This is a genomic window from Methanococcoides vulcani (assembly GCF_900111645.1).
Lineage (GTDB): Archaea > Halobacteriota > Methanosarcinia > Methanosarcinales > Methanosarcinaceae > Methanococcoides > Methanococcoides vulcani.
This window is the reverse complement of record NZ_FOHQ01000004.1, coordinates 173,014-229,630: the sequence shown is the minus strand read 5'-3', so window position 1 is coordinate 229,630 and position 56,617 is coordinate 173,014. Positions and strand designations below refer to the sequence as shown.

The following is a 56,617-nucleotide window of genomic DNA, read 5'->3' as shown; positions in this document are numbered from 1 at the left end:
GTTTCAGCAATCTCACCAGTTTCAGCAATCTCACCAGTTTCAGCAATCTCACCAGTTTCAGCAATCTCACCAGTTTCAGCAATCTCACCAGTTTCGGTAATATCATCAGATCCAGTATTCTCTACATCCTTCATTTTCTCAGTCCTCCGGCGTTATTGCACTGACAAGAACTATGAACATAAGGGTTCCAACTGGGATTATACCATATACCATCAGATAAAGGAACATAAAGTCTGCTCCACCCATTAATGCTACGATCGATATTACGACTATCAGGAAAAGAGGACCTGCGACAAATGCAGTAACATATGTTTCACCCATAATGCCAAGCGTCTCAAGGAATTCCTTTTGTCTTTGCCTGTTGTCGATGAGATATTGATCGGCCTTGATCTTAAAGTAAGGCTCCAGATCACCACCTGATGTTACAACGGTAATAGAACCCTGCAGGAATTCCTGCATCATTGGGGAAGGAGTAGAAGCTGCAAGGTTCTTCATTGCACTCACAAGGTTATACCCCAATACTTCAAGGTCACGCACAAGATATCTTGCTTCCACAGCAACTTCACCATAAATTTCATTGGATGCAAGGGAACGGAACAGATCTACCGGAAGAACCCCTGCTCCGGACATAGCAGACATATAATTAATACCATAGGGAAGCATTTGTTCTATCTTTCGCTTTCGTTCAGATGCCACAATCGCCGGATAGAACATGGCGAAATAATAGATACTGCTGAAGCAAAGTCCTGCAAATGCAATACCTCCAAATACGCGGATCGCAAGGAGCTTATAGGAAGCATATTTTGCAGTCCATGCAGGGAAACCAAGTGCAATTCCGGAAATATCAGGAATTGGAACAACGTAGAGGAGGGCATTGAATAGGATAAACAACAGCAATGTACTTAGAAGTGCCATTAGGAGGACACCTGAAAGGTATCTGTCATAACCTATGTTGATCCTGCTTCTCAAAAGGTTTTTTCTAAGAGAGAAATACTTTGAACGTTTGTTCACATAATACTTCCCAAATATTGCAAATGCAATACTAAAATATGAATTATCCATTCAGATCCTGCCTTATAACTTTCAATAGTGTTTCCGGTTCACGTTTATACGCAACCACGATCTTAGAGAAGTCCCTGAAATGGGTAACCTTCTTCAAGCGTGCCCACTCCATGACATCCTGACGCTGTTGTAACTCCTCCCTTACCATGGCCTCGGTCCAGCCTCTTGCATCCATAACACTCTCGAGAACATAGGAACGACCTGAGTACTGGAAAAGGTCCTTTGCAGCATTCCATGAGAATACTTCATTTGTCAGCAACTCACCAGTCCTTGGATCAACACCAACGATCTCTGTAAGAGTTTTACACCGCCTGACCCTTTCACCATCGACTTTTACCTGAACCTGTAAAGATACAATATCAAGTGCCTGTATCATGATCCTCGGAATATTGATCGGAGGGTTCTCAAGCCTGTGTACGATTGACTGCACAGAGTCAGCATGCATGGTAGAGAACGTTGTGTGTCCTGTTGACATTGCCTGGAACAGAACATAGGCTTCAGCACCTCTTACTTCACCCACCAGGATATATTCCGGACGCTGTCTCAGTGATGCCCTCAACAGCTCGTACATTTCAATGGAACCCTTTGATTCGCCACCAAAGGCTTCACGTGTAACACCGGGGATCCAGTTGGGGTGAGCAAGGTTCAATTCCCTTGTATCCTCAATAGAAACGATCTTCATTTCCGGCTGGATAAATGTTGAAATTGCATTCATTGCAGAGGTCTTTCCTGAAGCAGTACCTCCGGAGAAGATGACACTCTTGCTTGAATCTACAGCAAGCCACATGTATGCCAGCATTGCTGTCGAGAACGTATGATAACCAATAAGATCGGAAGGTGTGATCGGATCCTCATTGAATCGACGTATGGTAAAAGTACTACCTCGGGTAGTGATCTCCCTTCCAAGTGTTAATTGTATACGTGAACCATCAGGCAATGTTGCATCAAGCAACGGATTTGCTATGGAAATGTGTTTACCACATATTTGTGCAAGCCTGATAGAGAGTGGGTCCAGATGATCATCCGAATCGAACAGCACATTTGAAGGGATAGACTCATACTTCTTGTGGTATATGAAAACCGGTGTGTTCGGACCATCACACGATATATCTTCTATTAGTCCATCACGCATCATGGCATCGATCTCACCATATCCGAGATAGTCACGGATGATGTAGTACATGATCTTCTCGCGTGTGAGGGTAGTGAGCCTGATCCTATAATCAACAAGGAAAGAATTGACATTTTTGCGCAGGTATTCTTCTGCCACTTCTCGTGACATGCTTTTCAAGTGTGCATGAAGAACCTCAGCTATACGTTCCTTGATCATCCTGAACAATTTATCTTCTTCATCCGCAAACTCTGGTTCAAGCACCTGATATTGATACTCGTGAAGTTCAGAATTATAAGAGATCCTCACATAAGAATAAGGTGGGTTTATTTCAAAGAACTCGATCTCTTCAAAACCGGATTCTTCATCCAGAGCAATATCTACAAGCGGGCCATGGATGGCCACATCATATTCCTCTACCTCGAAGTCCTTTGTCTTAAAAGCATTGATCACTCGATGATAGAAAGGTTCTTTCTTGAAAATGAACATCGGAGTCTCTTCAAACTCCTCAACTTCTTCCTCCTCTTCTGCAATTTCTTTGATCGTCTTTTCCCATAAGGATTCAATTTCCTCTGGTAGTTTGTTTTGATCCTCACTTTCATCTTCATCATCAGTGGGAATGCTTTCCATGTCCTCGATATTATCATCAAGTTCTTCTGTGTAAAGCTCCCCTGAAAGAGAATCATCTTCAACTATGTCTACTATATCAACGATGCCATCTTCCACAGACTCTATCTCGTCTTCCTTCTCGGCACTTTGAGGATTCAAATTTTCAACCATTATACCACGCCTTTGGTAATCGCCATTCCTGATCATAACAACAATAAGAACCATTAAGGCCCCCATGCCAGTCTTTAATTGTTGCTAAAAAGAGTACGCATCTACGGCTTATATAGTTACCGCAGATTACCCTCATAACTCATCATTATCATTATTATATTGTGCGCTATAAATCATTATTGGTTAATTCAAAAGAATAAAAGATCGAACATACCCAGACTGGGTGAGCCAATGTAAATCTATTTATCCACAAAAACAAAAGTAGTACAGAGTTTAAGGTGAAAAATATGCAACTAAAAGTACAACCTATTGATATCAAAGTTGGCAAATACAAAGTTATTCTGAACACCATCGATGCAAAAGAGCTTGGTGTCAATGAAGGGGATCGCGTTCGAATAAAGAATCATGAAACGCTGACAGCCATTGTGGATTTTACCGAGGACATGATATCACCAGGAATGATCGGTCTTTACCATGAGGTCAAGGAAGCAATGCAGAAGGAGTGGACCGAAAGCATAGAGGTATTCCCTGCAGAAAAACCAAGATCAACATACATCATCAAAAGGGTCATGGATGCTAAAAAGCTCAGCAAAGAAGAGATCGAAATACTTGTCAAGGACATTGTGGAAGAAAACCTTAGTGAGATCGAACTTGCAGCATTCCTTACTTCAACCTACATTAATGATATGACCGACGATGAGACAGAATGGTTAACAAGGGCTATGATCGATACCGGGGATAAACTTGAGTTCGACACACACCCGATCATGGATAAACATTCCATCGGCGGAGTGCCGGGAAACAAGATCTCACTTCTTATAGTACCCATCGTTGCAGCCAACGGACTTGTCATACCAAAAACCAGCTCAAGAGCAATAACCGGAGCAGGCGGAACTGCGGACCTGATGGAGATCCTTGCACCGGTAGAATTCGATGCTGATGAGATAAAGAGGATGACCGAAAAAGTTGGCGGCGTTCTTGTATGGGGAGGAGCCACGAACATCGCACCTGCTGATGACAAGCTCATTAAGGTCGAGTATCCGCTTTCCATTGACCCGCACTGCCAGATGCTGGCATCCATTATGGCCAAAAAAGGTGCAATTGGTGCAGACCACGTAGTTATGGACATACCGACCGGTCCCGGTACAAAGATACCAAATGTCCAGGAAGGAAGAAAGCTTGCAAGAGATCTCATTAATCTGGGAGACAGGCTTGGAATGGACGTTGACTGTGCCTTGACCTACGGCGCATCACCTGTTGGACGCACAATTGGTCCCGCACTCGAGGTCATTGAAGCATTAAAGGTCCTTGAGAATTTCGACGGCCCTAACAGTCTGATAGAAAAGAGTGCAGCACTGGCAGGAATGCTTCTCGAAATGGGAGGGGTGGCAACTAAGAACCAGGGATATGATCTCGCTATCGAGACCCTGAAGAATGGAAAGGCCCTTGAAAAGTTCAAAGAGATCATCGAGATACAGGGCGGAAACCCGAATGTAACCCACAAGGATATTGCAGTGGGTGAGTTCACCAGAGATATTCTTGCCCCTACCAATGGATATATCCTGGAACTTGACAACAAAAGGCTTGTTCAGATCGCAAGGATCGCAGGTGCCCCAAATGACAAAGGATCAGGTTTACTGCTCCACAAGAAGCTAGGCGAACCCATCAAAGAAGGAGATAAATTGTTCACGATCTATGCTGAGAAAGAAGCAAAGCTGAACACTGCTTTCAAAAATGCTAATGCAAAACCACCATTCATTGTTGAAGGTATGCTCCTGGAACGCATCCAGAGCTTCAAGGAGATATGAGATCAATGCCAAGAGTAGTAATACTCCGTCTGGGCCATCGTCCTGAGAGGGATAAGAGAATAACCACACATGTCGGACTGACAGCCAGAGCACTTGGTGCGGAAGGAATGCTTCTGGCATCCAATGACAAAGGCATTAAGAATGCCATCGAAGATGTTGCTGACCGCTGGGGAGGGAGCTTTTACGTTGAGAACGATGTCAACTGGAAAAGCGAGATCGAAAAATGGAAAGAAGAAGGCGGCAAGGTCTGCCATCTTTCCATGTACGGGATAAACCTGCCTGATGCGACAGATGAGATCAAAGGCTGTGAGAAGCTCATGATCGTGGTTGGTGCTGAGAAAGTTCCTTCTGAGATATATGATATGGCAGACTGGAATGTTGCGGTAGGTAACCAGCCACACTCAGAAGTTGCTGCAGTTGCCCTGACCATGGACAGGATCGCACAGGAAGAACCTTTAAGACAGGAATTCGGAGATGCAGAACTAACTATCGTACCCATGGAATGTGGTAAGCGGGTAATTGATAATAAGACGAAAGAATAAGAAAAAACAAAGGCAGATCAGGAACAAACGGTGGAATATATCATACTATGGAAAATATCCTACATTTCCACCCACGGTCCGCTTTTTGCTCATATGATCCCTGTTTTCTTATTTTGCGAGTATTCCTATTTTGAATAAAATTTATTTTTGTTCTTATTCCTGCTATTATTCCTGTTATTCTATTTCACCCTGTTCTTTGTCAGCATCAGAACTTACTGCTACTCCCCGATTAACAGGCGGTTTGTCAAACTTCCCATAGCCCCTGTGCTTTTTGCACCCGGGAGCTTTAGACTGCTCCATCATCAGTTCATCCAGTTCTTCGTCCGTCAGTTCTTCTTCTTCTTCTTCTTCTGTTCCTGTTCCATTTCCTGCTGCTACTGCTGCGGCTTCTTCTTTTGTGCTCATTCATACCATTCCGATAAATGGGTCGTTATCAATAAATTCCACATCAATGTTGAGCATGTTCTTGAGACGCTCACAAAGTGCTTCCATTGCAGGGTTCTCTGTAGCATAATGAGTGGCATCCACAAGCAGGATGTCATCATAATTACGCAGGACATCATGTTTAAGTTCGGCAGAAACATAAGCATCGACATTGTGCTCCCTTGCGATGTCAAGGAAATCGTCCTTAAAGCCACTGCCACCAAATACCATTACATTTGTTATGGAATCCTTCTCACCCACATATTGGAGATGAGTGTTAAGGCTCTTTGAAACATGATTCACGAAAACATCAGCAGAGCACTCATCGATCCTGCCGATCCGACCCATGCCTACATCCTTCACATCAACAAGGCCAAGGCGCTGGGCAAGCACATCATTAACACCACCCTCAGCCCGGTCATAGTTCGTATGCATGGAATAAAGAGAAATACCATTATCAAGAGCGATCTTTAAAAGACCTGCAAGCTCTTTTGAGATCAGGTTCACAGAATGGAATATCAGCGTGTGATGAGTGATAAGCAGGTCCGCACCGATCTGGGCTGCACGTTTTAGCACATACTCCGTAGGGTCAAGTGCAACCGCGATCCTGGTGACATCATTATCCAGATCAAGCGTAAGGCCGATCCTGCCAGCATCGAAATCCTCTGCAAGTTCAGGAGGTGCGATCTCTTCTAGCATTTCTACTATGCGTGATAGTTCCATGCTATAGCAATAATTTTTTGTAAATATCAATTTATCGGAAAAAAGGTATGAGATTCAATCGATAAATTTATAACCGTTATGTTCATTCATACATAACGAGGACATAACGCTCAGCCCAGTGCATGAGATCAAATAAACAAAAAATGCACATTCGGCTCGAAGATCACACTGATATGATCGGTCCCCCCTGTATCTCACCTGCATTCCCTGCATAAGTTCATCTACTCCGGCAGAGGAAGAAGGATACTCTTGAACAGGGTGATAGGCCATCACATATGTGCAGGCACCGAAACCATACAATCCATGGAAAAATCATCAAATTTTCCATCGGAAAGTCGGTCTTGAGCTTTGAAGACCGGGGCGGTGCTTAAAAGTAGAGATCAGGTATGAGGAAACGTAGAGATATTTGGCGTGCTTGCTGCCAGAATCGCTGTGCTTTCATACCTGACCCTACACGACTCTTTCTAATATACATAGAAAAGGCAATGAAAGGAGCTGTGTATACAACGAAACTGCAAAGCTCACTTTCCAAAGTAATAATTTAACAGTGTTAATTTCCGAAGAAGTTGACAACCTATTTATAGACCTATTGATATTTGCAATTCAAATCACAGAAGTCAATACCATAAAGCATCGGCTGTATTGATACATCATAAAAGGTGACAGGATGATAGAACCATTTGAACACTATTTGTTGGAAGATTGCCCTTATGGGGATGAGACCACTGAGCTCCTTCAGATCGAAGGAGAAGGAACTCTTAAGATAATGTCAAGAGATACAGGTATTGCAGCCTGTGCAGATGACCTTGCGGAGTTCTATGAAAAGAAAGGACTGGAAGTTACTTTCTTTCTGGAAAACGGTGAAAGATTCAAAGAAAATGCAGTCCTTTTTGAGGCAGAAGGAGATCTCAAATTGCTTTTCAAGTTATGGAGGATATCACAGACATTCCTTTCCATGACATGTGCTATCGCTACAAAAACAAAAGACGTTGCAGATGCTGCAAAGGCTGTTAATCCTGATGTAAAGATTGCCACCAGCAGGAAAACACACCCGGGTTTTCGCAAATATGAGCTTAAGGCCGTCAGGGCAGGAGATGGGGGTCATCACCGCAATTCCCTGAGCGATTCGGTCCTTATTACGCAAAATCACTTCAATGTGGTAGGTTCTTTCGGGAAGCTTAGTTCCATGAGAAAGATCGAGATAGAACCACGGACAAAAGAAGAGGTTTTCCAGTATGCACCTATTGCAGACGTACTTCTTCTTGATCACTACACTCCGGAGGAATTGACGGAAGTTGTACCTGAGCTTCGCAAGCTCAATCCTAAACTTGAGATCGCAGTTGGCGGCATCGAATTTAAAGACATACCAAAATATGCAGCAGCTGTTGATATTGTTGTGACTACCGCGCCATATTATGCAAAACCTTTTGACCTCACAACGAAAATAGACCAACTCTAACGGAAAGACAGCAGGCGTGAATAAAATGGAAAATGATTCTGTAGTTTCAATGTTGCTCGATCAGATCAGACAAGAGCTTGGCGAAGATCTGGATGATATTTATGTGGAAGATGCCAGAGTTGGCGTCGTTTACAGCGGAGTAAGGATCACGAACGGCTACGGAGGTATTGCTGCCACACAACTGCAGTCAAGCTCAGCTCACTGTGCAACACTCCCGAATGCAGGAGATATAACAGGCAAACCTGCATCAGAGGTTATGGAGATGGCGCTTTCAAAGAACCTGCTTAAGGCTGTTCTCGGAATAGCAACGGTAAATGCACTGGCAACCATGATATGCGATCTGTATCCTGAAAGGCACGCATTTTCCGATGTTGACGTGCTTGATATTATAAGACCAGGGGACAAAGTTGGAATGGTAGGTCATTTTAGCCCCCTGATCCCTCGGATACTGAAGATCACAGACCAGCTGACAGTGATCGAAAAGAAGGACATCATTGATGAGCGGATAAACGTAGTCCCACAGGAGAATGCTTCCGAAGTGCTTTCAGGATCCGATATTATTATAATCACTGCCAGTACACTGGTAAACGGTACAACGGACGAGTTAATATCCCTGAAAGGAAATGCACGTGAAGCAATCCTTCTCGGACCTTCTGCAGTGATGTTGCCACAGCCGTTCTATGAGAAAGGATTTACAGCGGTGATGGGAACACGAATAAACGATACCGATACTATGCTAAAGGTCGTCAGTGAAGCCGGAGGCACGAAGCATTTGCTTAAGAAATGTGGTGAAAAAGTGTCATTCGTTAAATGAAATATGAGCTGGACCCATCAGTAACAGGAATAACAAAATATGGATATTTTCAAGTTCTACACAAGGGAAGACACACCCACAGAGTCGATAAGACCGATCAGAGATTCACTCGAAAAGGTCATGGCTAGCCATCAATGTAACTTTGAGATACTGCATATAGAGGATCTTACGGATGAAGAACAGGACGAGCTCATCGAATCCATTCGTGTGATCAGCAGAAAGAACGCTATAGGGGTTGTCAGCAAAGGCAGGGGTTCACTTCCCATATCACGCAAAAAGAACCTGAGCAATGTAGGGGTTCTCATCCATTCCCACGACGGGAAGGATATTTCAGTTTACCCGAACGTGAAGAACAACAAGTTAACAACCGCTATCCAGTACCTGAACCTTATCCGGAATTCCTCCAGTGTGGAAGATGCACTGGACTCGAACCATATTTCCGAAGATGATATCTCAAGGATGATCACAAGCCTTCCCGAGATGATAGAACCCGGACTTACCTTCCACGAGATCGAAGTGGAGGTCGATGGCGGAAGAATAGATGCAGTCTTCATCGATGGTGAAGGAAAGCACTTTTTGATAGAGATAGAGATCAATGCAAAGGACAACGCTATCGGCCAGGTGCAGAGGTTCAAGCTGCCTTATGCTGAAAAGTACGGGATCGATCCCGAAGATATACGTCTGGGGATTGTTTGTGCAGGGATTGATAATAGCAGAATGACAGCATGCCGTGGTGCAGGGATAGAGGTCTATTGTCTTTGTCTCAAGAAGATGGAATGATAGTTGCTGGTATGATTGGGTACAAAAGCCCTTCAAATAATCCTCTCGATGCCATTATAGACATACATGTGAGGAGGACGGACAAAACCCACCAGTGTCAACCCTACCGCCCTTGCAAGATCAATTCCCTCATTGATAGGACCTGCTTTGCTGGCAAGTACGGAAACTCCTGCATTGATAGCTTTTGAGACCATTGTGACTGAAAGCCTGCCGGTAGCGACTATTGCACAATTTGACAGATCAACGCCTGCAAGGGCTGCTTTGCCAACTGCTTTATCAACTGCTGAAGCCCTGCTCACATCTTCACAGAATGCTAAGATGTCACCTTCGCTGTCACAGACGATGACCGAGTGTGTACCTCCGGTACGTCGCCATGTCTTTGCATCACTTTTGAGGTGTTCAATTGCTTTGAAGAATACTTTCCGGTCAAATTCAAGTTCGGGCTCGCTTCCGATCTTTTTCCTGCATGGTCTTGAACCAATGGCACAACTACAAAAATCGAATCTTGAATCCGGGTCAATATCGCGTCTGGTCTTTTTGATGCGATCCGGACAGATATCCGCATGACAAATCAGTTTGTCATCTTCAACTTCCACTGAGATAACGTCAATGGCGTGATCAATAAAACCTTCACATAACAAAAAACCCACAGCAAGTTCCTTGAACTCCCTCGGGGTTGCAAAAAAAGAAGCAAGTGGAACATCATTGAGAGAAAGATGGAATTCTTTCTCAACGATGACATCCACGTCTATTTCGTTATTGCCATCTTCCGTAAGTTCGACACACCTGTAAGGAAGATAAGGAGCGGAAACATCCCTCCCCTCATCCCGCCAGAAGTTGTTCTGACCGATCTTCCTCTCGACGTGCCAATCCAACGGCATGATTATGCAATTTCCTTTATCTTTGCGAAGAGCTGCTTGAGTGTGTCTTCGTTGCTCTGGGTGAACTCAAATGGAGAGGTTGTGAATGGCTTGAAGTACATTGGCACGTTGTCGAGCCTGTAGAATGTACCATCATTCTCCATTGCGTCAATAACACCAGGAAGAACAACATCTGAAGCAGTTACTGTTGGACATGGTGCAATATCCAGGCAGGTCATTGGGATCTCTGCCAGGTATGATGCAGCGTCTGCAGGGATGTGGTTGACAAGGTCAGCGCACATTACGAATGCAGCGTCTACGTCCTTCTCCCTCAGAACATCCACGGTTGTGGTCTCTCCAGGGTTGTATCTTGGATAACCTCTTGAGAAATCGATACCGAATGGATATCCGTACAGGTATGATGCGATCTGGTTGAAACCTGCTACGTTACAGTGGCCTCTCAGTGCACCGAGTACGAACTTTGTTCCGTGGTTATTGTTGAGCTCTTTGACAAGGTTAAGTCCAAGCTCCACATTCCTATGCTTACCAATGGATGAACCAAGACCAAGACCAACGGAAATGCTACCGAAGTTTGCATTGACCATCGTCTCGACCATATCTTCCATCATAGAAATTGACACACCTGTGATCTGCTCGACAGATGGGTGTGGCCTCTTGCCGTTTAGAAGTGTCAGCAGTGCGCTGAACAGCTCATAGTCAGTGTTTGGATTGAGCTGGACGTGAAGGTCTGATGCTACTGTAGTGTCAGTTATTCTTGGGTCGACTGTGATGATCTTACGATCGAACCTGCCTCTCTTGGACCAGTAGCCTCTTGGGAAGACAGCATATTTTGACATGTGTCTTGGCATGGATGCCAGAGGGTTGGTTCCCCAATAGATGTTAACATCAGCCCTGTTCTTGGTCTGGCCTGCTGTTGCTGCCGGACATCCGCTTTCCTGGATACCCATTACAGTAGGACCGTGGCAAATGGTAGCGTTGGAATCTGCTACACCGCCAAGGTACTCTGCTATGTGAAGACCTACTTCCTGTGCCTCACATGAGGTCTCACTTCCGAGGAAGAAAAGAGGTCTCTCAGCGTTTACAAGCATTTCTGCTGCCTTTGTAAGTGCTTCGTCCCATGCAGCTTTCTGAAGCTTTCCATCTTTTCTGACCTGTGGGTCTTTGAGACGGTGTGAGCTTACGATCTCCTGGAACTTTCCGTTACCCATCTTACATGCGTTCTTGACAGTGATCTCGTTGTCCCCGAGCTCTACCTGAATATCGTCACATGAAGCTCCGCACACCGGACACATAATGTTCTTAAAAACCATATCAATTACCTCCCATGTACAGTTTAAGGACAACATCCTCTGCGCTTAGCACCTCGCCCTCTCCTGCCTCGACAGTTACAGGGTTACCCTTGTAGAGAGGGGAACCTGTTGAGAATGTGTCAGGATCAATGACCACGTTGGACCAGATCGCCCTTGGCATGAATACATTTCCATCCATAACAGCATCTGTGCACTTTGTGAAAACTATGATGGAATGTTTTTCGTCCTTACTTGTTACTTTTACTTTTTCCGGGCTTCCAAGGGATGCAAAATCACAAGGTGAGATCCAGCATACAGCACATTCCTGTCTGTAATCCTCTGTATATTTGTCACCGCCTTTTGCAAGCCTGCCCTCGTCAATGGTACTTCCTGTGTTAAGTAATACTTTCATCATCACACCTCACAGATCCATGTTTGCTGCCTGATTGACATAGAGTGTGCCTTTTGGCCTCTTTGTGATAGCATTGTCACCGAGGAACTTCTTGAAGTTACCAGGGCATTCTATATCATCGAACTTAAGGTCGCTTTCGTTTGTCATATATTCGAATCCGGGTGAGAACCTTTCGATGGTTCCGTTAACAACCATTGTACCGGCTGTCATCTCAGCAGCAACTGCGCGGATCGCATTTCCTTTTACAGCGATCAGACCGCCGTTCTGGCGAATACCACAGTAGTGACCGACATTTCCACCAACGACGATCTCTCCGCCGCTGATACCGCCACCAAGGTTGTTGTTCGCATTGCCATCGACGACGATGCGTCCACCGGACATTCCTACCCACTTTCCACGGTATGCGCAACCTACGTGGTCTTTAACATTACCTTCGATGTGGAGGAGTCCGCCCTTCATCTCCATTCCTGCCCATGAGTCAGCGTCACCTTTGACAAGAAGTTCGCCACCTTCCATCTGGGAACCTACGTGCATGCTTACAGATCCCTCAACGGTGATCTTGCCTGCTGTCATCTTTTCACCGATGCGCTTCACTCTGGAAGTGTCACCTTTGACGACAATGGAAGTGTCCTCTGCGGAACTTCCTGCATCACCCTCTACATCAAAGAAGGAAGAGAGTGGGAACTGCTTTGGTCCCTGCCATACCAGCAGTGACTCGATCTCACTTTTGTTTTTACCGGCGAATGTATCAGTAGTGATAACATCTGCCTCTACTTTGATACCGATCTCAGTATTTACTGTAAGAATAACTTCTGCCATGATATCACTGCTCCGTGTTTACCTTGATCGCTGTTGGGTTCACGAGGTACTTCTCAGGTGTTGGATAGTGGTTGAAACCGTGTGAATAATACCTGAACCATTCCTGCACATCCTTGAGCATTTCCTTCTCGTTTGCGTCCGGAACACTCACATCGGTGTAGTAGGTTCTCCTTTCAGGGATCATTGTGATCTCACCGTTGTGGCAGACGACCTGTCCGTCCTTGATGGTGTATTCAGCGGTGCTGAACTTGTTGATCAGATCGGAGTATTCCCTTGTGTCGATCTTGCTTGGGTCAATGTCGTAGATAGTAACATCACCATCTGCACCGACACCGAAGCTACCCTTTCTGTGTGCCATACCGATCGTCTTTGCTGTGTTGGCACGGGTCAGGATAGCAATATCGTAAAGGGACATTTCCCTGTCGACTCCACCGAGTGTGCTTCTGTCGTTCGCCCACTTGTGGCACTCACTGAAGGTCTGATCCCTGAACTTCTCGGACATCAACCATGTCATAACGAGTGGATATTTGGTGAATGGACCACCGTTTGGACTGTCGGTTGTCATGATAGTCTTCCATGGATCATCGATCAGGAGAAGACATTCAAGACCCATTGCCCACTGGGTACTGTGAACAGGATTGCTCTTCAGGTATGTGAACGGACAGACACCGGCACCACATTCGAGTTCAACATCAGTGTTTGACCATTTGCCACCAGTGAGTACTGCGACGTCGTGTATGGCTGGACCATCACCGGTCATACATGTTGCTTCACCAAATGGTACACAACCACTGTCAATTACAACGTGGTCGGCGTTGTTAACGTAATCTGCAAGAGGTTTGACACCGGACTCGAAGTCACGCCAGGATGTACCGGCAAATGCATTGAACTGCATGTGAGTAAGGTACACGGACTGGTCCCTGCTTGGGTCGATCTTTGTCTCAGCCCACTCGATGTCCATGTCCTGGTTTGCTTTCACACTGCTGGACAATTTCAGAGATTCCTTTGTGGTCTCATAACATCCTGGATGACCAAGGTTGTTTGCGTGAAGGTGCATTGACATTGGCATACCGAGCATCTCATTTACCTCGGTCAGTCCGTCGATCATCTCCCTTGGAGTAACCTCGAAGTGGATGTTTGCCTCGTCAAGGGAAGAAACGTTCTTACCCCATCCCCAGTTCTCCACACCGGCCGGGTTGACACATTTGATACCGTATGTCTTGTGGGTCTTCATCATCCAGGAAACGTATGCTGCTGCCCTGTCGATGTCGCCTTCCTTCAGGTAGCGCATCATGAACCAGTTGTTACCAAGAACAAGATATCCACCCATGTCAAGCATTGGGATAGAGCGCATCTCTTCGTGTGTGTGGCGTGCTTCCATAGGAGGAACAGCTGCCTCGAAGACGGTTGTGTATCCCATCTGTGAGTATTCATATCCTTCCATGTAGACAGATGGTACGGTCTCACCTGAACCGGAGTGGGTGATTGCGGTCTTGCCCATGGTTGCCTTGTAACCATCCTCTGGACGCATCATCCTACCGACATTGACCTTTGCACCGGCAATGTGTGAGTGAGAGTCAACACCACCAGGCATTACGGTCTTGCCTGTTGCGTCAATGACCTTAGCATCTTTCATATCAGCATCTGAAAGTTCAGATACGACCTTACCGTCTTTAATGAAAATGTCCTGCTTTTCACCGTTCACTTCGTTGAGCGGGTCATAAACAGATCCATTTTTAATTACAATAGTTCCAGTCATTATTCCACCTCATTCTTCTCAAGCCATATTGCGGATGTCGGGCAGATCATTGCACAGGCACCACATGAGCCACATGCTTCCTGGTCGATGACCTTGACAGTACCATTCCTTACCTCAAGCAAAGGTTTCTCGTCAACATCGTTGAGTGCACCAGCTGCAATGAACTTTGAGGAGTTTGCATTGACAGGGCACACGATGACACAGTTACCACAGCCAAGGCAGGCATCTTCATCGGTCTTAAGTACAGATGTCAGAACAGGTGTTGCTGATGGCTTGTTGAGAAGCTTCTTCTCGAAGACGGTCTTCTTCTCCATAGCTGTAAGAATCGCGGTCTTCTGCACATCGATAGCATCTACAGGACATGCGACTGCACAGGCACCGCAATACAGACATGCATCCGGACGCTGTGCGACCTTGTCGACCCTCTCACCAACATCCCATTCAGGGTTGAACAGTGCATTGCATGGACATACATCCACACATGTGCGGCATGCCTGACAGACATCCTCGTCGCGTACCCAGGTACCTGCAAAAGGCTTCTGGACAGCGATAGCATCTTTTGGACATACTTCAGCACACCATCCACAGTGTACACAGGTGTCGTTGTCGATGATAGTCTTACCATCTACACGTGCGCTGCCATCGTTTGCGAGCCACTGCTGGACCTCTATAGCACCCTGTGGACAGATCTGTTCACAAAGACCACAGTGTACACAGTCGTCGTTCACAGTTGTTGGTGCGATAGTGCTGCACAGGAAGTTATCGCCACACACAGGCTTTCCATCTTCTCTCATCTCAAGAGCGCCTGTTGGGCATATCTTGGTACACATTCCACATGTAATGCAGGTGTCTGTAATGTCCAGGAAGTCCTTGTTGATAAGTCCCCTGGCAACAGGTCCCACGGAACCTATGATCAGGGTGTCCTTAGGACATACCATTGTACAGGTTCCACAACCAATGCACTTGTGTGGCAGATATACCACTTGCTTGTTATCTTTTGTCGAAACCACTATTTCGTTCATCTAATCTACTCCGTAATTAATGCTCATGTCTGCATGCTTCACAAAGTGCTTCCCCTTCGTACCAGACAAAGCTCTCTCCACATTTGTCACAAAGCTTTACTTGCTTGCTTTTTTTGATCGGTACTTCGATCTCTGTAAAAGTATAAGAATAAATGTTCTCTCCGGCTTCAAGAGCTATCGGGACAACAACCTCATGAGGCACTTTCTCAGTGTTCATGTACCATGCATGAAGCTTCGGGTATGCCTTTGTCTTTTCAGGATCAAGGTATATCCTTACAGCAGGCAGTTTTGTATCACCCGGTGCACCACGCTTGTTGACCGTAACGGCCATCTTCCCGTAATCCTTTACCCTGAGCCCCTTATTTCCGATGGTAGCACCCTCGATTATCTGGAACGGGTCAGGAACACAGTTATATGTCTCTGCTATAGCGTAGATGCGCTCACCTTCCTTAACATCAAGGAGTCTCTTTGCCATATTGAGCATCTGCAGACCCATAAGTGCCCCTGTGCTCAAATAGCCGTGGAAAGGTATGATCTTCTCCACCTGTAAAAATAGCTCTGGATCTTGTTCTTTTATCTGTTTTAGAATACTATCCATTTCGTCATCCATATGAAGACCTCTTGAATGTGAAAGTACTGCATCGGATCGGCCGGATCCTTAAAGCGGTGTTCAATACAACCGCCTGTAATGCTAAGGAACATAACGGTGAAAAATATATATAGTTTATCATTGCCGGTAAAAACGTGGCAGGGACTGATAAATGATCAGACATGCAGCAATAAATGACTTATATAGATATATCTGAAAAAGTAAGGAAATAAAGAAAAGACTATTTTTAAAAGAACATTTAGTACCGTTCTTCCAACAATAACTTATTCCACAAGCTCAGCGATCCTGTCCAGTAGCCCCTTTGCAACTTCCTCACTCGCAGCATGCCTTATAGTGATCTTGCCACTTTTATAAACAAGGACCATCATAGCACCGGAAGTGAAACGGATGGCTCCAAGCTCCTCTGAGCATCTTAAGAATTTGATCGATTTTCCATCTTCTGTTTTTAGAGATTCACATGCCTTTGCTATATCGATCTCATTGTCAAGTTGCGCGATGACATGCTGAATATCCGGACCGCTCTTACAGGGAGTAATAGACCTTATTTCCATATTTACCAAAAACCCGTTTTAAAAATAAAAAGATCAAAAGAAAAGCATCAGGAGATGAAATCTACCGTGACGCTTTCAACATCCCAGAGAGCTTCCAGCTTCTCAATGATGTCCTCTTTTATTGCGGCTGCGAACTGGTGATGGGATGGAAGGTCAAGCACTACCCGGATATTGCCTTCATTGACCACGATCTTCATCACAAGTTCGGTCCTGATGATGTCCAGACCTTTTATAGGGTTCATCACATGTTTCAGGCGTCTTCTGACAACTTCCTCATCGGTTGGCTCTTTCTCCACGACCATCCCATGCTTTTCCTCATAGTCACGTATAGCGGAGCGAAGACCTTCTACTGCCAGTACAGAACAGTGTGCTTTGACCGCAGGAAGTCCGCCAAGTGCTTCGGAAGCTTGCTTCCATGTGATCTTCTTGGCTTCATCAAGGGTCTTTCCTTTTGCAAGGTCAGTAATAATAGAAGCTGTAGCAATGTTGGATGCACAACCGTAAGATTCGAAGGAGATATCTTCAATAACAAGGGAATCCGGATTCACTTTCAAGTAAACAGCAACCATGTCCCCACATGCTGCACTGCCTTCGAGACCCTTCCCATCCGGATCTTCCATCTTACCCACGTTATGCGGGTTTTTGAAATGCTCAAGTACCTCTTTACTATAAGGGAAATTCATAGGACCACCTCTTGTATTCCTCGATATTGATTTACTCATCTGCTGACAGCGGGCTGATAGCCCTTAGATTAACAACAACTTCCTTCAACGCATCAATAATAGAATCTGCATCTTCCATGGTGTTAAACCTTCCGAAGCTGAAACGCAATGACCCGTGGGCTCGCTCATGGTCGCCACCTATACCAAGTATCACATGGCTTGCCTCAAGTGAGCGACTAAAACATGCTGAACCTGTGCTCACAGCAAATCCCATCATATCCAGATGCAATGTGATAGATTCACCTTCAACATAATGAAATGTCAGATTAGCATTCTGTGGCAGTCTGCTTGTAGCACTGCCATTAAGCGTAACGCTGGAGATCTCAGCTTGTACCCTCTCGATAATGCGATCCCTCATTGCTTTAAGCTGTTCGTTCTCCTCAGGAGTTACCAGTTCAACCGCCGTTGCAAAGCCTACAGCACCAGGGATGTTCTCAATACCCGCACGCCGGTCAAACTCCTGGAAGCCTCCGTCCATCCATTTGTTGATAGGAGTCCCCTCCCTTATGTACAGGGCTCCAACTCCACGAGGACCGTGAATAGTATGTGCTGAGACCGTTACAAGATCAACAGGGATCTGGTCTACGTCAAGAGGGACCCTTGTGAAACTGTGAGTTGCATCAGTATGTAGCAGGACCTCCTTTTCTTTACAGATATCTGCTATGGCCTTAATGTCCTGTAATGTACCGATCTCCTGATTTGCATGCTGAATAGAGACCAGTGCAGTCTGAGGAGTAATAGCAGCCTTAAGCATTTCAAGATCGACGATCCCTTCACTGTCAACGCTTATGAAATCGACCTTGTAGCCCTGCTTCTCAAGCATCTTTGCAGTATTCAGTACGGAAAAGTCTTCCATGCGGGATACGATTATGTGATCATCTTTCTTACCCTTCAATGCAGAAAGGACTCCCTTTATTGCCATATTGCTCGATTCAGTGCTTCCCGAAGTGAACACCACCTCATTGGCATTTGCACCAAGAGCTGATGCAATTACCTTCCGGGACCTTTCAAGCCCTTCCTTAGCATCAATGCCCATTGAATAACCGAATTCGGAAGTAGCAACTGCATAAGTATCAAAAAAATACGGATTCATTGCCTCAAGTACCCTCTCATCCAATCGAGTACTGGCAGCATTATCAAGATATACGGTTTTGTCGAACATCTGGCAAACACTCCTTTGATCAAATAAATATACTAATGTTGAACTTACTCTGCCATGAGATACAACAGATGACCGAAACAAGCAGCCTTAGCAGAGATCAATGAATATACAGAGATTATATTGGCAACTGTATAAAGCGTTAACCATTTACTATAAAAGTAAGAGGTAGAAGGATGAAGCAGTATCAACTGCTCATCCAAAAAAATTATTGGGACCTTACGATCTCTTCAGCGATCTTTGCAGCTTTTACACCGGACTGCAACATACCACCAAAGGTTGGACCCATTCTGGAAAGACCAAAACATGTAGCTGCAGCCATTCCAGTAACCACAAGACCAGGGAACAGCTCGGAAGTGTTATTGACCACAGCATCTTCGGAATTCTCAACATCCATTCCTGAGAAACCTTTAAGATCTACCAGACCACGGCCCGCCAGGGAGTTAGCCACGACCGCATCATGTCCTGTTGCATCAATAAGGCATTTAGCCTCGATAGCCACCGGGTCAACACAGGTAATAGCACGCGGTAACGCTGAGACAGGTGTCCAGTTGGTAACAGCACCGGAAACACATCCGTCCCTGAGAACCACATCATCGAACTTGTTCATGTTAAGCATGAAAGCACCTGCATCACAGGCAGCTGAGATCAACTTAGAACAGGCAGACGGTGCATCTGCGACATAGAGTCCTTCCTTTATATCCGGGACTTCCTTATAAGGAACACCAAGCTGGTCAAAGATCTTCTGTGCAGGTGCTCTCACTGTAACCTTATTCATCAGATAACCACCTAACCAGAATCCGCCACCAAAGTAATTGTTGCTCTCAAGCACAACGGTCTTTATGCCATTGGATGCAAGGTCCCTTGCTGCCACAAGACCACTTGGTCCTCCACCAACAATGATAACATCACTTTCAATGTGGGACAGGAAGTCACCAAGGAATTCTTCAACTATCGAACGCGTAATATCTTTTTCAGTTGCTTGTGCGAATTGATTCATTTCTTCACCCATTTTAATAGAGATGATCAGTAAATTGTCAGAAGAAGTAAGTTCGATCTGGTCCACAAAAAAGAGCCAGATACTTAGCCTTACATCTTATTTCAAAGGCCGGAGTGAGAATCGAACTCACATACTCCGATCTGCAGTCGGACACATAACCACTCTGCCATCCAGCCAGTAGACGATGGTTCACTATTGTGAAGTCACAATCGTGAATATATGTCGATTCTATATATAGCTTATGTTGCAAGCAAATTGAGAAGAAGATCAGCAAAAAGCGAAACCTGCTTTTGTCAAAAGGCCGGAGTGAGAATCGAACTCACATACTCCGATCTGCAGTCGGACGCATAACCACTCTGCCATCCAGCCAGTAGATGATGGTTCACTATTGTGAAGTCGCGATCGTGAATATATGCAGATTCTATTTATAGGTAATGTTGTAAGCAAAATTAGTAGAAGATCAATAAAGAATAAGACTTGTTTTTGTCAAACCCAGGTAAAAAGCGAAAAAGAGTTGGAACTACATTAGCTTACATTATAACGACTGAGAAGTCGAAACTTCAAAACGAGATATGAAGAAGAATTGAAACAGAATTTGAAAAAATACTCTCCGATCTCTTCAAATAATAGCACCAATCATTCTTCCGCAGGGCAAGCGCCCTCACCCTTTCTTAAGTGCCTGCATATCCCACAGATCTTCGCAGGGACATTATCCACCTTGCCTTCCTGTATCTCAAGAGCAAGACGTGCGATCGATTCTTTTACATCGTCATCGAACTCTATACGATAGCCTCGTTTTTTTGTCAGGTACTGAGATACAGCAGAAGGAGCCATTCCAAACATCTTTGCAACTTCTTTCTGTGCGATCCCGTTCTTTACAAGTTCCATTGCAAGCGCTGCACGGATAGCAGGGAGGATATCCCATACAACTGCCTGACAGGGAGTTTCCAGATTCATAATATCACTTACGCTATGCTATAGCACATTACACGCCATATCGCTTTCATAGCATATGACTTTGTAACATATATATGTATTCACTATTGTGAAATTCTATAGAACGGATAGTATAAATAGAAAATGTTTGCAAAATTGATCGATCTGGAAGTATTCATTCTTATGTAGCCACATTATAGGTATAAGAGTTAAATAAAATATGATATTATATATTGTTAATTGATAAATAAAAATTACAGAGCATAATCACAATAGTTAATCGTTAAAAGAAGGGGTTCCATGTTCAGGAAAGTTTTGATCATATTGCTAATGGTAGTTTGTGTATTCTCATTTACAGCGTCTGCATACACGCTTGATGATATCGAATGGAAATCTACAGAAACAAATACGCTCCACTGGGGACATAGTTTTGAAAATGGAGAAGCAAAAGATGATTCTTATGATACATATGTAATCAAAGTAGAGGATTTCAGTGTTGACGGGTTTGCATCCATTTCGATTTCAAGAGATGACCAAATAAAAACTGTTGGGTTTATCTCCAATGGCCAAAGCTTTGAATACCGTGATGAAGAGGGGGGGCAGGATATCAAGGTATTTGCATCAGAACTCAAATTGAACATTGATCCATGGACCGGCAACATGGAGGATCCTACAGTAAAGCTGGAGATATGGAGAAGAGGTGTTCCTGAATTTGATATTGATATCGATACAGAAAAAGACGAGTATGATCCAAGATCTCCGAGCGATCCAAACGAAGTAGTTACGACTATAACTATCAAGAACGATGGATATGCAGAAGCAAATGATGTTGAGATAATCATCAGCCCTGCCAGTATGGAGCTCGCTGATGGAAAACTCAAATACAATCTGTTCACGTTAGCTAAAGATGAAATCGCTGAACCTATCGAAGTTAGCCTGGAGATCCCCCATCTGTGGGAAGAGACAGATCTTGACATCAACGTGACCGTACGGGCCAAAGACATCAATGGTGACATCCACGAAGACAGTGAGAAGAAGACCATAACGGTACAGCCAAAAGCTGAACTTATACTTACTAAATCCATTGCTGAAGAACTCTATATGGACGAGACTGCATATGTAACGGTCGCCGTCCGAAATTATGGGATCTACAGCATGAATTCAGTTACAATAAAAGATACTGTGCTTTCCAGTATGGAACTCAAAGACAGTATAACGCTTGAGAAGACAGTATCATTCAAACCCGGGGAAACCATTGAGGTTTTCTCATATTCACTAAAACCTATCAAGCCTGGAAGTTATACTTCACCTGAAGCAATTGCAACTTTCGAAGCTCCTGACGGTAAAACTTACACATATGAATCCGAGGATTCAAAGATAGAGATCAACGGTCCTTACATCGCACTGACCCAGAAACTCGATAAAACAAAAGTAGAACCTGGAACCGAGATCAAGGTCACCGTGACCGCTAAGAACGAAGGTAACAGGGATGCGAGTACAAGAGTATCTTCTACTGATTTTCCGGAAGGTACAAGTTTTGTAAGTGGTGAAACTACTTTTGATAAAGTACTGGGAAAAGGCGAATCCGGAAGCTATTCATACATTCTGAAGATGAATGATGAAGGAACCTTCAAGCTACCACCTGCAACTGCAACATTCATCGATATGGAAAGCTACAAAGGCGAAAAGATCTCTAACATGCCTGAAATAACGGTCGAAATCCCTGAGCCTGAAGAAAGCTCAACTTCATCAGGTACAAGCAACCCATCGAACGATGGCAGTTCACAACCAGGAACTGAATCAAATGAAGAGGTCGTGGAACCTGGCTTTGAATCAATTTTCGCAATTACTGCACTTGCGGGCGTATATCTGGCAATAAGAAGGAGAAAATAAAAAGATCATGCATGTGAGAACACAAGTCTGCCTGATCATTTTATTTGCCACACTCCTATGTGCAAATACAGCCATCGCCTCTTCCGATGATGACACGGACTGGAACGAATCGGTCAACTATACCCTTTACTGGGGAGATACTATCGAGGTAGATGGCTTTTTGATCAAGGCGAACGATTTCTCAAAGGCAAGACCTTTCGATATTGAAACAGATTACGTCATGCTTACCATCAACTCCGATGAATCGGAAGAATGGAGTGCACTGCTCTCGGTCAACAACAGCCAGATACCTGACAGCAAGATATTTGGTGAAAGGTTGAACATAACTGCTTTTGAGATCGTTACGGGAAATGATATTCCGGCACCATATACAAAGATCGAGGTTTCCACGCTTAACATTACAGAGGAAAAGGTCGATAGCTGGATCAACAACACCATCTCTGTGACCAAGACAAAGTACAAAGATACCTACATTGATGAAAGGGTCTTCATTGCAATCCAGATCAACAATCTTCGGAATCTGGAATTCCAGGGCGTCCTGATAAACGAAACGTTACCTGAAAATATTCTAATGGACCCTGATATCAATGTGGACCAAACGATCAATATAAGTCCATATTCAAAAAACACTATTCAATATTCTGTCAAAGCACTACGGCCTGGAAACTACACCATCCCACCCACTGAGATCGAAATTGTAGACCATGGGATAAAGTACTACCAATACACCAACTCAACAGAACTAGTTGTATACGGACCATACATCAATGCTACAAAGACAGCCACAGTTGATGGAAATAATCCACAACTTTTTGATATCACTGTAAAAGTGAAGAATGAAGGTAATCGTGCAGCATATGTAGAGATCAAGGATGAGATGTTACAGAATTCAGTTCTTATGGAAGGAAAGACAGCGTATGAGATGGTTATCTTTCCCGACAAAGTCAAAACTCTGGAGTATTCTCTAAGGATCGAAGACACAAAAATAAATCCAATAGTCCCTTCAGCAGAAATATACTTCTCAGACTCAAAAGGATATTCTGACACTTTCAAGACGAAAAGATTCTACTTATTCGAAGAAGAGGAAGAAATACCAGAACCCATCGAAATACCGGAAGATGATCTGGAAACGGAAGTTTCTGAAAATGCCACTGAAAGTGATGGAGAGGACATTGAATACCCTTCATTCGGACGTATCCGATCTGTAAAGGACATCATCGACAACACGATGAGAATAATTAATGAAGCACTTGAATACAAGTGAGTATTCATATTCCATATAGAACGAAATCTTTTTAGCCATCTCAATAGTTTAGGCTACAGGAATGAGACATGAAAAAAGAACAAGGATTTGAAAAAGCTAAATTCGAGATAATACTCTCGGGAAGATCAAATGTTGGAAAATCATCCATCATACGAGAGCTTACGGGTAAAAAAGTAAAAATCGGCAAGCGTCCGGGTGTCACGCTAAAACCTGCCCATAGCCTGCGTTCTGACCTACTAATTACGGACCTTCCCGGATTCGGATTCATGAGCGGTGTGAAGGATCGAAAGCAGGACATCGTGAAGGACCAGATCGTACGTTACATAGAAAATAATGCCGACAGAATAAAGATAGCAGTCCTTATCATTGATGCAGTCTCATTCGTAGATGTGGTCGAACGCTGGGAAAGCCGCAATCAGATACCTATTGACATCGAAATGTTCGACCTATTCAATGAACTTGGATTTGACACCATTGTCGCCATAAACAAGATGGATAGAATAAAAGACGTAGAACAGCAAGAGAGACTTGATGGTATCGTTGAAAAACTTGGCCTGACCCCACCCTGGAACCAATGGAATTACATAATCGCGCCAACAAGTGCAAAAAAAGGAGATATCAAAGCACTTAAAGGGTTACTCCGAAAGCGCCTTCACGATATTAAAAGAGATGACCTTTTCAAATATATCTGAGATAACTATAAAATCATTGTGGGATAAATGAGATTGCACTTCATTTTACCCATAACTTACTTACTTTTACTTTCTTACCTTACGTGGAAAACAGCACCGATATCAAGTGCTATCTTTTCACATTTTTTAACATCAATGTCATTGAAACCCACAACGGTCATACGAGTCTGAATTCCCGCTGCAATGGCATCTCTTGTAAAATCCAGCATAGCATTATAGGAACCCTCAAATGCAGGTCTGCAGATCTCATTATATTTGCTCTCGGATTCTGCATTAAGGCTCACAGAAACCTCATCAAGACCTGCTTCTTTCAACTCGGCTACAACGTTCCTTTCAGGGTAAAGCAACTGTGCATGACCATTGGTATCAAGCCTTACCTTTGCCCCACGCCCCTTGAGCCAGCGAGTGACCTCCAGGAGAACATCAAAACGGAGTGTTGCCTCGCCGAACCCGGTAAATACGACCTCCCGGTATTTTCCCAGATCGATCGACCCCAGTTTATCCAATATATCCCCGACAGAGGGTTCTTTTTTGAGGCGCAGGTCGTAACCGTAAACTCCATCTGAGACATCACGTATGCAGAAAACACAACTTGCACTGCATCTGTTGGTTATGTTGAGGTACAGGTTATCATGCCCCTCATAGCAAAGAGTACCAACATTCTCAATATTTCCATCAAATTCGTCTTCTGTCATTTGCAGCCCCTTTTGTTCACATCATTGTTTTCCCAGTTACCGGACTCTATCACAGGATACTTCTTATACGGAACCTCAGGTGAAAGGAAATACATCCCTGCTTTAGAACCATTGTCCAACAATACTTCTTCCCTGAAGAAACACTTTCCTTCAAGATCATCGATGGCATCTAATGTTTCACGATCCACATTAAAAAGTACACCGGTTATCCTTGATGTAGGTTCACTCATCACCACCCCGGGAAAATCCCTCATGTCCAGCATCCGAAATCTCTCCTTTGTACAGTTCTCAGATACAAGAGCAGAATCCCCTAGAAGATGATGGTTACAATATCCACTTTTCAAAGTACCGTAAACAAATAAAAGGCTCATTTTATCCCAAAGTTCATTTTAATGAGACCTTTCCTGACCGCATCAGGTAGCTGACCGCATTGTAATGCCTTCATATGCTCAGGATCGATCATCTTGATCGCTGCAGACATCATTGAATCGGAGCGCATGAGGTTATCCATCAGCTTTCTCACATAGACAGCGGTCTTGATCTCAAGTCCCATCTCTTTTCTCCAGCGCTCGTCATAATCTGTCAGCTTGCATTTGCCTTCAAGAAAATCAACGGCAGTCTGCCCGGCTATCTTGCCGCCAACCATTGCAGTGGATATACCTCCTCCATTGGTAGCTATGATATGGCCAGCAGCATCACCGGCAACAAGCGTATCCTTTGTAGCGGTCACTTTAGGAGCACCGCCAACAGGCACAAGCCCGGAAACAACGGAAATGATAGAACCGCCGGTCAGCTTTTTACTGGCAATTGGGTGCTCATACATGAACCTTTCAAGATAATCCCTTGCAGACATGCCGTTCCTGAACAGGACTTCCCTGATACCTACACCAATATTGGCAGTATCGCCTCCCTGAGAGATCAACCATGCATAACCACCGGGAACATAATCTTTTCCAAAGTACATCTCCACAGCATCCCGGTCAACATCCACACCGCTTATCTCATACTCAAATGCTGTACTTGTGCCCATTGGATCAGGATCACGCACAAGTCCCTTTGCTTTTCCAACGATCGAATTTGGACCATCAGCACCTATGAGAACTTTCCCGTGGATCGTATGTTCACCGAAAACACCATCGACCTTAACAGTAGTACCATTTACCTCAAGGACATTAGTACCTGCCATGAGCTGTGCACCGCATTTGCCTGCCTCTTTTGCAAGGTACTTGTCAAACCTGCGCCTGTCGATCGCATCAGCATCTACTTCAAATTCCTTGGAATTACCATTGGGAGCGATAAAGCGCTGTACACTGCTTGAAGCATGGATACATTCCGAAGGTATGGACTCAAGAGTAAAGGGAAGCTCAGCATTTGGAACAAGCTCCTGCAGAGTATCAAGATGAGGAAGGAAACCACCACATTGGAGTGGTATACCAATATCCTTCTTTTTATCGATGAGAAGTACGGATGCACCTGCCTGTGCTGCATAGGTTGCAGCTGTAGAACCGGCAGGCCCTGCACCGACAATGATCAGATCATATGAGTTTTCAGGCATCATGGGAATGTGTTCTATAAGAGTGATATATTATAAATCTGTTTCAGCGGTTCATACACCGAAGATGTGAGTGAGGAATTGAGGGACTGAACGAACGACTAGGTAAGTAGATAGACAGACACTTAGATCAGACAGTCGGTAGAGTCAAATAGCTGAAAATGACCAATAAATTATAAATAAGCAAGAATGAACAAAAAAAACGTTGTGTAAAGAATAAATTACTCTATCCTTCACAGCAAAAAAGAAGCTGAAAAATTACTCAGCTACTTCACCGAAAGCGAACTTGCGCATTACTTTGGTGACCTTGATGGTCACTTCATCGCCAACGGAGGTGGCAGGTACAAAGATGACAAAACCGCTTACTCTTGCGATGCCGTCTCCTTCCTTTGCAATATCTTCAATTGTTACGTCGTATGTTTCGCCAGCTTCTACTGGAGCAGTTGATTCCATGTTGTTGAACAAATATTTCACATCCTTTTTGTGATGCTTGAAAGGACTAACTAAGCTGAAAAACATAATGGAAAAAGAAGCACATACTTGAGTAAATACCACCTAATACCTTACGTTCGAAGCAAAAAGTTATACTTTAAAGCATTAATTAAATTGCATGGATGGAATATAAGGGTTCTGGTCTAAAAAAGCAATAAAGGAAGGCATCAGCTTTAATAGCCACCGCCCACCTGTAAAAGTTCAAAATCCATCTCATCCGGGACATTTGCCTTGAAAACAAAGACATTACACCTCAGATTCCTCGCCTCTGTAATGGCACGCTTCTGAGTGTCCGTGATCTGACCATCAGAAGTAGCGATACAGAACATCTTCCTGTCATTGTTGCTAACAAGGAAATCAAAGTCCTCTGAATAAGCCCTAAGGAAATCCACAAACGTTTTGAGCTCATCCCATTTGGCACATAGATGAATGTTCTTTGATGCAGAGTTCTCCACATACCAATCCTTGCTCATATAAGGATATGCATTATACTGGTCTTCGAGCTCTTCAAAGCTCTTGTAGATCCGATCCACATCACGCCTGAGACTGATCCATTTCCATCCCTGGTCTGCAAAGTACCTTGCTGCCAGTATTTCAACAATTGCTTCTTTATCGTTAATTTCCAGTTTCATCATAACACCTAAAGATCAAAGATCATCATCCTGCGAATAGCTCCTTCCAAGACGAAGGGCTATTTCAGCTTTTTCAAGTTCACATCCGAGATAAGATGCATGGTCCACCTTTGATATGAGCTTCATCCTCATAATAGTGTCCATTATATCCCTTGCATTCTGCCCCACAATCGTTGCCTCCTCGTGTTGCGCGACGATAACGCCACTACCATCATCTGCAGCTATACCTATCCTGAAAGGGCCTAACGGATCAAGTTCCCATCCGGCAAACTTCTGCGCCAGGACATATTTTTCCGGAACTTCAACATCCGGACGCCTTCGTTTTTCTTTAAGGCATAGAAGATCAATGCCCAGGTCCTTTGGAGAGCTTTCCCTTTCCTTTGCAAGAGTCATCATCTTTGCTGCTGTGCTCAGTTCACTTATAGAACCACGCGTTTTTTCGCTGAACTCAGGCGTGAACAGGATAGATGAACCCACATCTGCAGCAATACCACAAAGGGTTGCGTTCACACCTACAGAATCAGCATCAATAAGTTCAGTTACATTTCCTGCTCCAAAGAACACAGGAACATCAGGATATTCTTCATGGAATCTGGAATATCTTACAATAGATCTTGTTATCCCATGACCTATTGGATCAAGTACAGGATCGGCAATAATATTGCTAATGCCTGCTAACCTGGCGGCTTCGATATTATTTACAAGACTCTCAAATCCTTCCCCTGCATCAGGGATCACAACTGCTGCAACATCAGCGCGAGAAACTTCTGCTGCCACTGCATCAATGTTACTGGAATTCAGGCTCAGCACGAGATCGACACCCTCATCCAGTGCAGCCTTAATTAGCTCCGGCCCCAGTGTATCAATGCTTATAGGAACAGTGGATACTTTACGAGCCACACGTACGGCCCTCTTTACATCCTCAGAAGATGCAGTGAGTGATGCACCAAGATCTATAATGTCAGCACCTTTTTTGATGAACGAAGTGATCCTGTTGGAAAGTGTTTCCTCACCAAGGCCAGTTGCATTCACAACTTCTGCCATCACTTTCATTCTGGAGGCACCACCCAACTTCACATTTTTAAGGTCCATAAGCGGTTCAGCATTTTCCTCGATCCCATCAAGGGTTTCCAGTGCAATATCCCTCCATACATCGGAGAGAAGTTCGCATGCCGGAACCTCCAATGAGAACTCTATCTCGTCAACGAAGCGGAGCACGCTACTAAGGTCGTAAGCATGTTTGGGACCCAGGAAGACCTTGCATCCCAATTCCTTTGCAACAATTGAAAAATCTCCGGAACAAAGACCTGGTACAAAGATCACATCATACTTCTTCTGCTGCTTTTTCAGGGCAGAGAGTAGCCTGTGAGGAGTGAGAAATGCGGCTACTTCAATATCCAGAACAAGAACATCGGCATTATCAACTACAGAGTACCGTACAGTTTTCTCTGCAAGCTTACCGGTTGCGACCAGAATTTCCATGACCTAAGATTAGCTGCATTGTAAAAAAGAATATCTATTGGAAGAAAAGCAGATCAATAAAAAAAGTGGTGGAACAGGACCGGTGATATTCCACACCGATCCATGAAAAAAGAACTTACTGGATTATGTCAATAATGGAACCGCCGTATGATGCCTGTGCACCTATTGGTTCAACTACTGTACGACGTCCCCGTTCGACCCGAGAAAAAGAGGAGGACCTCGATGTGTTTGTGTTTGTGATCTCAACAGCACCCGTGTGGGACTGAGGACCAAGTACCTGTGCAGACTGTACACCGGTCATGATGGCCATAACACGCACCTTACCTTCGTAATCATCCCTGATACGTGCTCCCCAGATGACATTTGCATTTGGCGAAAGCTCATAGGTAAGGGATGCTGCGATCTCTTCTGCCTCCTTCAGGCTGAGATCAGGACCACCTGTGATGTGTACAAGGCTGCCTGTTGCACCTCTGTAGTCAACATCAAGGAGTGGGTGATTGAGTGCTGTACGAACAACATCGTTGCTCTTGTCCTGGTTCTTGCTGTCTCCGACAAGCATGACAGCAACGCCACCGCAGCTCATGATAGCACGGATATCTGCGTAGTCAAGGTTGATGAGAGATGGCTGTGTGATAGTCTCTGTGATTCCCTTTACGGTCTCAGCGATCAGCTGGTCCATAACGGAGAATGCCTGCTCGATAGGCAGGTTTGGAACATAATCAAGAAGCCTGTTGTTGTCAAGAACGATAACAGTGTCAGCTGTCCTGCGGAATTCCTCAAGACCTTCCTCTGCCTTTACAGTACGTGCTCGCTCTACCCTGAAAGGACTGGAGACCATACCTACTACGATAGCGCCCTGTTCCTTTGCGATCTCTGCAACAACAGGTGCTACACCAGTACCGGTTCCTCCACCCATACCAGCTGTTACGAAAACAAGGTCACTTTCCTTGAAGATCTCCTCAAGGGTACCGCGTGCAAGCTCTGCAGCTTTTGCGCCAACTTCAGGATAACCACCAGCACCAAGACCTCTGGTAAGGGTCTTACCAACAAGGATCTTCTTGTCAGCACGGATATGATCCAGATGCTGTTTATCGGTATTAATAGCAATAGTTTCTGCACCTTCAATACCGATATTATACAAACGGTTGATGGTGTTGTTTCCAGCACCGCCACAACCAACTATTGTGATCCGGGGCATTCCGAATCCATCGAACTGGTCATCTGCTGATACTGACTGTCTGTACTCTTTCTCTTTTTCTGTGTGTCTTAATGCTTCTTGTACTATAGACTGCACGTTCATCCCCTCTCTTGGATATTGCATTCTGCTGCAATTTGCGTGTGTTAAACACGCCGACTGTAGTTAGATCAATGTTATGCTCCTTACGATTATATCAGGAGGCTTTACTCTCTCTTGTCCGCAAGCATCCCTGCGGCCGCCCGTGTTGTAAGCGAACGGTTATATTCCGGCAAAAATGAAGTTGTCTATAGTAGCCACTGACCGAGTTACTACTACCGGGAACCCCGATAACATCCTTCACATCACCCTCTCTTGCTGTCAGAAATAAATCTGACATATGAAACAGACCTGAATGACAAACACTTGAACATCTGCCAGACCTATTCCAATATGACTGTCGTCTGAAAATACTATTTATAGATATTAATATATAAGGTTATCGACAATTGTCGCAAAGCACTTGGACATCACTGCAATCGATTTGAATATTTAATACGATTTATAATTCTAATATTGTCGAACTTTTGATATTTAAAGGAAAGAACATACCAATTGCAAATATTGTAAAATAATATACTGAACTTTATTATATAACCTGATCAATAATCATTTGTAACGTTCCAGAAAAGTACTTGCTACCAAACAGAAATCTTGAATAGATAGGAAAAGCAAACCTGGATAAAAGAAGATCTCAGATAATAAGGAATGATAACATGGGAAGATATTCAGTCGATGAATTCATTGAAATGACCGGTCAAAAGGACCTCGGAGAGGGTTTATTTGAGCTTGAAAGAGACAGGATGCTTGAGCTTAACCTTAATGGACGGGTATGGACAAAGCGTGGTTCAATGGTAGCGTATCTTGGTGACGTGAAGTTCACAAGAGAAGGAGTACTCGAACATGGAATTGGAAAAATGCTTAAAAAAGCAGTCACCGGGGAAGGTGTCAGCCTTACAAAAGCAGAAGGCCAGGGAAAAGTTTACCTTGCAGATGAAGGCAAAAAGATCTCCATACTCAAACTTGATAACGACTCTATTTTTGTCAATGGTAATGACCTTCTTGCCTTTGAAGATGGGATTAACTGGGACATCAAGATTATGAAAAAGGTCACCGGAATGCTCGCAGGAGGACTTTTCAACGTCAAACTTGAAGGGACCGGAATGGTAGCGATCACCACACACTATGACCCGCTGACACTTAAGGTGACAAAGAACAGGCCGGTCTTCACTGACCCAAATGCAACAGTTGCATGGTCAGGCAACCTGAAACCGGACCTTAAGACCGACATATCCCTTAAGACACTTGTCGGACGTACAAGCGGAGAAAGTGTACAGATGGCTTTCAAAGGGGAAGGATTTGTTGTAATACAGCCATATGAGGAAATACCTTTCCAGGCAGCACCACCTTCTTAAAAATAAAGAGCAGGAAATAAGTGAAGGTGCAACAATGCGCCTTCCAAATTTGATTTACCCCTTGGTAATGCACTCATATCGCACATCAGCACGACTTATTTTTGGTACATTGCCCCACATTCCCATATATTCCCCCTGAACCACCAGAGCACCATTTATACCGGGAATACCTTTTACAACATCGAAAGCTTCCTCAACAGCACCCCTGCCAATACCCGTAGAATTTGAAAGAGCGGTAGCTGCAGAGTCTGCCAGTGAAACATCATCTGAAAATATGACAGCAGCATCTGCCTGACCAAAACTTATGGATGGACCCACAGTGCCCGAAGAAGTGCAAATCCCGCGAATTTCAGAAGAAGGTTCAATTACAAGTCCAATATCCTTAATGGAAGAAGTTCCTGCATATATGCCAATGATAACCTGCCGGTCATTAATGATCGCAATGTCACCGCCATTATCAACGATCGCAAAAGAGGCACCTGCATCCACCATCGCTTCAACGGCAAGTGTTGAGATTGTACCGGCGACGGCGCTCATGGGACCAATGCCCATAGTATTGCCTGCCTTTACAAGCCTCCTGACGACCTCCGGTGCATCCTCACTGCATTCATAGGGCTCCAGTGTTATCTTAAAATAAGGATCCTGGAGGATATGATCCTCCAGTTCTACCCGATGCAGAGCGATCGCACCCTTTGCTGCATCAATATGAGACTGTTCGTCACCAACGATGGTAACAATGGTCTCCTTGAGCTGGAAATGCTCTTTCATGATCACAGATCACTGCCCAAGGGCTAGGGCGTTATGCGGACACATTTTTAGACAGGTACCACACTGGATACATTTATCAGAATCAACCTCAATGCTCCAGTCATCTGCGAATGAGAATACCTTCACAGGACAGACAGAAATGCAGGCACCACATTCCACGCACTCGTCCTCATCCCGGTGTATAGGAGTGTTAAGTACCACGACCTCAGCACCCCTGTTAACAAGGGCATCACGGATCTTCGCGAGCTGATCGGAAGGTATTTCGGCCACAACTTCGCCGTGGATCGGATCGAAGTGTGCCTGAGAGATGTTCAGTAATGAACCTGTTTCGATAATAGCTTCCGCAAGGATAGGTGTTGTAACGATATCTGCAGCCATATTTATTTTTATCATCATATTTAGTGCCTCCTTGCAAGCAATTTGCTGATATCATCACTTGTGACTATACCCAGAACATGCTTATTAGAATCAACCACCGGAAGTGCCGAAACATTATTGCTATCCAGTTTGAAAGCTGAAATGTCGATAGCTTCATCAGGACTTGTCGTGACAACATTTCGGGTCATTATATCCTTGACAAGATCATGTTCATCTTTTGCCACAGCCTTTGATATATCCCATGCAGTAACAATTCCCACAAGATGATTTCCACTATCTACCACAGGTAAATGGTTGAATTGCTTTTCCATGATGATCTTAGCAGCATCATGGAAACCTGCATCTTCATGGATAGTGGTAACATCGGAGGACATAATATCCACCACAAGTGGATTCACATTGGTCTGTTTCATTGCATTGCATGGTGTTGTCGTAGGAAGACGTTCCACAGGCATGCTTACAAGGAAATCACCGGCCCTGATCCATTCCTTTAGCTCATTGGCTATCTGACGTGATTTCTTGAAACTTGACATTGGAGAGGTTGGAACTTCTTTTCCGTCAATATCTATAGAGCCTGAACGAAGTTCGCCATATGTCACTGTCCTGAGTACCGGGCGGTCCCTGCTGGGAATTCCGTAGTCAAGCAGGTTAGTGACAATATCATCATCTGTTATTGCAGTGGCTTTTGCGAGATCTTCATTGAGAATAGGGATTGGGATACCCATTCCCACATAAAGTGATGTGCCATAGCCTTCGAATGTTGCAGCACGTATATATTCCGAACTCATTTTCTTGAGGTCGCCTTTTAGCATCAGTGTGCCAAAACCTGCTGCAGGGGAGTGCTGTGTTCCTTCGCCCACAATATACCCCTGAGTACCTCCCAGGAAAATACGTGTGCCGGTACCAATAGTCTCATAGTTCGGATCATTGTGCATAGGTGAAAGCACCCCGGCACCGGAGTATGTAACATTCCCATAATGTGGCAATAGGGAACCCATATAAGTGTGCAGAGTATGATTTGTGCTGTTGGTCGCAGCATTATACTTCTGGTAGGAATTACGTGGATTGAGCATGATAGCCTGATTCAGGTCATAGATATTGATGGTCGTGTCAATGACCTTTCTTGGATAGCAGTCGGTTCCCGGAGAAATACCGTGCATATCAATGGAATTACCACGGACCAGATCCTCAATTACATGTGCACCGCCATATTCCATGCCCTTTGACTGGGACTGCTGTGTTGCACCTATGTAAGCATCCACGGCAGCAACACCGGAATATGCTTCTACATCATTAAGCCATAGCTTGCCGATCCTGATAGGAGGTTCCGAGTGACCAAAGTTCAGCCAAACACCTGAGGAACACATGGCACCGAAGGTACCTGTTGTAACAACATCTACCTCTTTAGCAGCACCTTCTGCCCCTAATTCACCTACAATATCCACCATTTCCTCAGCAGTTACAACGTTAACGCTGCCATCACGTATCCTGCCATTGATCTCATGAATTGATTTTTTGACCATATAGATTACCTCTGCATTATATTGAGTAATAATCAATCGTGCATATATTACTTCCGGTAATTTAAAAATTCAGGCAAATTAGCTTCAAGATCAAAAAAGAGAAAGGAAAAAAGATAATTTACAGGCTGGAAGCTGGAAACAAAAAATTAAAATTTAAAATTTAAATCGCAAAAGTCAAAACCTGAAAATTAAAAGAAAAAAGAAAAGGAGGAAATTATTTTGGTAATGTTATGTGTACAGTAGTACCAAAACCTTCCAGGCTCTTCAGCCAGATCTTACCATTATGGACATCAACTATCCTCTTGGATACATGCAGACCCAAACCCGTACCGCCATGGATCCTTGTAAGAGATCCATCCACCTGATAGAAGCTTTCAAAGACCTTATCCACCTTATCCTTGGGAATTCCAATACCATTGTCCTTCACACGGATATGAATCTGATCTGCTTCATCCTGAACGGAAATTGTCACCTCCCCTTCAGACATGAACTTGACCGCATTATCAAGAATATTGTTCAATGCGGTTGTCAGACGTTCCTCATCACCACAGATGTTTGGAATGCTATCAGGAACTTCTTCTTTGAAGACAATATTGTTCGCCCCCATCTGGGCACGTGCAACCTCAATAGAATTGAGGATAAATCTCCTGACTGAAACCGTCGTGAAATTGTATTTGTATTTGCCTTCTTTTTCCATGCTCATGTAAAGCAAGGAATCGATAAGGCTTCTGAGCTTCTCAGCGTTTCTTACAACAGCATCGTTGGCTCTTTTCTGTTCGATGCTCAGTGGACCGAATTTCCCTTCACCCAGAAGTTCACTGAAACCTTTGATCGATATCATAGGAGTCTTCAGTTCGTGGCTGAGGTTTGCAAAGAACTCATTCTTCATTTTATCGACAGATCTGAGATCCTCGTAATCGCCCTGCGTCTTCTCGAACAATTGGGCATTTTCGATGGCAATACCAATATGTTTCCCCACGTGTTCAAGAACTTTTATGTTCTTCTCATTAATTGACTCATCGTCCGATATCTGCAGAAGAACAAAACCAACTACCTTATCCCTGGAATAGAGATAGAAGGTGAGGTTGCTTCTTGTTACAAAGCGGGAATCCTTCCGGACAACCTCTTCTGAGATAATGGCATGCTTTGGAAGGTCTGCAACATTCTTGAACATGTCCTCTTCCTTAGAGTAAGAAATGTTGGATGCAAGATCATCTTCAGGTCCAATATGTGCCCTGAGATTGGCCTCCCGTTTATCGTGATCGATAATATACACGCCACCTGCATCGATATCCAGAAGATCGCCGATCTCCATCAGGATCTCCGAAAGCAGGTCATCGATATCCAATGACTCAGATGCAAGTGTGACTGCAGAGTAAAGTACAGAAATATCACGTTCATTGTTCGCGATTTCCATTTCAGCAAGCTTGCGATTTGTGATGTCAAAAATGATACCATAAAAGTGACTAATACTTTGATCAGCATTCCTTTCGATCAAAGTGCTCTCATATACCCACCGGACATCATCAGACTCTGTCAGAAGCCTGTATTCACAGTTGAACTGTTCTTTTCCTTCAGCAGCAGCTTCATCGATCAGTTTCTGGACATTGTCCCGATCATCCGGATGCAATATATTATGATAAAGCAGAGTTCCTGATACAAAGTCCTCCTCCGTATACCCGAACTTTTCAACATTTTCTGTCACAAATTCTACAGGGCGACCTTCTTGCGCAGACCAGAAAAATATTGCTGCAGGACTCCTGTTAATGATAGACTCCAGCCGAACCCTGGTCTCAGCTGAATGTTTTATTTCTTCAAGAGATTGTTTCAAGATTGATTCCAGATCGACCTTTCCACGAATATCCACAGATGTATCTTGTTCTTCATTCATACGACCTCATCCCATTGGCCAGATTGTAGACTGTATATAATCAATTGTGATACGCATATATAAATATGTATATGTTGGGATTTGTATAATAATAAATATATTCCAAGTGAGTTACGATTGTTAGCAGATTGAGTAATTATTATTATTATAATGATGAGGCCGACACTGGTAATTATAGAGTTAACCAAAAGAACACAGGAAAAATAACGAATTTTTTTCAAAGAGTGTGTTCAGCTAAAACTTAAATCCATTTCTTGAATAGCATCATCCGGAAATTATCCCAAAAACTTATTAAAGGCAAAAGAGTATAGCCAGAAGAAATTCCTTACATAAATCAAACGCTTGGATATTAACTAAATACTTACAAATTTAATCGAGTTGATTATAGTGGCAATAGAAAAAGGAGACGTTATTAAACTGTCATACACCGGAAAGTTCGACGAAGACCAGATCTTTGATACAACCAATGAAGATCTTGCAAAAGAGAACGAGATCTACAACCCACGCGGCATGTACGGTGGCGACGTAGTGATCGTCGGCGCAGGACACACCATTGCAGGTCTTGATGCTGATCTTGCAGGCAAGGAAGTTGGATACAACGGTAACGTTGTTATCGCACCAGAGGATGGTTTTGGCGAACATGACCCTAAACTTGTTGAGAACATTTCCCTTACAAAGTTCAAGGACCAGAAAGCACACCCTGGCATGAACATCGAGATCGACAACAAGAGAGGTACCGTCACAAAGGTCATCGGACGCAGAGTACGTGTTGACTTCAACCACCCACTTGCAGGAAAGGAAGTTACCTACGATTACACCATCAATGAGAAGATCGAAGACGTTACTGAGAAGGTAAAAGGCCTCCTTGCACTCTACACCGGAGTACCAGACCTTGAAGTAGAGGTCAATGACAACAAAGCAGCTATTCAAGTACCTGCAATGCTTTCATTCAACCAGCGCTGGCTCATGGCAAAGGGAAGAGTTGCAAATGAACTTATAGAATATGTCGGTCTTGACGAAGTAAGCTACGTTGAAACCTACCCAGTTGAAACCCCAGCACCTGTCGAAGAAGCAGAAGCTGAGGAAGAGATCACAGAAAGTGAAGAGTAAACCTCTTCACATTCTTTTCTGGAGGCCCGATATCACGATGTCGGAGCAAAAGTATTATACCTGAAAACACTATTTAGGAACCATTCGTTTGCTGAGGTAGCCAAGTGGACTACGGCGCCGGTCTTGAAAACCGGTAGTGCTAACGCGCTGCAGGAGTTCGAATCTCCTCCTCAGCGTCCACATCTTTTTTTGTGATTGTTTCTAGCTCGAATGTAATTGCTTTAGTAGACTGAAGTTGTATTTTGTGATAGCTTGATCACCATAAAACTTTCATAATCTTAAGCAACTGCAATACTAAACACAAGGAGTTCTTCCTCATAGTCATAAATTTCTATCGATAAATAATCAGAGATACTCAATGTTTGCGCATATCGCACTCTTCTTTGCATATTCCACCTCAGGCATCCGCCTATCAGAGCAAGCTCCCTATGAATGCTCCAATCATCGTACCGATGGCAGTACATAAAGCGAATTTCCATTTTATTTCATTGAACATGAAATACGTAATCGGGATAGCGAGAATAAACGTCATTGCTCCCCAGATGAATGGGTGTATATGTGATGTAGGCATAATCTCATCCGGTTATTGTTGCATAGATCAGATCGTATCCAGAAGCTCATCCAGAGAAAGTGATTCACCGATTTGGGTAGCTCTTCCATCATCCGTTAGTGTGAATTTACCCTGTGAAACACCAGTGACCACAAAGTGTTCTGGACCAAAATCCTTGGTAGGCGAGTATGTGTCGTTTGTCAGGTAAAGCAACACCTTTTCTCCGGACGCAAAAGAAGGTTCATCCTCCACATCCATGATGACATAACCATCGCCCCCACCTTGTGTTCTAACGATGACTTCCTTTTCAGACAATGGATTTTTGAGATACTGATCCACACTTACCACTACATCAGTATAGATGAGATCATTCCGTCCCAGATCATAGATATCATCGGTTGGCCTTTCCCCATCGACAGTATTCCATTTGCATGGCAGGATCTCCTTTACCGTACCTATAAGGATCACATCGGACCGATTGCTCATCTCTTCAGGAGTCACATATTCGAGCAAAGCACTGATCCCGACCGTAATTTTACCAGAATTATCACTAACCTGCTCAGCCAATGGTTCAGTGCTTTGCTCGTTCTCTGTGATGGAGCTGGTATTAAGGGTGTCGTCACTGGATTCTGCTATTGATACGTTGCTGTTAGCAGGTACATCATCAGTTCCTTCGATCAGAAGCTCAGCTCCAGCTTCATTCTCATTTTGCTTTGCGATCTCGAGCCCTGCCGATGCTAAGATCATAACACATATCAGCACCCCTGTAAAAATTAGCAGGTATTTCTCCTGCCTACCGATCTTTATCATTTTAATTCACACTCCCCTTTTCATTTTGGTCCGATGTTGGTGTGCCATTGTTCCTGTGAAATTTTATAGCGATCAATACAAAGCAGAATCCAACCATGGAAGCTCCAATAAGAAAGAAAATAAATCCAGCTGTCAGAGCATTTGAAGATGTTACGGGTTCCAAAAAAACGTCTTTTATGATAAAATACAAATCAACAAATGCAAAAATGCTTATAAATCCTGCTAACACGCCCGAAAGGTATCTCGTGTCTGAACATTCCTGAAATGAAAAGAAAAATGGTATTGAAACTGGAGCCAGTAATATTAATGAAATTATGTGAATGAATCCTACAGGCTCAACAGGATCTATTGATGGAGGAGTCACATAAAATAATAATGAGAAACTTGTCAGTATTATTGTAAGCAGTGTTATTAAAAAAGGCATTCCCCAATACCATTGATCAGAGTCTTTCCTGATCTCAGATAAGAAGAAAACTGATCCACTAAATGAAATAGTACCTAATAAAAGTGTTAGTCCCAGCCACAAATATGCACCATCAGATGAAGCAAATCGATCAGACAAACCGGATATTATCAATCCATAAAATAATACCATAAAGAAGAAGATGGCTGAAATGCATACCAACGATAGTTTCAGTTTCTTTGTTTGTTCCATAGCTCTCTTACCCACTTCCGAAAACAATCAAAAAATATTACTGCATAAGATATAATAATTTTGGTTATCTCACTCTTATTTTTTGGTCATTAATTTAAGCATTTACCAAAAACAGGACAATTATTGGAAACCTGTTTATGCAGAAAACGTTAAGGAACAAAAGAACAAAAATAAATATGTGAGGTATCACAAATGGAAAACAAGAATATCTTCTGGATCTTTGGCATCCTCCAGAGCGTTACACTGGGAGCAATAATTTTCCTGATATTCAGATCACTGAATATGATCAGTGATGTCGAAGTGATTGGAACAGATACTCAGATCGTGTTATGCACTTTGTTCCCGCTATTTTTGCTGATCGTGGAATACACGATCTACTCAAAGGACTAAAAGAAAAATGCTGTTAAGCCTCAGCCAAAGCGTGGACCGCCGACATCGGCATTATTGTTGTAGCCCCTTGTCTCCCAGTACCCTTCATAAGGTTCATCTGTGACCTCGATGCCGGTTATCCATTTTGCCCATTTGTAACCGTACTTGCCTTCTGCCACAAGCTGGAATGGGAAACCCCGATCCTGTGGAAGTGTCACATCATTCAGTTTATACCCAAGGATGATGTTGTTGTCAACAAGATAGTCCAGATCAAGAGCCGTTGAATAGCCATCTTCGGAATAGAATATCACAGTGGTAGCCCCGTCCTGCACACCTGCTTCATCAAGAAGTAACTTTACAGGAACACCTGTCCATTTTGCCGTAAAGCCCCAGCCTTCGACACAATCAAGGATCACTACCTTTGAAACGTTCGGGTATGAAGTGACCTGACCATAGGTGAAAGATCTGGGGTTGTCCACCATACCGCCGATCCTTAGCAGGTATGTGTCATCATTTATCCGCTGAGTTCCTTTTATGGCGTTGTTCCTCTGCTCACTGATAGGAGTTAGCTCCACTCCCTGATACTCAAGGGTTTCAACTTCATCCCCATAGGTCCCATCGCTACCATCATCTGTATCTGAAGACACACAGCCTGAAGATAATATTACAAGAGATACAAGAAATACCAGAATTGCAGTTAATGCCCACTTCATATGCTACCCTCCCTAAGAAGGGTTAGTGCTGATGGATAAAATATCTTTTGTGAGAGAACTTTGTAAGAGAGCCTGAAAATAAAAGTTCCAACCCCCAATAAACTCATGTCAAACTCCTAATAAATTAAAAGAAGAAACTAAATATACCATATGAGCAGAATTTATATGGGGATCAGGTGGCAGAAACAAAAGAAGTACTTCATCGATATAACCGCTACTCACATGTTTATGACCTTTTTGAAAGCATAATGGAATGGCTCGTCTTTAAAAAATGGAGAGGTAAGGTATTCTCAAAGGTTGAAGGCAGGTGCCTCGAAGTCGGCTTCGGAACCGGAAAGAACTTCAGCTACTATCCCAAAGACGAAAGCGTGAGTATGGTTGCCATCGACCTCTCCCCGGGAATGGCAGCAAAATCAAAAAAAAGAGCGACAGGTGTTGATGTGGATCTGATACTGATGGACGCCCAGCATCTTGCTTTCAAGGACAACGTATTCGATTCTGTTGTGATGACCTTTGTGCTTTGCTCGATCCCTGACCCGGTGAAAGGCGTGGAAGAATGTGTGAGAGTGTGTAAACCCGACGGGAAGATCATCAACCTGGAGCATATCCGCACCAAAAACCGCCTGATAGCTTTTATGCAGGACCTTATGAACCCGATAACATACGGGCTTTTTGGCTTTAATGTGAATCGCAACACACGTGGCAATATAGAAAAAGGCGGAGCGACGATCGTAGAAGACAGGAACATGACCTTTACAGATATATTCAGGCTTTTGGTCAGCAAACCAAATAAGTGACTCACGAAAAGTGACACACAAATCAAATATTTGATCAAAACGAAAACGATAGTGTTATAAATGATTAATCATTATAGATACCTTCGCTCAACTGAAGAGGTGAAAAGTAAATGGAAGACGATTACGATGAACTTGATGATCTGATAATGCAGAAACCTTCAGAAGGAGAAAGGGTAAAGAAAGAGCATGAAATGCTTGACAAAGCCGCATCCCACCCCATAAGAAGGAAGATGGTCGGCGCCATAGGAGTTTTCGGGAAACCGGAAGAACAACTCAAGAAAGAGGTAGAGGTTGACGATAACGCCTTCAAGTATCACATGGATTTCCTGAAAAATGCCAATATCGTAGTGATCAAAGAAGACATCTACAGGCTCACTGACGCCGGCATTGACCTGCTGTCAGCAACCGAGCACCACAGGGAATCCTGAAGAAGCGATTGATGGAAGGAGGATGGTGTGGCATCCTTCTTTTTTGAGTATTTGTTTTTTTGTAGTATTTTGCAGCATTGAGTATTACCTAGGTATGCCTATTTTTACCCACACGGTGATGTGGTCGTTGTCCCCTTGGATCATTGTGGCCTTATTCCTGGTCCCCTGTAAGCTCATCCCACAAAGCCTGTGCTGCTTTCCTATCCTTGTCAGTCACAGGTGTATCGGAATCGTATATTCGCCCGTCCTCCAATTCAGCCCTAGATCTTGATTATTTTCTTCTGTCATAGTATCATTACCTCCACAATTAAAGATCGTAGTTGATCAAACTCTTTTTAATCTTGGGATTTCCTTCTTCTTAATTTACTACGTGAAAATGACACTCCCGATAGATTACCATAAATCGAACTATTCCAATCGAATGGACTTTTGGTATATTTACCCTCTAAGGTCTGATCTTAAACTGCAAAACGTTTTCAATTGCTTCATGTAATGCAAAGCACGATAGACAGCACTTGTATTTTGTAAAAGCGTGAAATATTTTAAAGTTCGAATTTAGGAAAGAGGATTTCTACAGAGCGCTTTTAGGAAATCTATATATTTACTGATATAGATACTTTATTGGAAATTTGTTTTAGTCTTATGTGCTGGTGGGAATAAATGGAGAAACTTTTTGAAACTATTTTTAATTCCGTAAACGATGGAATTCTTATCTATGATCTTGAAGGACGTTTTTTGGAAGTAAACCAGATTACTTGTGATGATTTGGGATATCAAAAGGATGAATTACTACAAATGACGGGAATGGATATAACACCCCCGGAATTTAGAGAAAAATTACATGAGCAAATGTTTGGAAAATTGAATCAGGGAGGCGGAATTGTCGAAACTATGTGCAGATGCAAAGACGGTTCTTTAGTACCAATTGAACTTAATATTCGTCCAATCGAATACAAAGGAAGTCCTGCAATTCTAGCCGTTGTCAGAAATATAACCGACCGCAAGAAAGCAGAAGAAGCAATGCTCAATTCCAAACTTGCTGCGGAGGCTGCTAACTGGGCCAAATCGGAATTTCTCACAAATATGAGCCATGAACTAAGAACCCCTCTCAATTCAATCATCGGATTCTCGGATATACTTTGTAGTGAGGACTTTGGTGCCTTGAATGAAATTCAGAAACGCTATCTACATAATGTTAATAAAAGTGGTAAGCATCTTTTAGAACTGATCAATGATATGCTGGATCTATCAAAGATCGAAGCTGGTAAGATGGAACTTTTCCCTGAAAAGTTTGCTATTCACGACGTCATCAATGAAATAAAAGCGACAATGGTGCCTCTTGCAAAAAAGAAGGACATCGAACTGAAATGTAGTTTCAATATCGAAAATCCCCTAATAGTGGCGGACTCAGTAAAATTCAGGCAGATTCTCTATAACCTTGTAAACAATGCTATTAAGTTTACCGATAAGGGAGGATCTGTGACAATAGGAGTGAACACATCGAATGAGCAGACCTCTATTTTTGTAGAAGACACCGGTTTAGGCATCTCATCAAATGATCAGGAGAAACTGTTCAATCCTTTTAGTCAGGTGGATTCATCACTCTCAAAGGAATATAGTGGCACAGGCCTAGGTCTTGCTCTTGTGAAATATTTTGTAGAGATGCATGGTGGTGAGGTTTGGGTAGAAAGTGAAGTTGGAAAAGGAAGTACCTTCGGGTTTAGTATACCAACAAATTTCGAAAATACATCCAGTTGATTAATATTAGCTCGAATGCAACTGCTTTAGTAGACAGCATTTGTATTTTGTTAGCAATATTGATCATTAATCGTTCTCGACCTCAATCTCCAAACCACCTGTGATACCAGCTACAAAATTGTATATGGCTGCCATGATGATACCTAAGATAAGTCCTATGATGCCGTAGAGGATAGGGAATATTATTATCGATCCAATGCCGAAGTCAGAGTTCATGCCATGCCCATAAAAAACGGATCCGACCAGGGAAGTAATAGCAATTATTATTGCTGGAATTATTGGAAAGCTACTAACTTATTTCACAGCAGGATCTTAGCCAGTATCGGAGCAAGGAACACCGTCACCAATCCGGCAATGCCTATCGCAAGCCCACTCATGGCTCCCTCGGCCTCTCCCATCTCAACTGCCTTGGTCGTGCCGAGGGCATGGGACGAGGTTCCTATGGCAATTCCGATCGCTACCTTGTCTTCTATTCTGAACAACTTGCAGATCAGAGGACCCAGCAGAATGCCTGCTATTCCTGTGAAGATGATGCCTGCAACAGTTATGGATGGTATACCACCAAGCTGGTTCGATATCTCGATTCCGATGGGCGTTGTAACAGATTTGGGAATCATGGAGATGCTTAGTAGATGATCAAGCCCGAACATCTTGCACATGACGATTATGCTCACAATACCTGCTGTCGAGCCTACAATTATCCCTACAAGAATTGGAATGACATTCTCCTTAAAAATACTAATTTTCTTATACAGAGGCACAGCCAGGATGACCGTAGCAGGCCCAAGGAAGAAAGATATGAACTGTCCTCCCCTGTTGTAATCATCAAAGGTGATATGAAAGCTTAGTAGAAAAGCCATTATCACCAGCATGCTCAGCACAAGAGGGTTTAGTAGGGGAGAACCTGTCTTCTTGTAGAGCAAGCTACCTGCATAGAATGTTAATAGAGATATCCCTATGCCAAAGATCGGAGATCTCACCAGAGAAGAAATAAGTTCACTCAAAGGATTGCCTCCTTTTCATCAGAATCTGTACTGTTATGCCGGTCACTACTACAATGATGATGGTCGAGACTACGGATATGAACAACAGGGCAGTCCATTTTCCTTCAAGTATGGAGAAACAGGTAATCAGCCCCACAGCCGCCGGTATGAAAAAAAATGAAAGATGCTTCAGCAGGAAGTTGCTTACATCTTCTATCATGGATAGCTTGAGGATACCAGTTAGTAAAAGGGCCAGTAATAGCAGCATTCCCAGCACACTTCCAGGAATGGAAAGATTAAAGAAATTATGGATGAGATCACCCATAAAGCATATAGCAAGAATTATGGCGAACTGAATGATACGCTTCATTTAGATCACTTTCATTTTTCAGATAAAGCCGAAGCCTTTGGTATTAGGCGGGTGTAAGGTCAGTAGCAAATAATAGCAGTTTCGGCCCATGAATTGATTCATGGACCTGACGAAAGAAAATGCTCAATTACTGCTGGTTTCTGGGCTTACCTGAATTCCGACCAGAGCTTCTATTTGGGTTTTGACCAGACTTTTTCTTTGTCTGATTCCTACCCTGGCCTCTATTGGGATTTTCTGATCGCCCAGCTTTGCTTTCTACCTTTTTAGCCTTGACATTTCCTTTTTTAGCTTTGCTATCTCCTTTTTTAGCTTTACCTTCTCCCTTTTTGCCTCTGCCTCTGCCTTTAGCTCCGGTACTTCCCTTTCGTCCCCTCTGTTGTTTTGGAGCTGGCTTTGCTGCATCACCGGTGGCATTCTTCGCCTTTTCAGAATGATAATTGTGTTCAGCGACCTCGATCTCCATATTGGTGAGTTCTTCGATATCACGAAGGAAGTCACGCTCATCGGCTGCGCAGAAAGAGTATGCTGTTCCGTCAGCTCCTGCTCTTGCTGTACGTCCTATACGGTGCACATAGCTCTCAGGGATATTCGGCAGGTCATAGTTTATTACATGTGATATGTCCTCGATATCGATTCCACGGGCAGCTATGTCTGTTGCAACCAGTACACGCAGTTGTCCGGACTTGAAGCTCTGAAGTGTTTTTGTACGGTGGGTCTGGGACTTGTTGCCATGAATAGCACCGGCAGGGACATTGTTCTTGTTAAGCATCTCAGTGACCTTGTTAGCACGGTGCTTTGTACGTGTGAATATGAGAACACACTCCAGATGCTTGCCCCTTAGTAAGTGCAAAAGTAATTCGTTCTTGTCCTCTGAATCCGTGAAAAAGATGAACTGGTCTATGCGTTCAACAGTTGTTGCCTGCGGGGTAACCTCTACATGCGCAGGATTCGTTAGCAGTTTTCTGGCAAGCGTGGATATCTCCGGGGACATGGTAGCTGAAAAGAAAAGTGACTGACGCTTTTTTGGCAGCATGCCAACAACTTTGTACACATCATTGAGAAAGCCCATGTCAAGCATCCTGTCAGCTTCATCAAGTACAAAATATTCCACATTTGAAAGGTTGACATGTCCCTGCTGTATCAGGTCCAAGAGTCTGCCAGGAGTTGCTACAAGGGAATCTACACCCTTTGAAAGAGCTCTTACCTGTGGTGTCTGACCAACACCTCCGAATATCACTGTATGCTTGAAACGGGTGAATTTGCCATACGTGGCAAAACTATCCCCGATCTGTGCTGCAAGCTCCCTTGTGGGTGCAAGCACGAGCACTCGTGGAAATCTCGGACGTGGCGCCTTGTAGGATGCAGACATATTATGAAGAATTGGCAATATGAATGCAGCTGTCTTGCCTGTACCTGTCTGAGCGATACCTATCATATCCCTGCCATTCAACAGATGGGGTATGGATAGTTGCTGTATAGGAGTAGGTGTAGTATATCCTTCCTCGGACAATGCCCGCTGAAGCGGGAATATTAAATTTAGATTATCAAATGACACGTTATACCTCGGGTTAAAGTTAAAACTCGTTGGAAATTGATCCGACTCATCTTATCTGATAAGAAAAGATCATGCTGATTTATGGGTAAACCCTTACAGTTAATTGCGCACAGTAAAGGCCTATGAATTTAATGATAATATTATTGAACACTTTTAATAATATCAAACAGGAATCACAAAGCAGATTCTATAGGTCCGATCATTAAAAGTTACCATATGTATACTTGTATCTCCCTCATGAGTAAATGATCGATCACTTTTTGCTTGTTGATTCTGATAAGTAAATGTTTAACAGGACAAAATGTCCAGATAAAAATAATAAAAATGTAAGAAAAATAAGAATGGAAGATCAAAAACTTGAAATTCCAAACGTGTTTAATTAATTAGAGTAATTAAACGAGTTCGCCAAATGCGAATTTTCTCATTACTTTGGTAACTTTGATTGTTACTTCATCGCCAACTTTTGTGCTTGGGACAAAGATCACAAAACCGCTTACTCTAGCGATTCCATCGCCTTCTCTTGCGGTATCTTCAATTGTTACGTCGTATGTTTCGCCAGCTTCTACTGGAGCAGTTGATTCCATGTTGTTGAACAAATATTTCACTTCCTTTAAAGTGCTTAAAAAGATAATAAACAGACTCTAGTAAACATACGAAAAAACAGTAAATACAGTTAAGGAAATACCATCTAGACCTATAATTTATTAAATTAGTTTTTGCCTCTAAAAGCACTCCTACCAAGTAATGATGTTATATAAGTCTTTTCGTGAAGTAAACCATATTTCATACGGTTGCCAGAAAAAATGATATTAACAAAAATTTAAATTTTTATAAAATGAAAGAGGTTCTTTAGGATTTATTTTTTATTCACCTCTTTTTCGTTTATTCTCTCATCGCTAATTAAAATACCATCTTCGAGGGTAATCACCCTGTCAACATACTCAATATGCCATGATTCATGTGTTACCATTACAATTGTCTGGCCATATTTTTCATTCAGCTCTTTGAACACATCCAGCACCTGTCTTGAGTTGGTAGTATCCAGGTTTGCACACGGCTCGTCAGCAAACAATATGTCCGGCTTTTTTGCTATGGCTCTTGCGATTGCCACTCTCTGCTTTTCCCCACCAGATAATTCATCAGGAATCCTGTTATGTTTTCCTTTTAAACCAACCCTATCTAATGCTTCAAGAGCAGTCTCATAAGATTCCTTTTTTGATTTTCCTTCCATCATGGAAAGCACGTAAACATTTTCCGCAGCGCTCATTTCATTTATGAGTGCATAATCCTGGAATATATAACCAACCTGCGTCAGCCTATAATAACTCCTTTCTGCTTCAGGCAAGCTGGAAACCTGTAATCCCCGAATGGTATATTCCCCTTCTGTTGCGTCGTCCAATAATGCCAATATCCTTAGCAGAGTCGTTTTTCCACTACCGGACGCACCTACTATCGCTACAAATTCCCCTTTCTTTATTTCAAATGAAACACCCCTGAGAGCCTTGACAGCAGTTTCCCCTGTCCCATAATATCTTTTCAGGTTTTTCACTATGATCATTTTTTATCGACCCCATATGGCTTTGAGTATGCTCTCCTTTGATACACTCCATGCAGGAAGTGTGCCGGCTATCACTGATAGTGTAAGCATGGTAACCATGCTCTGGATCAGCAGCATAGGATCTATCACGGGCCTAATTTCCATGGTTTCGTAAAATATTACCGGATTTGCCTGGAAGTAAAGCATAAGTGAGAGGTATAAAACCAATCCTGCAAGTATCCCTAAGGAAACATAGAACATGCTAAGGAACGCATAGGACAACACTATTGATCTTGGGGTAATGCCTACTGCTTTTAAAATACCTATCTCTTTTTTCCTGTGAAGCACGTTGATATAGATTATGATGAGGATCAGTGCTGCACCCACGATCAGGCTCACAAACTTTGACATGGCATCTATTGCCCCCATACTTTGCATTGCCTGCTTTATGAGGGTCTCTGATTTATCAGCCCATGTGAAGACCTGCTCATTCACCCCGGCTTCTCTGATTTTATCCTGAACCTGTTCTTCAGTCCCCTGCTTGTCAACCCTCACAACCACACTGGTAGCTTTGCTCCCTTCCAGACCATACACATCTTCGATCTCTTTGTAGTGAACCAGAGCATTAAGGTCAACAAGTTCAAATGTTCCTTCCATGATGCCTTTGACCTTATAGGTCCTTTTTACGCCATTGCTGTATGTTACTTCAACAAGCGATCCTGCCCTAACTTCACCCAGGTCATCATATATTTCTCCAAAAACTGGACTTGTGCCTGCGATTGCAGCACCAATGATGATCTCATCCCGGGAAAGATCCCCTAAAAAATCCCCTTCACTGATAATATACGGGTATCGCGAAATTTCATACTCTTCCGTGGGAAGCAAACCCGTTACAGTTACTCCCACAACATTCTGTTTATGCTCGATCGATGCCCCCACATCCAATCTCTTTGTTGCGGCCCTTACTCCTTCGACAGCCCTTACCTTCTGCAAGACGCTATCAGCATTGTTGATGTAGGTGTTATCGCCTGATGGTTCAATGACAACATCCCCGAAAGGGTAGTCCTGCATATATCCAGTAAATAGAACCATCATTCCCCCTATCATTGATGGGAGGAACACTAAGTTCATAAAAATGAGCGAGAGAACAAAAACTATGAACATTAGTGTTTTTTTGTTCCCTCTTTTTATACTGCTTGATGCAATGAGAGCTCCAACCCTGATATCGTTGATCATATTGGAGACCTCTCATTCTTCTTTGTTGTCAGCAGAGTTATCACTGCCTTCCATTAACTGCTTGATTATCTCATCCTTTGACTTTTTTGTTCTGTAATTATTGTAGATCAGTCCTCCAATGACCACTAAGACGATCAATACGATTGCAACTGTTCCTGCTCCACTATTACTTTCCAGGACAATAATGTTGATCTTCGTTTCGATCTGTTCTTCTCCAAAATCATCAATATACGTTATGGTCACAGGGATCTCGTATTCCCCTGCTTCATCAGCTATGAAAGTGATCACTGCAGGCCCGTCTTCATTCGGATCAAGAGTTCCTATAAAGGATTCTTTTAGTCCTTTGAACGGATGGTCAGCATATACCCTTATTGAATTTATTGTCCTGTCACCAGAGTTTTCAACTCTCATGGTCAATTCTACAGTATCACCCATGTAAGGAAGAACAGGAGCGACCTTCACAGATGCAAGATTCAAACTTCCTTTTTTGTCAAGCACGGTTATCTTAATGTCATATTCATCTTTTTGCTTGCCAAAATCATCTTCATAATAAATAATAACAGGTATCTCAAACTCCCCGGACCTGTCTGCTTTGAACTTGAACAATGCAGTTTGGGTGCCATTCATGTCAAGAGTTCCGATGGTAGAGTTCTTGATCCCTTCAAACTCATGATCCAGACTAACCGATACGGATTTTGCAATAGCTTCACCAAAGTTCTCTATGCCCAATTTTAAGTCAACCGTATCTCCCTCATAGATATATTCAGGATTAGTCTCGACAGAAGATATTCTTGGTTCTGCATCTTCACCTGTAACCCTCACTTCAATATCATAATATTTTGTTGTTTCAAGATTTATATTTGGATATGTTAACTTCATCTTTATGATATGAGGACCAGGATTAGCATCAGGAGTTGTCCTCATGTGATACACCAGGTGCCTTTCACTTGTACTATAATATAATTTAGGAATTGTAGTGACCAGATCTTCTGTAACGATGATATCCGAAGGGATGCTGATTATTTCAAAGGTAATATCTTCAGGAGCTTTAGAACCACAGCTCTCAAGATCAATAGCCAGGGTGAATTCTTCATCGATGTCTACCGGATTTGGGCTTATTTCCTGTATCTGTGCTTCTACGCATATCTCCCCGGCAGTAAATGATTCAGCAGTAGCGGTTCCTGCCAAGATAACTGCAAAAACTAATAAGAGCAAATATGTTAGTTTTGTATTCTGCTTCATGCTTTATTCTCCCCACTTCGAATCTTTTCTGTAAATTCAACAAGATTTTTTAAAATTAGATCTAATGCGATCATTTGTTGATAATAATCTTCGATTATTTTGAGCGTTTCTTCTGAGTCCCCTGCTTTACTATTTTTACATCTTTCAATTATTGCAGGAAGATCTTTAAGCGCAGGACTGACCATGAATTCATTCTTGGATCTTACTGCATTAATGGTCATTGTCAGCATATCTCTTTGAACTGAGAAGTACAATTTTTTTGAACCGGATTTCTTTGTTTTTTCCACTAATTTAATTCCACTAAGCATTTTCATTTCCGCACTAACTGCTGAAAAACTATACCCGGTCATTGCAGAAAGCTCTTCTAAAGTTAGTGGATCTGGTGCAGAATAAAGTATTGCAAGCAATTTAGAGGAAAGTTCATCAAGTCCGTAGGATTTCATCCCTTGATACACAAGATTCTCAAATTCTTTTTTTGCTGTTTTCATTTCAACGCCTTATTCACACAATTTCCAGTAATTAATAGATATTGTGGATGTGAGATATATATGTTGCGACTATCAAATTTTAATCAACGGTGATGAACTCCAACCAAAATCAAGCATTGAAATCAAACAGCACTCCACTCCAACGATCCCACCAATTTCAAAATAACGCACCATCAATTATTTATTACAACATTACCAATTTCTTTTTATGAGATGGTATGTCGTAGACGCCGTAGACCGGGCATATGCAAGAACTAAGAAATGCCTGTTCGAACCTTTTGATTTCTGGAAATGGATGAAACTCGTTATCATCGTTATGCTTATCGGCGGTAGCGGAGGCAATTACAACGGCGGAAACGGCGGAGGAGGCGGTGGCGATGGATATTCGTCTAACGATTACACCCTCCCGGATTTAGGTCCGACCGATAGCTTCGCCGAAGCTTTCGCAGGAATTGGCGACCTGATTCCCACCAGCGCCCCGAACCTGGGACTGATAATCGCAATAATAGTCTTCATATTTGCCCTGATCCTGTTCTTCACATATGTCTCAAGCGTAATGGAATTCGTATTCGTTGACTCCCTGGTAAGCAACGAAGTAAAATTCTGGGAATACTCCCGCAAGTACCTGAGGAAAGGTCTGGGACTGTTCACATTCAGGCTATTGTACGGCATTATCCTGCTTATCATCATTGCGATCATGGCCCTCCCCTTAATACTGCCATTGATATCTTCATCAGGAGAGAACATTGCAGAAACCATAGGAATGGCCATCCTTTCCACAATATTCCTGCTGGTCGGCATAATCCTGCTAGTAGCAATAATCGGAAGCATCATCAGCTCATTCATCAACCTCTCAATACCTGTTGCCATCTACACAGATACCGGTATTTTCCGCGCATTTGCCAACGTCTTCGGACAGTTCAGGAAAGACTGGAAACAGATCTTCGCCTATTGGTTCGGCAGGATCCTACTTGGGATTGGAATTGCGATCGTAGTAGGCATCCTTTTATTGATAGTGATAATTGCAGTGGGCCTTTTCCTATTGTTCGCAGACCTGTTGTTCTACTTTATCCTCTCAACAGTCCTGCCCGGATCATATCTCGCCATAGGGATAATCCTTGTACCGATAATCCTGATCGAGCTGGTCTTCCTCATATTCCTGATTGCATTTATCGCCCTGCCTGCAAGGGTATTCATGAAGTATCACATGCTCTCATTCCTGCAGCAATGGTATCCTGAAGTGGAGATACCTGTGTTTGATGTGCAGCAGATCAATGAGGAAGAGGAAGGAGAAGAAGAAGAGTCAGATAGAGAAGGTTGATAGATATTACGAACAAGGTTACCGAACACTTTGCGGAAACCGGCATTGGTCTCCTAGCAGCAACCGAGCACCACAGGGAAGTCTGAAGAAGAGATTTATGAAAGGGGGATGGTGTGGCATCCTTCTTTTTTTGTTATGCTTTTTTTAGTGTTTTAGTTGAGAAGAGTTTGTGCTTTGTATTTTTATTTCTTAGATATTGCTTGTATGATGGCATCATGACTGATGAGTTCTGCAAATTACTGAAGAAGCATTTTGGAGTTGCTGCGAAGTATTGTTGTGATCTGATTCAGAAGATGAAGATTGAGTTGGATATGTATTGTCCGGATAAGCAGCATTTGTATTTTGTAGAAGCTTGAGGTCCGAACTATTTTAAAATAAATAGAATAAAATGAAATAGTATATAATTATCCAAATACTCAAATAATTATATATGCTTATAGCCTACATACCCTCAGAAAAGGGATGTAAAGTTATGAGAGAACAGAAGATAGAGATTGTGAACTTTGGAATTGACAATGAGAAGTTTGAAGAAGCTGTTGAGGCTTACAAGAAGTTCCTAAGTGAACGCTGTGATTACTGCTATGGTGGAAAGTATTCACCCGAAGGAAAGCTTTTTGTGGAGCCCGCTACGGAATATATCGAGTATTGTCATATGGGTGGAGAAGCTCCTGTACCCTACAATCAAGAGATGGCTTTTGGTGTGATATTCTTTATGACCTCTTACAATGATAAGGTGTTTTTCTTTGATAATATCGGGGACGCAAAGGCCTTTTGGAATGTTTTAGATGCTGTTGATGGCTATTTACCATCTGATGTAATGGGAATGTGAAATACAAAAATTTAATTCAACTCCGATTATAAGGACTTTGCTCTTGCTGTGAAAAGTGGAATGCCCATGGAAGAGGCTGAGAAGGTTCTGGAACAGCATATCACCCTTTGCTTTCTTTTTCATGTAATACGCCACCCCCGAGCATATAGTTATAGAACATGCCACCTCCGGAAATCACGTACACCGATGCCATAATTCTCCTTCAAACACTTTTCAGATACCGATAAATTCATATTCTAACCGACCCAATCATTGACACCAAACTATATAGAGTGATAAATGTGATAAGTGTCAACGAAAAGGGATTAGCTATCATTGATGAAATGTTAGACTGGGAAGATGAGATCAAGGTCGAATCAAAGGAACTTGAGAACGGCGCTACCATCATTGACTGTGGTGTCAATGTTGAGGGTGGATATGATGCAGGTATGTACCTCTCACGCCTCTGCCTTGCAGACCTTGCAGAGATCTCATACACAAAGGTCGATCTGGATGGCCTTGCAGTACCTGCTATCCAGGTTGCTACAGACCACCCAACAGTAGCATGCATGGCATCCCAGTATGCAGGATGGAGAATTTCAGTAGGCGACTACTTTGGAATGGGATCAGGTCCTGCAAGGGGTCTTGGACTCAAGCCAAAAGAGCTCTATGAAGAGATCGGCTACAAGGACGATGCAGATGCAGCAGTTCTCGTTATGGAATCCGACAAGCTCCCTACCGAAGAGATCGTTGAGTACATCGCAAAGCACTGCAGCATCGATCCAAAGGATGTTTACATCGCAGTTGCACCAACCTCATCAATTGCAGGTTCTGTACAGATCTCCGCAAGGGTCGTTGAGACAGGTATCCACAAGCTGGAATCCATCGGTTTCGACATCAACACCATCAAAAGCGGATTCGGTGTCGCACCTATCGCACCTATTGTCGGAGATGACACAAAGTGCATGGGTTCAACCAATGACTGTATCATCTACTGTGGTGAGACCTACTACACCGTTGAATACGGAGACGCAGAGAAGCTCGAAGACTTCGTGAAGAAGGCACCATCCAGCACATCCAGGGACTTCGGTAAGCCATTCTACACAACCTTCAAGGAAGCAGGTTTCGACTTCTTTAAGGTAGATGCCGGTATGTTCGCTCCTGCAAAGATCACCATCAACGATCTTGCAACCAAGAAGTCATTCACAAGCGGACGCATCAACCCTGGCATCCTTCTCGAATCATTCGGGATCAAGAACGTATAAGTTCAATAATTGCACATACAGCCTTTCCGGCTGTATACTTCTTTTTTTATTGGAGGAATCATGGAAGTTATCAATAACGCCAGTGGTATCGGCGGACTGCTGACATCTTTCAGAGAGATTGTGAAGGATTCAAAAAGAGTTATGTTCATCGGAACCGCTGGTTTTTGCACACCTTTTGCGGAACTTATGGCATACGTGATAAGGGATACACCAATTGAGGTCGGTTTCATTCCCGACATCAGGCACCACGAGGCAAAAGCAATAGTATCCACACCAAGCGGCATGCAGATCGGCGATGATATTGACCATCATGCAGACACGATCGTTCTTCTCGGAGGACTTGCAATGCCAAAGATGAAGATTGACGTTGATGAAATGAAAGAAACTCTGGACAGCATTCTTGAAGACGCTGAGAACACACTCGTGATCGGGGTCTGTTTCCAGTCAATGTTCGAGACCCAGTGCTGGATCGGTCCAATCGACTTTGACTATGTCATTGATTCCGATATATCCATAAGTACCATCAAGGTGTGAACTAAGAACACACCATTTACTCTCTTTTACTTTTCTTTTTCTTGTTCTTACAATTCCTTATTCTCCATCCCCTGCCATCAGTTGGAACGGCATTAATAATAGCTGATCAGCCATCATTTAATGAAAGCATCCACCACAACATGCCAGACCCCGGGAGAGTACTTCTTGATACGATGGCATGCACGTATCTCAACGTCCCTGCCAAGAGCAGAAGCAGCATCTTTGATCCTCTGAATAGGACGCTCAAAGACAAGAACTTCAGGAGTGGTTTCATGATAATGGAGCATTCCACCTTCCTTTCGGATGGCTCCAATGCCCTTGTCCAGATAGTGATGAGTGGTTCCCACATAACCCATGATCACCCTGTCAGCAATTCCCTGAGGCGTGACCTTTCCACAATCACCATTAATGGCCTGAACAATTCCTTCAAGGTGGTTCAGCCTTATATTCTCAAGCAGGTAATTGTAGGAGAGCGGATTCAGCTCAATGGAATAGACCTTTTTGGGTTTCCCATGAACTGCAAGAGGGATCGAGAAGTAACCGATACCCGCGAACATATCCACTACAACCTCGTCCTTACCGAGCTTGCTCATGCGTTTTCTTTCAGCAAGATTGCCCTTTGAGTACATGATCTTAGTAGCGTCCAGTTTGAAAGAACATCCATGCTCCTTCTGGATGGTCTCAGTTTCCTCACCGATGATAATCTCACGTTCGGGTTCCCTGAAAGTGCCTTTGATGCCAAAGTCCTGCAATACACACCTGCACCTCGGGTTTATATCAAGGAGCTTCCTTGCGATGTCCTCCCTGTAGCTTTGAAGTTCTTCAGGAATGCTCACGATCACAATATCACCAAGCACCTGCCAACCTGAGGGGACAATGCCAAGCAGTTCTTCAGGTATAAGGCCACTCAAATGCTCTTTCAGGGACATGGCATGACGATAGAAATCCGGCCCTTCCTGTTCAACAACATCAAATCCATCAATATCAGATCCATCCACATAAGAAATTACCGGGATCTCAGCAAATTTGCCATCCGGATGTTCAACTATCCGTATCTTTCTCTCTTTATCCAGAACATCCATGGAAATAAGTTCAGCTTTTACTTTTTCCACATCTCTGACAGGGACTACTACTGCTTTCATAGACCTGCCTGAATCTATCGTAGGAGGAAAATAAACTAACGGTCAAACAAGTCGATCATAGATACAAAGAACAGGCAACCTGAAAGCTGGAAAGATCGGATTGAAAAGAAAGACCGACATTAATATCAATACAATATCAATAGCAGAAGAATCATCAATTGCAATGTAAGGAGCATATAAACATCATGTAAAGACCAGATTTCCAGAAAATCATTCGGATACTACCGAACTTATATATATTCCATTAAGCAATTAATAGATATGAAAGGCGAAGGTCACACTGCACTATTTTCAAACAGGGATGGCATTATTGCCATTGAGGGTCCGGTAAAGCTCCAGATAATGGAGCTATTGAAAGATAGTTCAAGATCGT

The 56,617-nt window shown here is 43.3% G+C and carries 59 protein-coding genes and 3 tRNA genes (1 of these 62 cut by a window edge); 20 read left to right on the top strand and 42 right to left on the bottom strand.

Features of this window, described 5'->3' with window-relative positions; genetic code table 11:
• Positions 1 to 138: 138 nt before the first annotated feature.
• Both BMX02_RS07925 and BMX02_RS07920 read right to left on the bottom strand, forming a co-directional pair.
• A complete protein-coding gene (locus BMX02_RS07925; protein ID WP_244624933.1) occupies positions 139 to 915 on the bottom strand; it encodes a type II secretion system F family protein in 777 nt (258 codons plus the stop codon).
• 139 nt (positions 916 to 1,054) lie between these two features.
• Complete coding sequence (locus BMX02_RS07920) at positions 1,055 to 3,007, bottom strand: type II/IV secretion system ATPase subunit (RefSeq protein WP_244624942.1); 1,953 nt, start codon at positions 3,005 to 3,007, stop codon at positions 1,055 to 1,057.
• Between the two features lie 233 nt (positions 3,008 to 3,240).
• Here BMX02_RS07920 and BMX02_RS07915 point away from each other — a divergent pair, with 233 nt between their 5' ends.
• Both BMX02_RS07915 and BMX02_RS07910 read left to right on the top strand, forming a co-directional pair.
• Positions 3,241 to 4,761 (top strand): AMP phosphorylase, encoded by a 1,521-nt coding sequence (locus BMX02_RS07915; RefSeq protein WP_091690139.1) that lies wholly within the window; start codon positions 3,241 to 3,243, stop codon positions 4,759 to 4,761.
• Positions 4,762 to 4,766: 5 nt separating this feature from the next.
• Positions 4,767 to 5,303: a tRNA (cytidine(56)-2'-O)-methyltransferase gene (locus tag BMX02_RS07910; protein WP_091690138.1), complete on the top strand. Its 537-nt coding sequence runs from the start codon at positions 4,767 to 4,769 to the stop codon at positions 5,301 to 5,303.
• A gap of 174 nt (positions 5,304 to 5,477) precedes the next feature.
• Here the strand turns inward: BMX02_RS07910 and BMX02_RS11900 are convergent, their stop codons facing one another.
• Together BMX02_RS11900 and BMX02_RS07900 are read right to left on the bottom strand one after the other, a co-directional pair.
• A complete protein-coding gene (locus tag BMX02_RS11900) occupies positions 5,478 to 5,708 on the bottom strand; it encodes a hypothetical protein (protein WP_091690137.1) in 231 nt (76 codons plus the stop codon).
• The gene (locus BMX02_RS07900; protein WP_091690136.1) at positions 5,709 to 6,449 is read right to left on the bottom strand and encodes a Nif3-like dinuclear metal center hexameric protein; all 741 of its coding nucleotides are present in this window, start codon (positions 6,447 to 6,449) and stop codon (positions 5,709 to 5,711) included.
• A 667-nt stretch (positions 6,450 to 7,116) separates the two neighbouring features.
• Between BMX02_RS07900 and BMX02_RS07895 the strand changes: the two genes are divergently transcribed.
• From BMX02_RS07895 to BMX02_RS12310, 3 genes are read left to right on the top strand one after another with little or no spacing between them, the layout of a single operon-like run.
• Positions 7,117 to 7,908 carry a beta/alpha barrel domain-containing protein gene (locus BMX02_RS07895; RefSeq protein ID WP_091690135.1) on the top strand — a complete coding sequence of 264 codons (792 nt, stop codon included), beginning with the start codon at positions 7,117 to 7,119 and terminating at the stop codon, positions 7,906 to 7,908.
• 25 nt (positions 7,909 to 7,933) lie between these two features.
• Positions 7,934 to 8,722 (top strand): Rossmann-like domain-containing protein, encoded by a 789-nt coding sequence (locus BMX02_RS07890; RefSeq protein ID WP_091690134.1) that lies wholly within the window; start codon positions 7,934 to 7,936, stop codon positions 8,720 to 8,722.
• Positions 8,723 to 8,761: 39 nt separating this feature from the next.
• Positions 8,762 to 9,502, top strand: coding sequence for a PDDEXK family nuclease (locus BMX02_RS12310; RefSeq protein WP_091690133.1), 741 nt, complete (start codon positions 8,762 to 8,764; stop codon positions 9,500 to 9,502).
• 32 nt (positions 9,503 to 9,534) lie between these two features.
• Here the strand turns inward: BMX02_RS12310 and fdhD are convergent, their stop codons facing one another.
• The 14 genes from fdhD to BMX02_RS07815 all read right to left on the bottom strand — a co-directional run bounded on the left by fdhD (position 9,535) and on the right by BMX02_RS07815 (position 20,683).
• A complete protein-coding gene (gene fdhD, locus BMX02_RS07880; protein ID WP_091690132.1) occupies positions 9,535 to 10,383 on the bottom strand; it encodes a formate dehydrogenase accessory sulfurtransferase FdhD in 849 nt (282 codons plus the stop codon).
• A 2-nt stretch (positions 10,384 to 10,385) separates the two neighbouring features.
• Entirely contained in the window at positions 10,386 to 11,693 is a 1,308-nt protein-coding gene (locus BMX02_RS07875) for a formylmethanofuran dehydrogenase subunit B (RefSeq protein WP_091690131.1), read from the bottom strand.
• Between the two features lies 1 nt (position 11,694).
• Positions 11,695 to 12,084: a molybdopterin dinucleotide binding domain-containing protein gene (locus tag BMX02_RS07870; protein ID WP_091690130.1), complete on the bottom strand. Its 390-nt coding sequence runs from the start codon at positions 12,082 to 12,084 to the stop codon at positions 11,695 to 11,697.
• Positions 12,085 to 12,093: 9 nt separating this feature from the next.
• On the bottom strand, positions 12,094 to 12,903 hold the full coding sequence (locus BMX02_RS07865; RefSeq protein ID WP_091690129.1) for a formylmethanofuran dehydrogenase subunit C: 810 nt from the start codon (positions 12,901 to 12,903) through the stop codon (positions 12,094 to 12,096).
• Positions 12,904 to 12,907: 4 nt separating this feature from the next.
• Complete coding sequence (locus BMX02_RS07860; protein WP_091690128.1) at positions 12,908 to 14,662, bottom strand: formylmethanofuran dehydrogenase subunit A; 1,755 nt, start codon at positions 14,660 to 14,662, stop codon at positions 12,908 to 12,910.
• Positions 14,662 to 15,684 (bottom strand): 4Fe-4S binding protein, encoded by a 1,023-nt coding sequence (locus BMX02_RS07855; protein ID WP_091690127.1) that lies wholly within the window; start codon positions 15,682 to 15,684, stop codon positions 14,662 to 14,664. The genes BMX02_RS07860 and BMX02_RS07855 overlap by 1 nt, the downstream gene beginning before the upstream one ends.
• A 16-nt stretch (positions 15,685 to 15,700) precedes the next feature.
• Complete coding sequence (locus BMX02_RS07850; protein WP_091690126.1) at positions 15,701 to 16,294, bottom strand: FmdE family protein; 594 nt, start codon at positions 16,292 to 16,294, stop codon at positions 15,701 to 15,703.
• A 263-nt stretch (positions 16,295 to 16,557) separates the two neighbouring features.
• Positions 16,558 to 16,845, bottom strand: coding sequence for a hypothetical protein (locus BMX02_RS07845; protein WP_091690125.1), 288 nt, complete (start codon positions 16,843 to 16,845; stop codon positions 16,558 to 16,560).
• A gap of 47 nt (positions 16,846 to 16,892) precedes the next feature.
• A complete protein-coding gene (locus tag BMX02_RS07840; protein ID WP_091690124.1) occupies positions 16,893 to 17,528 on the bottom strand; it encodes an iron-sulfur cluster assembly scaffold protein in 636 nt (211 codons plus the stop codon).
• A gap of 31 nt (positions 17,529 to 17,559) precedes the next feature.
• Positions 17,560 to 18,729: a cysteine desulfurase family protein gene (locus BMX02_RS07835; RefSeq protein ID WP_091690123.1), complete on the bottom strand. Its 1,170-nt coding sequence runs from the start codon at positions 18,727 to 18,729 to the stop codon at positions 17,560 to 17,562.
• A gap of 205 nt (positions 18,730 to 18,934) precedes the next feature.
• On the bottom strand, positions 18,935 to 19,726 hold the full coding sequence (locus BMX02_RS07830) for a sulfide-dependent adenosine diphosphate thiazole synthase (RefSeq protein ID WP_091690158.1): 792 nt from the start codon (positions 19,724 to 19,726) through the stop codon (positions 18,935 to 18,937).
• Between the two features lie 105 nt (positions 19,727 to 19,831).
• Positions 19,832 to 19,902: transfer RNA gene (locus BMX02_RS07825), tRNA-Cys, on the bottom strand.
• Between the two features lie 122 nt (positions 19,903 to 20,024).
• Positions 20,025 to 20,095: transfer RNA gene (locus tag BMX02_RS07820), tRNA-Cys, on the bottom strand.
• 267 nt (positions 20,096 to 20,362) lie between these two features.
• Positions 20,363 to 20,683: a transcriptional regulator gene (locus BMX02_RS07815; protein WP_091690122.1), complete on the bottom strand. Its 321-nt coding sequence runs from the start codon at positions 20,681 to 20,683 to the stop codon at positions 20,363 to 20,365.
• Positions 20,684 to 20,962: 279 nt separating this feature from the next.
• On the opposite strand from BMX02_RS07815, the gene BMX02_RS07810 reads away from it, so the two are divergent.
• From BMX02_RS07810 to engB, 3 genes are all read left to right on the top strand, one after another.
• A complete protein-coding gene (locus BMX02_RS07810; protein ID WP_091690121.1) occupies positions 20,963 to 22,555 on the top strand; it encodes a BatD family protein in 1,593 nt (530 codons plus the stop codon).
• Between the two features lie 7 nt (positions 22,556 to 22,562).
• Positions 22,563 to 23,819 (top strand): hypothetical protein, encoded by a 1,257-nt coding sequence (locus BMX02_RS07805; protein WP_091690120.1) that lies wholly within the window; start codon positions 22,563 to 22,565, stop codon positions 23,817 to 23,819.
• A 68-nt stretch (positions 23,820 to 23,887) separates the two neighbouring features.
• The gene (gene engB / locus BMX02_RS07800; protein ID WP_091690119.1) at positions 23,888 to 24,511 is read left to right on the top strand and encodes a GTP-binding protein EngB; all 624 of its coding nucleotides are present in this window, start codon (positions 23,888 to 23,890) and stop codon (positions 24,509 to 24,511) included.
• A 74-nt stretch (positions 24,512 to 24,585) separates the two neighbouring features.
• Here the strand turns inward: engB and BMX02_RS07795 are convergent, their stop codons facing one another.
• From BMX02_RS07795 to ftsZ, 7 genes are all read right to left on the bottom strand, one after another.
• A complete protein-coding gene (locus BMX02_RS07795) occupies positions 24,586 to 25,206 on the bottom strand; it encodes a TatD family nuclease-associated radical SAM protein (protein ID WP_091690118.1) in 621 nt (206 codons plus the stop codon).
• Entirely contained in the window at positions 25,203 to 25,577 is a 375-nt protein-coding gene (locus tag BMX02_RS07790) for a gamma-glutamylcyclotransferase family protein (RefSeq protein WP_091690117.1), read from the bottom strand. The genes BMX02_RS07795 and BMX02_RS07790 overlap by 4 nt, the downstream gene beginning before the upstream one ends.
• Positions 25,574 to 26,764 carry a geranylgeranyl reductase family protein gene (locus tag BMX02_RS07785; protein ID WP_091690116.1) on the bottom strand — a complete coding sequence of 397 codons (1,191 nt, stop codon included), beginning with the start codon at positions 26,762 to 26,764 and terminating at the stop codon, positions 25,574 to 25,576. Before BMX02_RS07785 ends, BMX02_RS07790 begins: the two co-directional genes overlap by 4 nt.
• A 252-nt stretch (positions 26,765 to 27,016) precedes the next feature.
• The gene (locus BMX02_RS07780) at positions 27,017 to 27,211 is read right to left on the bottom strand and encodes a TRAM domain-containing RNA chaperone (RefSeq protein ID WP_048194224.1); all 195 of its coding nucleotides are present in this window, start codon (positions 27,209 to 27,211) and stop codon (positions 27,017 to 27,019) included.
• Between the two features lie 212 nt (positions 27,212 to 27,423).
• Positions 27,424 to 27,882, bottom strand: a complete 459-nt coding sequence (locus tag BMX02_RS07775) for a hypothetical protein (protein ID WP_091690115.1) — start codon at positions 27,880 to 27,882, stop codon at positions 27,424 to 27,426.
• Positions 27,883 to 27,897: 15 nt separating this feature from the next.
• Positions 27,898 to 29,364, bottom strand: coding sequence for a dihydropteroate synthase-like protein (locus BMX02_RS07770; protein WP_091690114.1), 1,467 nt, complete (start codon positions 29,362 to 29,364; stop codon positions 27,898 to 27,900).
• A 115-nt stretch (positions 29,365 to 29,479) separates the two neighbouring features.
• Positions 29,480 to 30,658, bottom strand: a complete 1,179-nt coding sequence (gene ftsZ / locus BMX02_RS07765) for a cell division protein FtsZ (protein ID WP_091690157.1) — start codon at positions 30,656 to 30,658, stop codon at positions 29,480 to 29,482.
• A 656-nt stretch (positions 30,659 to 31,314) separates the two neighbouring features.
• Between ftsZ and BMX02_RS07760 the strand changes: the two genes are divergently transcribed.
• Positions 31,315 to 32,013: an AIM24 family protein gene (locus BMX02_RS07760; protein WP_091690113.1), complete on the top strand. Its 699-nt coding sequence runs from the start codon at positions 31,315 to 31,317 to the stop codon at positions 32,011 to 32,013.
• A gap of 54 nt (positions 32,014 to 32,067) precedes the next feature.
• On the opposite strand, the gene BMX02_RS07755 is transcribed toward BMX02_RS07760, so the two are convergent.
• The 4 genes from BMX02_RS07755 to BMX02_RS07740 form a co-directional block, all read right to left on the bottom strand.
• The gene (locus tag BMX02_RS07755) at positions 32,068 to 32,781 is read right to left on the bottom strand and encodes a UPF0280 family protein (RefSeq protein WP_091690112.1); all 714 of its coding nucleotides are present in this window, start codon (positions 32,779 to 32,781) and stop codon (positions 32,068 to 32,070) included.
• A gap of 9 nt (positions 32,782 to 32,790) precedes the next feature.
• The gene (locus tag BMX02_RS07750; protein WP_091690111.1) at positions 32,791 to 33,177 is read right to left on the bottom strand and encodes a 4Fe-4S binding protein; all 387 of its coding nucleotides are present in this window, start codon (positions 33,175 to 33,177) and stop codon (positions 32,791 to 32,793) included.
• Between the two features lie 2 nt (positions 33,178 to 33,179).
• On the bottom strand, positions 33,180 to 34,682 hold the full coding sequence (locus tag BMX02_RS07745; protein WP_091690110.1) for a homocysteine biosynthesis protein: 1,503 nt from the start codon (positions 34,680 to 34,682) through the stop codon (positions 33,180 to 33,182).
• Between the two features lie 214 nt (positions 34,683 to 34,896).
• Positions 34,897 to 36,573 (bottom strand): sensor histidine kinase, encoded by a 1,677-nt coding sequence (locus BMX02_RS07740; RefSeq protein WP_091690109.1) that lies wholly within the window; start codon positions 36,571 to 36,573, stop codon positions 34,897 to 34,899.
• 387 nt (positions 36,574 to 36,960) lie between these two features.
• On the opposite strand from BMX02_RS07740, the gene BMX02_RS07735 reads away from it, so the two are divergent.
• Together BMX02_RS07735 and BMX02_RS07730 are read left to right on the top strand one after the other, a co-directional pair.
• A complete protein-coding gene (locus BMX02_RS07735; RefSeq protein ID WP_091690108.1) occupies positions 36,961 to 37,683 on the top strand; it encodes a peptidylprolyl isomerase in 723 nt (240 codons plus the stop codon).
• Between the two features lie 90 nt (positions 37,684 to 37,773).
• Positions 37,774 to 37,859: transfer RNA gene (locus BMX02_RS07730), tRNA-Ser, on the top strand.
• Between the two features lie 422 nt (positions 37,860 to 38,281).
• Here BMX02_RS07730 and BMX02_RS12140 read toward each other — a convergent pair.
• Positions 38,282 to 39,043: a hypothetical protein gene (locus BMX02_RS12140; RefSeq protein ID WP_244624944.1), complete on the bottom strand. Its 762-nt coding sequence runs from the start codon at positions 39,041 to 39,043 to the stop codon at positions 38,282 to 38,284.
• 1 nt (position 39,044) lies between these two features.
• Positions 39,045 to 39,698 carry a hypothetical protein gene (locus BMX02_RS07720; RefSeq protein WP_091690107.1) on the bottom strand — a complete coding sequence of 218 codons (654 nt, stop codon included), beginning with the start codon at positions 39,696 to 39,698 and terminating at the stop codon, positions 39,045 to 39,047.
• 192 nt (positions 39,699 to 39,890) lie between these two features.
• Here BMX02_RS07720 and BMX02_RS07715 point away from each other — a divergent pair, with 192 nt between their 5' ends.
• Positions 39,891 to 40,088, top strand: a complete 198-nt coding sequence (locus tag BMX02_RS07715; protein WP_091690106.1) for a hypothetical protein — start codon at positions 39,891 to 39,893, stop codon at positions 40,086 to 40,088.
• A 20-nt stretch (positions 40,089 to 40,108) separates the two neighbouring features.
• Here BMX02_RS07715 and BMX02_RS07710 read toward each other — a convergent pair whose 3' ends face one another.
• Positions 40,109 to 40,780, bottom strand: a complete 672-nt coding sequence (locus BMX02_RS07710; protein WP_091690105.1) for a molybdopterin-dependent oxidoreductase — start codon at positions 40,778 to 40,780, stop codon at positions 40,109 to 40,111.
• Between the two features lie 176 nt (positions 40,781 to 40,956).
• Here BMX02_RS07710 and BMX02_RS07705 point away from each other — a divergent pair, with 176 nt between their 5' ends.
• The 3 genes from BMX02_RS07705 to BMX02_RS07695 all read left to right on the top strand — a co-directional run bounded on the left by BMX02_RS07705 (position 40,957) and on the right by BMX02_RS07695 (position 43,763).
• Complete coding sequence (locus BMX02_RS07705; protein ID WP_091690104.1) at positions 40,957 to 41,577, top strand: class I SAM-dependent methyltransferase; 621 nt, start codon at positions 40,957 to 40,959, stop codon at positions 41,575 to 41,577.
• A 110-nt stretch (positions 41,578 to 41,687) separates the two neighbouring features.
• A complete protein-coding gene (locus BMX02_RS07700) occupies positions 41,688 to 42,005 on the top strand; it encodes a hypothetical protein (protein WP_091690103.1) in 318 nt (105 codons plus the stop codon).
• A 660-nt stretch (positions 42,006 to 42,665) separates the two neighbouring features.
• Entirely contained in the window at positions 42,666 to 43,763 is a 1,098-nt protein-coding gene (locus BMX02_RS07695; protein ID WP_091690102.1) for a sensor histidine kinase, read from the top strand.
• 66 nt (positions 43,764 to 43,829) lie between these two features.
• Here BMX02_RS07695 and BMX02_RS11895 read toward each other — a convergent pair whose 3' ends face one another.
• From BMX02_RS11895 to BMX02_RS07655, 9 genes are all read right to left on the bottom strand, one after another.
• The gene (locus BMX02_RS11895; protein WP_167879260.1) at positions 43,830 to 43,979 is read right to left on the bottom strand and encodes a DUF3566 domain-containing protein; all 150 of its coding nucleotides are present in this window, start codon (positions 43,977 to 43,979) and stop codon (positions 43,830 to 43,832) included.
• An 83-nt stretch (positions 43,980 to 44,062) separates the two neighbouring features.
• The gene (locus BMX02_RS07690; protein ID WP_210409158.1) at positions 44,063 to 44,767 is read right to left on the bottom strand and encodes an LrgB family protein; all 705 of its coding nucleotides are present in this window, start codon (positions 44,765 to 44,767) and stop codon (positions 44,063 to 44,065) included.
• A complete protein-coding gene (locus tag BMX02_RS07685; protein WP_091690101.1) occupies positions 44,760 to 45,116 on the bottom strand; it encodes a CidA/LrgA family protein in 357 nt (118 codons plus the stop codon). Before BMX02_RS07685 ends, BMX02_RS07690 begins: the two co-directional genes overlap by 8 nt.
• A 127-nt stretch (positions 45,117 to 45,243) precedes the next feature.
• Entirely contained in the window at positions 45,244 to 46,671 is a 1,428-nt protein-coding gene (locus BMX02_RS07680; protein WP_091690100.1) for a DEAD/DEAH box helicase, read from the bottom strand.
• 392 nt (positions 46,672 to 47,063) lie between these two features.
• Positions 47,064 to 47,255, bottom strand: a complete 192-nt coding sequence (locus tag BMX02_RS07675; RefSeq protein ID WP_048194214.1) for a TRAM domain-containing RNA chaperone — start codon at positions 47,253 to 47,255, stop codon at positions 47,064 to 47,066.
• Between the two features lie 272 nt (positions 47,256 to 47,527).
• On the bottom strand, positions 47,528 to 48,229 hold the full coding sequence (locus BMX02_RS07670) for an ABC transporter ATP-binding protein (RefSeq protein WP_091690099.1): 702 nt from the start codon (positions 48,227 to 48,229) through the stop codon (positions 47,528 to 47,530).
• 3 nt (positions 48,230 to 48,232) lie between these two features.
• Positions 48,233 to 49,444 carry an ABC transporter permease gene (locus tag BMX02_RS07665; RefSeq protein ID WP_091690098.1) on the bottom strand — a complete coding sequence of 404 codons (1,212 nt, stop codon included), beginning with the start codon at positions 49,442 to 49,444 and terminating at the stop codon, positions 48,233 to 48,235.
• Between the two features lie 12 nt (positions 49,445 to 49,456).
• Positions 49,457 to 50,686: a COG1361 S-layer family protein gene (locus tag BMX02_RS07660; protein ID WP_091690097.1), complete on the bottom strand. Its 1,230-nt coding sequence runs from the start codon at positions 50,684 to 50,686 to the stop codon at positions 49,457 to 49,459.
• Positions 50,683 to 51,174 (bottom strand): GbsR/MarR family transcriptional regulator, encoded by a 492-nt coding sequence (locus BMX02_RS07655; protein WP_091690096.1) that lies wholly within the window; start codon positions 51,172 to 51,174, stop codon positions 50,683 to 50,685. The genes BMX02_RS07660 and BMX02_RS07655 overlap by 4 nt, the downstream gene beginning before the upstream one ends.
• Positions 51,175 to 51,382: 208 nt before the next feature.
• Between BMX02_RS07655 and BMX02_RS07650 the strand changes: the two genes are divergently transcribed.
• The 4 genes from BMX02_RS07650 to BMX02_RS07630 all read left to right on the top strand — a co-directional run bounded on the left by BMX02_RS07650 (position 51,383) and on the right by BMX02_RS07630 (position 55,102).
• Positions 51,383 to 52,495, top strand: coding sequence for a DUF7544 domain-containing protein (locus tag BMX02_RS07650; RefSeq protein ID WP_135643952.1), 1,113 nt, complete (start codon positions 51,383 to 51,385; stop codon positions 52,493 to 52,495).
• Between the two features lie 472 nt (positions 52,496 to 52,967).
• The gene (locus BMX02_RS07640) at positions 52,968 to 53,324 is read left to right on the top strand and encodes a hypothetical protein (RefSeq protein ID WP_091690093.1); all 357 of its coding nucleotides are present in this window, start codon (positions 52,968 to 52,970) and stop codon (positions 53,322 to 53,324) included.
• A gap of 281 nt (positions 53,325 to 53,605) precedes the next feature.
• Positions 53,606 to 54,568, top strand: a complete 963-nt coding sequence (mch, locus tag BMX02_RS07635; RefSeq protein ID WP_091690092.1) for a methenyltetrahydromethanopterin cyclohydrolase — start codon at positions 53,606 to 53,608, stop codon at positions 54,566 to 54,568.
• A 60-nt stretch (positions 54,569 to 54,628) separates the two neighbouring features.
• Positions 54,629 to 55,102: a DUF2124 domain-containing protein gene (locus BMX02_RS07630; protein WP_091690091.1), complete on the top strand. Its 474-nt coding sequence runs from the start codon at positions 54,629 to 54,631 to the stop codon at positions 55,100 to 55,102.
• Positions 55,103 to 55,215: 113 nt separating this feature from the next.
• Here the strand turns inward: BMX02_RS07630 and BMX02_RS07625 are convergent, their stop codons facing one another.
• Positions 55,216 to 56,244, bottom strand: coding sequence for a class I SAM-dependent methyltransferase (locus BMX02_RS07625; protein WP_091690090.1), 1,029 nt, complete (start codon positions 56,242 to 56,244; stop codon positions 55,216 to 55,218).
• Between the two features lie 261 nt (positions 56,245 to 56,505).
• On the opposite strand from BMX02_RS07625, the gene BMX02_RS07620 reads away from it, so the two are divergent.
• Positions 56,506 to 56,617 carry the 5' portion of a transcriptional factor MsvR gene (locus BMX02_RS07620; protein ID WP_091690089.1) on the top strand. It continues 623 nt past the right edge of the window, so only the first 112 of its 735 coding nucleotides appear in the window; it begins with the start codon at positions 56,506 to 56,508; its stop codon lies off the right edge, out of view.

Coding starts and splice junctions, on each gene's coding strand:
- BMX02_RS07925 (WP_244624933.1), bottom strand. CDS start 915: ATGGCACTTCTAAGTACATTGCTGTTGTTTATCCTATTCAATGCCCTC.
- BMX02_RS07920 (WP_244624942.1), bottom strand. CDS start 3,007: ATGGTTCTTATTGTTGTTATGATCAGGAATGGCGATTACCAAAGGCGT.
- BMX02_RS07915 (WP_091690139.1), top strand. CDS start 3,241: ATGCAACTAAAAGTACAACCTATTGATATCAAAGTTGGCAAATACAAA.
- BMX02_RS07910 (WP_091690138.1), top strand. CDS start 4,767: ATGCCAAGAGTAGTAATACTCCGTCTGGGCCATCGTCCTGAGAGGGAT.
- BMX02_RS11900 (WP_091690137.1), bottom strand. CDS start 5,708: ATGAGCACAAAAGAAGAAGCCGCAGCAGTAGCAGCAGGAAATGGAACA.
- BMX02_RS07900 (WP_091690136.1), bottom strand. CDS start 6,449: ATGGAACTATCACGCATAGTAGAAATGCTAGAAGAGATCGCACCTCCT.
- BMX02_RS07895 (WP_091690135.1), top strand. CDS start 7,117: ATGATAGAACCATTTGAACACTATTTGTTGGAAGATTGCCCTTATGGG.
- BMX02_RS07890 (WP_091690134.1), top strand. CDS start 7,934: ATGGAAAATGATTCTGTAGTTTCAATGTTGCTCGATCAGATCAGACAA.
- BMX02_RS12310 (WP_091690133.1), top strand. CDS start 8,762: ATGGATATTTTCAAGTTCTACACAAGGGAAGACACACCCACAGAGTCG.
- fdhD (WP_091690132.1), bottom strand. CDS start 10,383: ATGCCGTTGGATTGGCACGTCGAGAGGAAGATCGGTCAGAACAACTTC.
- BMX02_RS07875 (WP_091690131.1), bottom strand. CDS start 11,693: ATGGTTTTTAAGAACATTATGTGTCCGGTGTGCGGAGCTTCATGTGAC.
- BMX02_RS07870 (WP_091690130.1), bottom strand. CDS start 12,084: ATGAAAGTATTACTTAACACAGGAAGTACCATTGACGAGGGCAGGCTT.
- BMX02_RS07865 (WP_091690129.1), bottom strand. CDS start 12,903: ATGGCAGAAGTTATTCTTACAGTAAATACTGAGATCGGTATCAAAGTA.
- BMX02_RS07860 (WP_091690128.1), bottom strand. CDS start 14,662: ATGACTGGAACTATTGTAATTAAAAATGGATCTGTTTATGACCCGCTC.
- BMX02_RS07855 (WP_091690127.1), bottom strand. CDS start 15,684: ATGAACGAAATAGTGGTTTCGACAAAAGATAACAAGCAAGTGGTATAT.
- BMX02_RS07850 (WP_091690126.1), bottom strand. CDS start 16,294: ATGGATGACGAAATGGATAGTATTCTAAAACAGATAAAAGAACAAGAT.
- BMX02_RS07845 (WP_091690125.1), bottom strand. CDS start 16,845: ATGGAAATAAGGTCTATTACTCCCTGTAAGAGCGGTCCGGATATTCAG.
- BMX02_RS07840 (WP_091690124.1), bottom strand. CDS start 17,528: ATGAATTTCCCTTATAGTAAAGAGGTACTTGAGCATTTCAAAAACCCG.
- BMX02_RS07835 (WP_091690123.1), bottom strand. CDS start 18,729: ATGTTCGACAAAACCGTATATCTTGATAATGCTGCCAGTACTCGATTG.
- BMX02_RS07830 (WP_091690158.1), bottom strand. CDS start 19,726: ATGAATCAATTCGCACAAGCAACTGAAAAAGATATTACGCGTTCGATA.
- BMX02_RS07815 (WP_091690122.1), bottom strand. CDS start 20,683: ATGAATCTGGAAACTCCCTGTCAGGCAGTTGTATGGGATATCCTCCCT.
- BMX02_RS07810 (WP_091690121.1), top strand. CDS start 20,963: ATGTTCAGGAAAGTTTTGATCATATTGCTAATGGTAGTTTGTGTATTC.
- BMX02_RS07805 (WP_091690120.1), top strand. CDS start 22,563: ATGCATGTGAGAACACAAGTCTGCCTGATCATTTTATTTGCCACACTC.
- engB (WP_091690119.1), top strand. CDS start 23,888: ATGAAAAAAGAACAAGGATTTGAAAAAGCTAAATTCGAGATAATACTC.
- BMX02_RS07795 (WP_091690118.1), bottom strand. CDS start 25,206: ATGACAGAAGACGAATTTGATGGAAATATTGAGAATGTTGGTACTCTT.
- BMX02_RS07790 (WP_091690117.1), bottom strand. CDS start 25,577: ATGAGCCTTTTATTTGTTTACGGTACTTTGAAAAGTGGATATTGTAAC.
- BMX02_RS07785 (WP_091690116.1), bottom strand. CDS start 26,764: ATGATGCCTGAAAACTCATATGATCTGATCATTGTCGGTGCAGGGCCT.
- BMX02_RS07780 (WP_048194224.1), bottom strand. CDS start 27,211: ATGGAATCAACTGCTCCAGTAGAAGCTGGCGAAACATACGACGTAACA.
- BMX02_RS07775 (WP_091690115.1), bottom strand. CDS start 27,882: ATGAAACTGGAAATTAACGATAAAGAAGCAATTGTTGAAATACTGGCA.
- BMX02_RS07770 (WP_091690114.1), bottom strand. CDS start 29,364: ATGGAAATTCTGGTCGCAACCGGTAAGCTTGCAGAGAAAACTGTACGG.
- BMX02_RS07760 (WP_091690113.1), top strand. CDS start 31,315: ATGGGAAGATATTCAGTCGATGAATTCATTGAAATGACCGGTCAAAAG.
- BMX02_RS07755 (WP_091690112.1), bottom strand. CDS start 32,781: ATGAAAGAGCATTTCCAGCTCAAGGAGACCATTGTTACCATCGTTGGT.
- BMX02_RS07750 (WP_091690111.1), bottom strand. CDS start 33,177: ATGATGATAAAAATAAATATGGCTGCAGATATCGTTACAACACCTATC.
- BMX02_RS07745 (WP_091690110.1), bottom strand. CDS start 34,682: ATGGTCAAAAAATCAATTCATGAGATCAATGGCAGGATACGTGATGGC.
- BMX02_RS07740 (WP_091690109.1), bottom strand. CDS start 36,573: ATGAATGAAGAACAAGATACATCTGTGGATATTCGTGGAAAGGTCGAT.
- BMX02_RS12140 (WP_244624944.1), bottom strand. CDS start 39,043: ATGATAAAGATCGGTAGGCAGGAGAAATACCTGCTAATTTTTACAGGG.
- BMX02_RS07720 (WP_091690107.1), bottom strand. CDS start 39,698: ATGGAACAAACAAAGAAACTGAAACTATCGTTGGTATGCATTTCAGCC.
- BMX02_RS07715 (WP_091690106.1), top strand. CDS start 39,891: ATGGAAAACAAGAATATCTTCTGGATCTTTGGCATCCTCCAGAGCGTT.
- BMX02_RS07710 (WP_091690105.1), bottom strand. CDS start 40,780: ATGAAGTGGGCATTAACTGCAATTCTGGTATTTCTTGTATCTCTTGTA.
- BMX02_RS07700 (WP_091690103.1), top strand. CDS start 41,688: ATGGAAGACGATTACGATGAACTTGATGATCTGATAATGCAGAAACCT.
- BMX02_RS07695 (WP_091690102.1), top strand. CDS start 42,666: ATGGAGAAACTTTTTGAAACTATTTTTAATTCCGTAAACGATGGAATT.
- BMX02_RS11895 (WP_167879260.1), bottom strand. CDS start 43,979: ATGAACTCTGACTTCGGCATTGGATCGATAATAATATTCCCTATCCTC.
- BMX02_RS07685 (WP_091690101.1), bottom strand. CDS start 45,116: ATGAAGCGTATCATTCAGTTCGCCATAATTCTTGCTATATGCTTTATG.
- BMX02_RS07675 (WP_048194214.1), bottom strand. CDS start 47,255: ATGGAATCAACTGCTCCAGTAGAAGCTGGCGAAACATACGACGTAACA.
- BMX02_RS07670 (WP_091690099.1), bottom strand. CDS start 48,229: ATGATCATAGTGAAAAACCTGAAAAGATATTATGGGACAGGGGAAACT.
- BMX02_RS07665 (WP_091690098.1), bottom strand. CDS start 49,444: ATGATCAACGATATCAGGGTTGGAGCTCTCATTGCATCAAGCAGTATA.
- BMX02_RS07660 (WP_091690097.1), bottom strand. CDS start 50,686: ATGAAGCAGAATACAAAACTAACATATTTGCTCTTATTAGTTTTTGCA.
- BMX02_RS07655 (WP_091690096.1), bottom strand. CDS start 51,174: ATGAAAACAGCAAAAAAAGAATTTGAGAATCTTGTGTATCAAGGGATG.
- BMX02_RS07650 (WP_135643952.1), top strand. CDS start 51,383: ATGAGATGGTATGTCGTAGACGCCGTAGACCGGGCATATGCAAGAACT.
- BMX02_RS07640 (WP_091690093.1), top strand. CDS start 52,968: ATGAGAGAACAGAAGATAGAGATTGTGAACTTTGGAATTGACAATGAG.
- BMX02_RS07630 (WP_091690091.1), top strand. CDS start 54,629: ATGGAAGTTATCAATAACGCCAGTGGTATCGGCGGACTGCTGACATCT.
- BMX02_RS07625 (WP_091690090.1), bottom strand. CDS start 56,244: ATGAAAGCAGTAGTAGTCCCTGTCAGAGATGTGGAAAAAGTAAAAGCT.